Here is a 57,503-nt window from a genome sequence, read left to right on the forward strand (position 1 = left end):
AGCCACAACCACCTCCCGCACTCGACATGCGGGACCAGCCTGCCGGTCCATCCAGACGATCGGTTACCGGGTCGACGTTGCGTGACGCGCCACTAAAGGTTGTCCCGTAACGCTGTCTCGGTGTGATCGATGATCTTGGTGTGGAGCAGGTGATCAGTGCGGACCGGCCGGAGTGGGTGCCGGTGTTCACGGGCTTGTCGGTGCCGGTGTTCCGCAAGCTCGTGCGGGTCGTGGCCCGTCGAGGTGGCGAGCAGACCGGCACCGGCCGGCGCTGGGGCTTGCCGCTGGCGGATCGGGTGTTGCTGGTGGCGGTGTACTACCGGACGAATCTGACGTTCCGGCAGGTCGCGCTGCTGTTCGGGATCTCGAAGTCCGCGGCGGGCCGCGTGGTGGATCACCTGGCGCCGTTGCTGGCGCTCGCGCCGGTGACCCGCAAGCACAGCCCGGACACCGTACTGATCGTGGACGGCACTCTGGTGCCCACCCACGACCGGACCATGTCCGCCTCCAGCAAGAACTACCGGTACTCGGTGAACATGCAGGTCGTCATCGACGCCAACACCCGCCTCGTTGTCGCGGTCGGCGACCCCACCCCGGGTAACCGCAACGACTGCCGCGCCTACACCGATTCTGGCGTGGATGAGCAGTGCCGGGGCGCGAACGTGATGGCCGACGGCGGCTACCAGGGCACCCCGGGGTGATCATGCCCTACCGCAAACCCCGCAAGGACCAACCGCCGCTGCCGCAATGGAAAGAAGACCTCAACACCGTCCACAAGAGCGTCCGCGCACGGGTTGAGCACGCTCTGGCGCACATGAAGTCCTGGAACATCCTGCGCAACTGCCGCCGCAAACGCGACGGCGTCTGGCACGCCACCCGAGGCGTCGCCCAGATGCGCAACCTGGCCATGACCGGCTGAACGACCACCGGCCGCAAGTGACACCGCTGTCACCCCCTTGCCCCGTCAACACTCTTGATCATTACGGGACAACCTTTAGGTCCGGACACCGCCAACTTCGGTCGGACACGACAAGTTGGTGTCCGGGCCGCCCCAACTCTTCGGATTCCGGACCTAGTTTTCGGGCCACGCTTCGAACATTGCGGATGTCTGGCGGGCGGCGGGCCGTCGCAGCGAACGATCCCGTGCACTAGGCGGCTGCGCTTGAGCCATGTCCGTCAGCAGCTCTCGTAGGCGGGTGAACTCCTTCTCCGCCCCGGCCGATCAAGTTAGTCGTCATCAAGCGATAACCGGGATCTCGTCGCCGTCGAAGGCGTCCTCGTGGTCGTCCTGCGCCTCTTCAATGGCCTCCTGGGCGTCCTGGTGAGCCTCCTGGTGAGCCTCCACGGCGTCCCCGAAGTCCGAGTGCAGCGAGGCGCTGATTGGGGTGAGGCCGATGGCGTCGGATGGCGGGGTGTCTTCGGCGGAGGCGGTGCCGGTGGCGGTCAGGGACAGGGTGGTCGCTGCGGCGAGCGTGGCCAGTGATGCGGCAATGCGATAACGCCTGTTCATCGTCTACTCCTATGTTCAGCCCTTGGAGGGGGATGTCGGAATGCGAACGGCGCGTGCCGTTCGCCATGAGGGTTGACGCCGGACGTGGTGAGCCAACCGGGGACACCCCTGAACCCGCCCATCGGGTGACGGCGTACACGCCCACGTGGCCCCAACACCCGAAAGCCTGGCCCGAAAACTAGGTCCGGAATCCGAAGAGTTGGGGCGGTCCGGACAGTTGTGTCCGTTCCGCTGGAACCTTGCGGATGGCCGACCATCGCTCAGCTTGCGCCGTGAGCTGCACCATCACGATGAGAATGGCTCAGCGAATGCGTACGGTGCGCGTAATCGTCGGCTCGTTGACGTCGCAACCGGTCCGGACGAGCGGACCAAGAGGTCGGAGCCGAATCGGCCCCGATGCCGGGCGATCGTGAACGTCCGCGAAATGGAGGACCAGCTCCGGTGCTGGCGTCCGAGCATACCGTCGGGTCGGGCCGGCGCCGAACCCCACACAGACCGCCGGTCGCCGGTGTCGAAGGCTGTTGCGCGGTTCATCCCCGTCGGCGGGTCAGGTCGTGGACGGTGTGGCCATCGAGCAGGGGGTTGTCCGGCCGCCCTTCGACGCAGGGGCCCCCGGTAGATGACCTTGCGGCGCCCAACATGCCTACGCCGGCTACCGGGTCCCGCCGTTCTACGAACTCGCTGTTGGCGAAGGTGATCGCACACGGCCGAACCGCGAGGACTTGCCTGCGGAGGATGGGCCGCGCCCTGGCGGAGTTCGACTGCGCGGGCCGTGTCGACCGACACGACATCCACCGCGGGGTAACTGGCAGACCCGAGCTTCCGATCCGGCGATTACGACCTGGGCCTGAGCCTGGGCACGACGCTCGCAGAAAGGTTCCTGCGCCATGAGACGACGGCGCGCCGAGGACGTGGGTCGAGTGGCTCAGGATGCACGCATCAGCTTGATGACCGCCTGGGTGCGGTCACTCACACCCATTTTGCAGAATATGGAATGCAGGTGGTTCTTCACCGTCCGTTCCGATATTGTCAAGGATCGGGCTATGCGTCGGTTGGACAGGCCTCCGATCAAAAGCCCGGCTACCTGCCGCTCGCGTCCGGTGAACTTCCATCTGGTGCGGACGAGGTGTTCGGCCGAACTGTCGTTGTCCGGTTTGGCGGAACTGATCTCCTCGGCCTTGGCAAGCAGATCCTGAGCGATCTCCTGGTGGATACGCGCTTGTCTGATCAATTCTTTCATCGTTGACTCCCCGGCGGTTCCGGCGGTACCACCGTTCACGGACACCTCCTGCGTCTTGACCAGCAGTCATGGCTCAGTAGCTCAGTGTAACCAATCTAGCGATCGCCCGGTGACCGCAACAGCGCCCAACCGGGCGTGGTTGACTGCACAAAGATCGCGCCTGACCGGGGGGCGAGGGGGCCCACGGACACTCCGGTTCCACCGGGCCAAGCCGCGGACGTACTGGCCGACGCGATCCAGGGCCATGCGAAAGCTGCGGCCGCGGCCCGCCCGTGCTCCCACGGGGAATACGACCCGAGAATCAGAAGGTGGGCCGAACGCAACAACGTCGAGCTCTGCCTCACCCCGACCTACGCCTCCTGGACCAACCCGATCGAAGCCCAGTTCGGACCGCTGCGCACAATCACGATGAGCAACTTCGGCCACTCCAACCGCACCGTGCTCGTCCGCAGAATCCAGGCATGCCTGCGATGGCGCAACGCCAACGCCCGCGACCTCGACGTGCTGGCCGCTCAACGCAAAGAACGAGCTCGCGTCCGCAGTGAACGTCAACAACGCTGGGCCGCCCACGGGCAGCCTGACCAACCAGGCGAACATGAGTAGGGGAGCCCGGAACCAAGTCGAAGTCCTTCGAATGCCTATCCTGGAATGCGGAGAGCCTCGTAGATCAATTTTCCCAGGTGTGGGCGAGGATGTCGGCGAAGGTATCCGCAGGGCGCGTCGGCGCGGCTCGGCGGAACCATATATAGTCGATGACGGAAAGCGCTAAAACGGCCAATCGTGTCCCCCGCTTTCGACTCTTTTCGCGCTGTCCGACCAATCGGTCACCGTCCGTATCGCAGTGGTGTCCCTGTTGGTCTAGTGAAACGGGTCGCACGATGATCTATCGCCCCGCTGCTTCGGCGGACACTTCGAATGCATTCCACCCGAAATCGGATCGATAAATTTCTACTTAGCCGGGATCCCTCCGCTCCGCTGTCCGCTTTTGGATCATGGCGCATGCTCCGAGGCTTGGGTTGCCGGGTTCATGTCCCGGATACCTAGAGTGCTGGAATATGGCTGCGTGCAGTACCGGCATCGCCTCCTGCGGCGATGCTGCGCTGTCGCAGTGGGACGAAGTCGGTTTTCTTTCGCGGGGCAGCCCGAGGAGGCCCGGTTGTGAGCGAATATTCGATATCGTCATGAATCTTGCTTCCTGCGGCCTGGTCGCAGGAGCAGAATCTAGATTCCTCCCTGTGTGGAACGCGGTCGGCGCGCCGACCGGTTCCGCTCATCGCGCGGTGGCTGTCCGCCGGATCGCGCGGTCCGTCCGCGCCAATACCCGGCGGAATGCATCTTGAAATCGCCGCAAATCTGCGGTACTGCCGGTGCGCCGAATGGGTGGCGAAGGTGGGAAGTGTGTCGGGACGTTGCTAGCGTTCGCCGAGGGCTGACATTCCGTCAGTTCGAGAAAGCGGCTCTATTCCCCCCTGATATGGAAAGGGATCGAATGTCCAAGCGTTCGACAAATCTCGGCCGACGAATCCGCATTGGCGCTCTGGCGCTGTTCACCGTCCTGTCCTCCGCGGCCGCTTCGACGGTCGCGCACCTGCCGGCGGCCTCCGCGCAGCCCTTGCCTTTGAACACCTGTGCCAGCAACGTCGACACCTACACCTTCGCGGCTGTGGTCACCCCTTCGAAGGGGATCAGGACATTCCCGCAGGACACGAGGTTCTCCGGTGACGGCGGGAACAAGGGCCGCTGCGTGACCGGGCCGCAGGGGGCGCAGCGGATCAAGCTGGAGTCCGCCTCCGGTCAAGGAGTGCTCGGCTGCGGGGTCAGCGCCGGCGTGACCGGTGACATGAAGTGGGGCTGGTACCTCGACGACGTCACACGGGTGGACACCAGCACCGTGGAGTTAGAGACGTTCGAGTTCGCCATCGTCGACCCCGGTGGCGGCGGCAGCGTGAGCAAGGTCGTCACGATCACCGGGCAGGTCACCGCCGGCGCCTACTCGCCCGGCCGCATGTCGGTGACCTACACCTCCTTCGCCGACTCGACGCTGTGCGAGTCCACCAGCGGCCTCGTGGTCTCCAGCGGCCCGGCCGACGAGGTCACTTTCACCGGCCTGTCGGCGTAACGACATCCCGCTGATCGGTCACCGATCGGGGGTTGTCCAGGCTGTCGGCCTGGACAACCCCCGATCCGGCTGCCCAAGCCACTCGTTCCCTGGCTTTCGCGGAGTCGCGTTACTGGATCTCATGCCACGATGAACGTGTTCTCGTATTCTATCGGGGTCGGCATGCCGAGCCTGCTGTGGCGGCGTTGTCGGGTTGTGGAAGATCTCGATGTAGTCGAAGATCGCATTCGCCAACTCGATGCGGGTGCGCCAGCGCTGGCGGTCAAGCAGCTCGAGCTGCATGCGTGACCAGAACGGGTGAAGTCGCGATTGACCAAATCCTTGGCGATCAGGTCAGGCTTGGCCCGCCGCCACTTCGGCCGGCCCATCACGCCGACGATTCCGGCGCGGCGCATCAGTAGTTCCACCGCGCCGTGGCCGACCACGATGCCCCGCGCCAGCCGGAGCTCCGCATGGACCCGGCGGGACCCGTAGATCCCCTGGGAGGCCTGGTGCACCTCGGTGATCAGATCGGTCAGCCAGGCGTGCCGGATCGACCGTGCCGACGGCGGCCGAGACAACCAGTCGTAGTAGCCGGAGACCGACACGTTCACCAGCCGGCAAGCGACCTTGACCGGGATCTCCTCGGCGGCCATCACCTTGACCGCCTCGAATCTCCTTTCGGGGGCACCACCTCTCGCACCAGCTCGATCGCCCGGCGTGTCGCCCGCAGCCCGGTCTCCAGCTCGATGATCCGGCGTTTCGCCGCGGTCAGCTTGGCCTTCTCGCCGCTGGTCAGCCCCTGCTCGAGTCCGCGGTCGATGCGATCTTGTCGTCGCCAGGTGTAGATCGTCTGGTCTCTGATCTCCAGGTCCCGGCCACGTCGGCGACCTTGCGGCCCGCCTCGATCAGGTCCAGCACCTTCCGCCGGGACTCCGGCGGGTATTCACGTCGTCCCATGCCATCCTCTCAGGCTGTCGTGGTGGAGACGCCGAAGCCGGCGCCGACCTCGGCGAGGGTCTCACCCTTGCGCAGGTACACCTGCACCAGCAGGGCCTGTCTGTCAACGCATCCCGACCAGGATGAAAAGCGTTCACTCGCGCACAGCGGTCTCGGTCAGGTCGAAACCCTTCGCGACCTGCGCGATCGAGCGGTCACCACGCTGGCACTGCTGGATGATCTCTGCCTGAACTCCGGGGTGAACGCACGGACAGGTCGTCGGCGCGCAGGAGACCGCCGGCGCGGGCGCGTTCCCCGTCACCGCGGCCATGGTCACCGAAACCCTGGCCACCGCGGTGTTCACCCGCACCGGCCCTGACCGGGTCGCGTTCGCGCATTCATCGTTCGCGGCGTTTCTCGCCGCCCGACACCTCGCCGCCCGCGCGGCCGGGCCAGCACCCATTCCTCGGCGTCAGCTGGAGAGCTTCTTCCTCGTCGATGCTCCCGACGAGGACACCGCAGCGATCCCTGAGCACCTGCGTGAACTGGCCGCGTGGCTGCTCGCGCACGCACCCGCGCGGACCCAGTGGCTGGCCGACGCCGACCCGGAGTCGCTCACCGCCCATACCTTCGTCGTCACAGACCCGCAGATCAGACGCATTCTCGTCGACGGCTTGCTGGTACGCGCAGAACGCATCGAACTGGCCGATCGTGCCTGGCAACACGCCCGGTGGAACCTTCACCATCCCGGGCTGGCCGATCAGCTCACCGCCGCGCTCACCACCGCTTCACGCGACCTGCACAGCCAGGACCGCCACCTCGACGAGCAGCACCATGAAGGCGGGCACTGGACGCAGCAGGCCCGCCTCACGCTGGCGCTGCGGCTATGCGCCGAGACCCGGCTGCCCGCTCTGGCCGACGCAGTGCTGGATGTGGTCGAGAACAAGGCCGTACCCGTGTCTTTGCGACAGCTGGCCGCAAGCACAGCGCTGACACTGGACACCACCCCGACCACGATCACGCGGCTGCGGGCAGTGCTGCGCGATCTGGCCGACGTCACTGACCGCCTCGGTGCGGCGGCGGTGCCCGGACACGTAGCCAACCACGATCGCGCGGCACCGACTGATGACAGCCCGCTCGAGCTGGTGGCGACGCTGCTGGGGCTGCTGTGGCCGGCCCATCTCGACTTCGCCGAGGCGGTGGTCCACCTCAGACCCGGCATGCCTAACCTCGGGATGCGCTATCGCGTCGAAGTGCATGCCTTCGCCGAAGGTGTGGCCGACGACGATGTGGCCATGCTGGTGGAGTTCACCGAGCAGACGCTGCGCGACTGGGGTGCCGTCGAGACCGACCACGACTTCGACGGGGGCCACGGCGCGGGCAGCGGCGGTGAAGGCGGTGACGGTGAGACCGCACCAGGATCGGCGGACTGGGTCTGGGTGCCGCAGCATCTGATGCACCCGACTGAGGCCGCCGAGCTGCGAACGTTCGCGCTGTCCGTAGCCGACCGCGCACTGCGTTCCCCGTCCGCCCGGTCCCTGGTCGGACGCGTCGCACGGATGCTGCTCTGGTTTCTGCGCAGCTCCGATCGGGTCCGGATCCTCGCGGTGATCGACGTCGTGCGCCAGGACGGCAGCGAGCCCGACGCGGTCCGGGACCTGCGCCGCTCCTTGGTCGAGGAGCTACTGCGCGCCGCATGCGCGGTCAGTCCCGCCTATCGCCCCTACTGGACCTACCGCGTGCTCGTCGGATGGCGCGACGCTATGCCGCAGCCGCGACGCGGCCTCGCCGACGGTCTGGAGTGGGGACACCGCAGGCGGCTGCTCGACCACGCTGACGCAGACTGGGCCTTCTCCCAGGCACGGCACCACCGGCCCACCGACCCGGTGCTGGCGGCGGCGTTTCACGACGCCGCCGAGACGGTGAGCACGCCACCCGAGCCCACGCCCGCCGAGAGCACCACAACTTGGGACGAGGCGGCCACGTTTGCCGCGGCTCAGCGCGCACGCCTCCAGCGGGCTGTCGCCGGCGACACAACAGCGTTCTGGACGCTGGTCAAACACCTGGGCGTGAACCCGGCGACCGGCCGCTGGGAACCGATCGTCGAACGCGACGTGACCGACTTCGTCGGTGCCGCTCTGTGGGACCCGCCCGAGCTCACCGCCCGCCTACGCGAGGCCGCCGCCCTCTACGTGACCCGCGAGCACGACCACCATCACAACTGGCTCGGCCTGGAGAGCCTGGACTGGCGCGCCTACGCCGGAGTGGTCGCGGTGACCGTGCTGCTCACACCGCCAACCGGAGCACACCACCACCGCCGGCACGACGCACCAGACGCACACGAGGAGCCCGACGTCCCGGATCACTGCTGGAGACACTGGGTGGGAGCACTGCTCGAGCATGCCGGCCGAGATCCCGACACCCAGCGGCTAGTAGGGCTTTGTTAGGTGCTGTTGACCTGTGGTTTCTGTGGGTCGGCTGTGGCCTGGACGGGTTGTCGGCAGGTGTGGCAGACGCCGGTCCAGGCCGCGAGTAAGATCTGCAGTTCGCGCAGGACGGCGTAGAGAGTCAGTCCTGCGCAGGGGCTTTTGGGGTGCGGCGCAGCTGTGTGCAGATGGCTTGCGCGACCGAGGCGAGGGTGACGTGGCGGTGCCAGCCCAGCCAGGAACGGCCTTCGAAGTGGTCCATGCCCAAGCCGTCTTTGAGTTCCCGATAGTCGTGCTCGATGCGCCAGCGGATCTTGGCGACCTTGACCAGGCCGCGTAGCCGGATGTCGGCGGGCAGGGTGGACAGCCAGTAGTCGGTGGGCTCCGGTTGGCCGGTCGGCCATTCCGCCAGCAGCCAGCACTCGGGCAGGCTGCCGTCGGCGGCGCGGGGAATGTTGCGGTTGGCCGGGTGGACCCGCAGCGCGACGAATCGCGAGCGCATGGCCGCGGCCGGGTTGCCGGCGCTGGTGCGGGAGCCGTGGCGCCAGAGCACGAATCGCCCGGCTGCGCGCCCGGCCGCTGTCACGAGTGTCTTGGCGGTGACGGGTTTGTCGGGGTAGGTCGTCTTCGTCGGTGGGCGGCCGGTGCCCGACCATGCCGGCGGGACCGGGGCGGTGTCAGCGGGGTGGACGCTGGTGGAGGCCGAGACCGCCAAGGCGTAGGTCAGACCGCGGTCGGTCAGCCCTTGGCGGAAGGCGGTGGCGTCGCCGTAGGCGGCGTCGGCGACCACCAGCCGCCGTGACAGGCCCCAGCCGAGGGTTTCGTCGATCATGTCCAGCGCCAGGCGCCACTTCTCCCGGTGCCGCTGGTCATCCGGGATCGCGCACCGAGCCCGCTTGCGGGCGATCTGCGCCGCCGCGTGCTCCTCGGCGGCTTTGCGTTCGTCCCAGGACTCGGGCAGGAACAACCGCCAGTCTACCGCGGCCGAGGCCCAGTCGGTGACGGCGTGCACGCTGACCCCGATCTGGCAGTTGCCCCGCTTGCCCAACGCTCCGCAGTACATCCGCGCCACACCCGGCGACGACGTGCCGTCCTTCGGGAAACCGGTGTCATCGATGGCCAACGCGTCCGGATCGATGAACTCCGCCGCCCACACCGCCAGCCGACGGCGGACCTCGGTGTGATCCCAGGTCGAGGTCGTGACGAACTGCTGCAACTGCTGATGGTCGACGCCGAGACGCTCTGCCATGGGCTGCATCGACTTGCGCTTGCCCTCCAGCAACAGCCCACGCAGATACAGCTCGCCCTTGCCTCGCTGGTCACGACGAGCGAACCCGCCGAACATCTCCGCAGCGAAGTCCTCTATCACCGGGCGAACCAGCGCCATCTCCTCCGGCCTCACCCACCAAGAAGATCACACCCGCGACACATCCAACACACACCTAACAAAGCCCTACTAGCACTGCCACGGCGCTTGAGTGTGCCGTCGTGGATCATGTTGCGTCGGGTTGCGCTCCATCGCGCAGGAAGCGGCTGGCTTCCCGGGACGACGACGGCAGGCCATCCATCCGTCACATGCTCGCTCGCGATCGACGGGCAGCGTTCCGCCCGCTGATCCGCGAAGTCACTCCCCGCCTCCTCCGCCACCGCCACCGTCACCTCCGCCGCCTCCGCCATCGCCCAAGCCGCCGCCCCAATACCCTCCGTCGCCACCGCCGCCACCGCCGCCGTACCGATTGCGGCCGTACTCGTTGCGGCCGTACCGGTTGTAGCCGTACTGGTGGCTGATCGCCTGGGCTCGGGGCGGCGGCTCGGGAAGGCCGAGAGCTTTCCTGATCATGGAGTGGGTCGTGCCGAGGAAGTTGGCGGTCCAGCGGACGTCGTGGTCGTGCCGTTCGTAGAGCACACGCACCACGACCTCGATCCTCAGCCACGCGGCGTCGCGAAGGTGCTCTCGCTTCGCGGCGAGCTCTTGCGTGGCGCGAACGTCGGCATAGGCATCTTCGAGCAGAGCTGGGAAGTCGGCTCCGTGCTCTTCGCGGTAGGCCGCGTAGAAGCGTTGCGTTTCCGCTCGCACCGACTCTTCGACACAACGCCGCCGGTCGGGATCATTCTCGTATTCCCACCGCCTGCGATTCTGCGCCTCGGCTGCGAGCTGCCGGCGCCGACCGGGCCACCACGGCAGCCGGGGCAGCACCAGGGGGTGGGCGGTCACCCATTCCGCGTCTGCCCGCGTCCGGGCGGCTTCCTCCACCTCCCGGCGCTGCTCGGTCAGCCCGAACACCCGCTCCCGGGACTTCCTCAGCGCGGCTGCTTCACGGGCGGGAACCCTCGCCTGGCGCTGCATCACCACACGCTCGGCCTTGTACAACTCGCGGAGCCGATCGTCGGTTTCCCGGGCCAGTTCCCGGGCGAACTCCTCACCAGAGATCACCGGGATTCCGTCGTCGCTGGACAAGTATTCGCCGGCCATGCCGCCATCTTGCCGGAGATGGTCCAGCGCGCTATCACTCGAGCGCACCACGGCGGCGGTCGTCAGGGAGCTGACGGGCAGAACTCCGCTCCAGCACGGAGTCGACCGTGGTGAGGTCAGGCTTCGTCCGACCGACGTTCATGCCCGTTCCGATCAGCTGCTTTCCGTCACGAGTACCCGACAAGAAGGTCATCGCGCCGCTGATGGCGCTTGAGGACACCCTTGAACCGTTGCTCGAGGAGCAGTGACCGGTGGGTAGACCGGGTTGACGAGGTCGTCGAAGCTGGATTGGTGACCGGCAACAAGAAGAACGCACTTCTCGGAACCGTCTGGCCGAGGTGATCTGCCGGTGATCGCGTAGACCGCGGAGCCGGTCGTGGTGAACGCCGTGTGCGATGGGAGGCCAGGGATCCGCTTCGGCTCGGAGACCGAGATGGTGACGACTCCGACCGTTGCCCGCGCGGCTGACTGAGCTTGATCTCACCGGTGAGCGGTTCGCCGGCTGGGGATGTCGCGTACTCCATGGTGTTCGTCGATCGTCCGTAGGTGCCAAGAGGAAAGGTGCGGTCGATGACCGTGTACCGCGCTGATCGCCTGTTGGGCACTCACTCGGAATGCCTGGAGGAACTGCGGGGTCGGGACGAGGACTGTCCGCGTGCGCATCCGGGGCGGTGACGAGGCGCGATCGACCGCTTCCCCAGGCGGTTCCCCGGCTTGAGGAGGATGTCTTGACCGACGAGCTGTGGGCTTGACTGGAACCGTTGAACCTGGTGTGCCCGAGGTGTTTCCGCTGTCCGGGTTTGCAAGCGTGCGAGGATCGGGCCGCGTTGGAGGGCATTTCTACGTGGTGCGTACAGGATCGGGTGGACCGTCGTACGCGGTTGGACCGGACTGATCGTGCGGTGCTCGTGCGTTGGTGCGCCGCCTGCCTCTCATGCTGGGGGGAGCGCCGGTTGGTGACACCAGGCACGGTGTCGCGTTCGCCTCGGCGCTTGGTCGCACAGGAGTGGACACATCCGAACCGGAGCGGGCGTCCTCCGGTTGACGACACCGTGGTGACGTTGATCCTGCGGAGGGCGCGGGAGGACACCGCATGGGGTTACCGCAGAGTCCACGTGAACTGCTCGTGGCAGGTGTTGGTCGACTCGTTGTTCGTCGCCGGGAACGAAGGGCTGGCGCCGTGCGGCAGAAGATGTGGTCGTGTGTGCCTTCCCGATCGGCCGGGACCGATCTCAAGCCCGCACCAACGCGCCGGGGGAATACCGACGGCTTTCGGACCGACGGACACGCCTTGGAACGCCGTCTGCTGCCGCACTCCGCGCGTCGTGAGGGTTGTTGTTCACGGCCTGGCCGCTCGTGAACGAGCGGCGCGGAAGACACCACGCCGTATGCGGCCGGGCTTTCTGGTGCTGCCGTCGAGCGGCGTGCACCTGTGGCTTCCGACCGCGTCACTGCGGCGGCTGACCACCGAGCGGGTGGTCGGCGGGTGGCAGGCGCAGATGGCTGGCGAGCAGCGCGGCCTGCACGCGGTTGTCCAGCCGGAGCTTGGTCAGGGTGCGGGACACGTAGGTCTTGACCGTGGACACGCTCATGTACAGGCGTTCGGCGATCTCGGCGTTGTTCAGCCCGAGGCCGACGTGGCCCAGCACCTCGCGCTCCCGCTCGCTGAGCAGGCCGAGCCGTTCGGCGGCGTCTGGGAACGCGGTTCGCGCCGCGGTCTCGCGGGCGGAGAGGCGCCGCAGCATCCGGCGGCCGACCTCGGCGGTGAGCACCGACGCGCCGCCGCTCACCGCCCGGATCGCGTTGATCAGGTCCGCCGGCGTGAGCTGCTTGAGGAGGAACCCGTCCGCGCCCGCAGTGAGCGCGTCGATCATCAACTGGTCGTCGTTGAACGTGGTCAGCGCCAGTACGAGCGGCGGGTTCCGGTCCTCCTTCAACTGCGCGGTGGCGGTCACGCCGTCCACCCTCGGCATCCGCAGGTCCATCAGCACCACATCGGGTCGGCGCTCGCGGCAGACCGCGACCGCCTCGGCACCATCGCCCGCCTCGCCGACCACCTCGATGTCCGGCGCGGACTGCAGGATCGCCGTCGTCCCGGCGCGGATCAGGGCCTGGTCGTCGACGACGAGAACCTTGATCATGACGCCGATCGTCGCACGGGGCTGTCGCCACCGCGCGGCGGCAGGTCGGCCCGCAGCACGAACCGGGCCTCGTCCCGCACCGGCTCGGCCGTGAGGCTGCCGCCCGCCAGCGACGCCTCCTCGGCGAGCAGGCGCAACCCGCGGCCCGTCCCGGGCAGGGAAGGCCGATCGTTCGGTGCGAGCGGACTGGTCACGGTGAGCCGTGCGCCGTCGTCCCCGCAGCTGAGCCGGATGTGCACGCGCGGCTCGCCGGCGTGGCGCAGCACGTTGGCCAGCGACTCGCGGACGATGCGGTAGCACAGGTCCCCGGTGACGGGGTCGCACCCGTCGGCGGACTCGTCCAGCTGGCAGGACACCTCCACGCCGAGCGACCGGTAGTCGCGCACCAGGTCCTCGACGTCGACGATGCCGAACCGTGCTGCCCCGCCGTCCGCGTCCGGTGCGGACAGCACGTCGAGCACCTCGCCGAGCTGCCCGATGGCCTCCCGGCCGACCTCGGCGATCAACTCGCAGCGCCGTCTGATCGACTCGGTCGCGGCGGCGTCGACGCTGATCGCGCCCGCCATGGTCACCATGACGGTGACGTGGTGGCCGACGCCGTCGTGCATCATCGACGCCAGCCGCGCCCGTTCGGTCAGACGGCGTTCGCGCAGGGTGCTCTCCCACAGTCGTTGTTGCCGCTCCGCGGACTGCACCGCGTGCCGTTCGCGCTCGGCGAGAGCATCCTCGAGGCTGTTCTTGGCCAGTCCCATGACGAACGGCGCCGCCGCGGCGAGCGCCCAGTAGACCAGGCCGTTGAGCCCGTTCGCGGGCAGGCTGCGCTCGAACTCGAACAGACTCCCGGCGCCGGTCACCGGTTCGAACAGCGCCTGGTGGGCGGGCCAGACCAGCAGCAGCGCCATGCCCGCGAAGGCGGGCGGCCAGCGGCGTCGCCTGGCCAGCGAGTAGGTCATCACGTAGATCGGGTACGGGAGGTCCGTCAGGACGAACGTGACGCACGCGACCACTGTGGCGGCCCAGTCGAACTCCCGACGCCACAGCGCCAGAACGACTGCGCACAAGGCCGAGATCGTGGCAAAGGCGATCGGCGTCGGTGCCGGCGCCACGCGATGCAGGCCGGTCAGCAGCCCGATGGCAGCAGGACCGCCGATCACCAGCGCCACCATCGCGTCACGCGCCCGGCGTGAGCGGAACAGGTGCTGCCAGCGTCGCATCACTCACACCATGCAAGCAGCACGACCGCCGCGGGGCGACTCGCGAGGCACGATCGGGTGGCGCGTCAACCGGAGTCCACAAGGCGGCGCAGATCGTCACCGGCAGACGACGCGGCCGATGCCTCCACAGCGGTTCTCTGGAGAGGACCGATTCTCCCGGAGGTAACGATGACCACAGTCCTGCAGCGCCCCGAGCGCGCTGCCGTCCAGGCCAAGCCCCCACGTCGGCGGACTCCGGTATCAACGCCGCGTCCCGGCGGCATCGCGGTGGTCCTGGGAGGCCGGGCAGAGGTCTTCCGGCTGGCCCCGGTGCTCGCCGGGCTGGGTGATGCGGCCAGGGTGGTGCGCGCCGACCGGCGCCTGCCGTCCGTGCCGCGTGACCGCAGCTGCTCGATCGCCGCGACGATGGAGCGGCTGGGCCGGACGTTCGCCGCCGACCGCCCGGAGGCGGTCGTGGTGCACGGCGCGTCCGACATCGCGCTCGCCGGGGCGCTGGCCGCCGACGCGAACGACATCCCGCTGGTGCGCGTGGGCGCCGGGTTGCGCAGCCACGACCTCGACTCCACCGAGGAGCAGAACCGGGTGCTGATCGACCGTGCCGCCAGGGTGCTGTGCGCGCCCACCCAGGCCTCCGTCGCCAACCTGCGGGCCGAGGGACTCGAAAGCCGGGACGTCAGGCTGACCGGCAGCACCGCGGTCGAGGCCGCGCGCCACCGCCTCATGGCGGAGGTGCACCGCCTCGCTGTCGTGCGCCGGTGGGGTCTCGAGCCGGACCGGTACGCGCTGGCCACGATCGACCACCCGGACAACGTCGACGACGAGGAGGCGCTGTTCGGGATCATGAACCAGCTGGCCGGCCTGGTGGACGCCGGTCACCCGGTCGTGGTGCCCGCGCACCCGCGGACGAGGGCGGCGATCGAGCGCAGCGGCGTGCTGTCGTGCGGAATGCGCGTACGGGTGGTTGACCGGTTGTGGCACTCGGAGTTCCTGGCGCTGGCCGCGCACGCCGGACTGCTGGTCACCGACTCGGGCGCCGTGCAGAAGGAGGCGACGGTCCTCAAGCGGCCGCTGCTGGTCGCGCGGAGGTCGACGGAGTGTCCGGAGGTCCTGGAGGACTTCGGCCGAGCGGTCGGCCGGCACGACGACCTCACCGCACTCGCCCTGGACTGGCTGGCCGACGACGGTCGCCGCGCCCGCTTGGCGGAGCTGCCCTCACCGTTCGGTGACGGGGAAGCCGGCGCACGCATCGCGGACGCGGCTCGCGCCGTGACCCGGCCCGTGGTTCGCGTCGTCGGGTGAGGGCGGACCCTCGCCTCAGCCGGTGCTGCCGGTCTGCTCGGTGCGGCGTCGTCGTGCCACGAGGGAGACGATCACGTACACGACCAGCGCGATGTTCATCAAGGTCAACACCGTGGACAGCTGTGGGGCGTCCGCTGCCACCTGCACGGTGATCAACGCGTCGTGCAGGACGTGAATGGTGATCAAGGGCCACAGCAGCCGTCCCTGCCGGTACGCCCAGGCGCTCAGCAGTGCCCAGGGCACCTTCTCGATCACGGCGATTCCGTAGTAGGCGTGGAAGGACAAGCGCGCGACGACGGCGAGAACGTACATGAGCCATTTCGGTACGTTCCAGAGCTCACACGTCCGGATGACGGCCGCGTTGGCGATGATCTCTTCGCTGACGCCCGCCGCGATCGACCAGGTGATCCAGTGGGCCAGCTGGAGCCCGCGGTCCGCTTGGATCGAGCTCGCCGGAAAGTCGTGGCCTTCCGAGACGGCGTCGACGATGGCGCTGATCGGCGCCGACAACATCTGCGACACCACCCAGATGCCGGCGGCGTAGAAGGCCGGCCGCAAACCGCAGGAGGTGAGCCGACCTGCTGTGAGCGGCGCACCCGCTCCGCGAAACGTCGCGAGGACGGCCAGGGCGACGACGATCGCCAGGCCGTTGAAGAACATGCCGCGCCACAGGTCGGACGCGCCTGCCGAGCCTCCTGCGGCGGGTTCCGCCAGCCGCGAGATCGCCAGGTAGATCGGCCAGCCGAACGCCAGCGCATAGGCGCAGCACGCGACGGCCAGCAACAACACCTTTCGGCGGTGAGGGTTCCCTTCGACCGGGCGGAGGCGGGTGAACGGCCAGAACGCGGTCCCGGTGGACGGTTCGAATTCGCGGGAAGGTTGATTCGATCGCAATTGATTCCTGCCCTCGATTCCTGTTGCGACCGGTCGAACCGGGCAATGGGGGTCCGAACAGAAAGATCTGTGACAGCCGGTATCGGCAGCGTAGCGCTCCACTCAGTGCAGTGTTCGACCGCTGCATCGCACAATGGAGTGGTTTCATCGAGCGTAAGCAGGCGCTAAAGGTTGTCCCGTAATGATCAAGAGTGTTGGCGGGGCAAGGGGTGAGAGCTGCGTCGCCTGCTGCCTGTGGTCGTTCAGGCGGTCATGGCTAGGTTGCGCAACTGGGCGATGCCTCGGGTGGCGAGCCAGACGCCGTCGCGTTTGCGGCGGCAGTTGCGCAGGATGTTTCAGGACTTTATGTGCGCTAGAGCCTGTCCTCAAAGCCAAAGTGTGAGAGTGGCCAGGTCAATCATGGCTTGGTAGGACAGGGCGGTCTTGTCGTAGCGAGTGGCGATCGCGCGGAACTGCTTGAGTCGGTTGAAGCAGCGTTCGACGACGTTGCGGCGTTTATAGATCATCGGATCGAAGGCGGGCGGCCGGCCGCCCGCCTGGCCGCGGCGTGCGCGGCCGTCGCGTTGGTCGCGGCGTTCGGGGATGGTGGCCCGGATGCCGCGACGGCGCAGGTGAGCGCGGATGGCCCGGCTGGAATAGCCCTCTGCGGCCAGCAGCAGGAACCCCTGGGCGGGACGCGGCAACACCGCGCTGCGGCGCGCCCACGCCTCCACGACCTGCGCGTCAACGCGTACGCCTTCCACCGCGCCCCACCCGTCTGCCAGCGCTGCCGGGGTGGCTGCATGTGGCAGCGTCACCAGGGCGTGCAGGTTGCCGCGAGCCTCGGCCACCACCCGGTCGCGCACCCCGGGGTCCACCGGGCCGCGCCACCGGGCTTCCAGCAGAGCGGCGGCGTCCCTCTCGCCGAGGGTGGTCAGTCGCAGGCGCGGCAGGCCGTCCAGTTCGAGGTGCTCTTGAACGTCGCGCACGGCGAAAACCACCGCGCAGCGGAGAGCATCGATCCGGCGCGCGGCGAACGTCAGCACGCGCCGTGACGGTGCGTCCCACCAGCGCCAGTCGTCGGCCACGCACACCAACGGCGTGCGGCTCGAGCTGTGTGCCAGCAGCTCCACCAACGCCACCCCGACCCTCTGCTCGTCCACTGCGACGTCGGCTCCCCGGCAGGTGAGCAGGGTCAGCAGCGCCGAGCGCAACGGCTCGGCCAGCCGGTCCACCTCCGCGCGCAGCGGCGTGCACAGCCGGTGCAGCGCCGCGAAGGGCAGCGTCCGCTCGGACAAGGCGCCGGCGACCCGCAGCACCCGGACGTCCGCCGAGGCCGACAACGCGCTCTCCAGGAGTGCCGTCGTACCCGCACCCGCCTCACCGGCCATCACGAGCGCACCGCCCCGACCGGCGCGCGCCGCCGCCACGAGACGGGTCAGCACCGCAGCCTCCTCGTCCCGGCCAGTCAAGACCGGCCGCACCCCCTGGTCATCCACGGCCTACCGCGCTCCTCCCACACCCAGTCGGCACGTCGCCTTGATCTTGGGCCCTTTTTGCTGACGTGTCAACAAAGTATGTTCGGGTGGCTCTGTCCCCGCGGATGAGCCGGACGCAGCCGTTGTGCCGCGCACCTGCAAGATCCCGATCGCCACGGCGTCCTACGGGCCGGTTGCCCGTGACGTTGTCCACCGCCGGCGAGGAAGTCGTGGAGCTGAACCGTGCGACCCCGGCGCGGGGGGTGTCCCTATGGATCTTGTCAACCAGGAACTCGATCAGTTGTGGTCGGTGAGCCGGTTCGTGAGGTCGTCCAGGCACGTGGCGAGTTCCTGTGCGCTTGTGAGTTCATAGTGAACTGGGTCGACGACGCCGGTCGCGAGGTTCCCGGTGTCGAGTTCAGCCTCGCCGCTGGTCCACACGGTGAGCTGGCCTGCCATATCGCCGGTCTCGCAGGTGACCCAGGCGGCGGACTTGTCACGCTCGGGGCCGAACGTCAGCTGCCACTGGATCCCCGCGCGTTCCCACTGTGGCGCGTACGCGCGTACGGCCGCGGCGAACTGGGCGAGGTCGAGTTCGATCACGTTGGTGATGTTATGCGGCTGCGGTGGTCTCCGGCGCCCGGTAGAAGGTCTTGGTGCGCAGCATGGCGAACAGGACGTCGCAGCGGCGTCGGGCCAGGCAGATCAGTGCGGCATTATGTTTCTTGCCCTCGGCTCGTTTGTGGTCGTAGTAGGTCCTGCTGGTGGGATCGGACAGCGCGGCGAACGCGGCGAGGAAGAACGCGCGTTTGAGTTTGCGGTTGCCGGTGCGGGCGGGGTGTTCGCCCTTGATCGAGGAGCCGGAGCTGCGGGTGACCGGGGCGATGCCGGCGTAGGCGGCGAGGTGACCGGAGGACTTGAACCCGGTGGCGTCGCCGATCTCGAGCAGGATGCGGGCGGCGGTCCTGATCCCGATGCCGGGCATCGAGGTCAGGACCCCGGCAAGAGGGTGGGCGTCGAGTATCTCCTCGACCTCGGCGGCGACCTGTTTGCGTTGCTGGAGAACGGTTTTCAGGCTGTCGGCCAGCCGGGGCAGCACGCTGTCCGCCGCGGTGGCGCCGGGAACGGTGACGGTCTGCTCGGCCAGTGCTGCCATAATCGCCGCGATGAGCTTGTCGCCCATTCTCGGCGCGTGGGCGGACGCGATCGCGGTGAGCTTGCGGCGCCCGGCCTTGGCGATGCCGGTGGGGCCGCCGCAGCGGGACAGGATCTCCAGCACCGCCGGGTGGCTGATCTTCGGGCCGATCGCGCGTTCCAAGGCGGGGTGGATGCCGGTGAGCAGGCCGCGGATGCGGTTGGCGATCCGGGTGGCCTCGCCGGCCAGGTCGTCATCGAAGCCGACCAGCACGTCCAGCTCCGCCAGGGCGTCGTCACCGACATCGACTGGGCGCAGGGTATGCGGCAGCGTGCGGGCTGCGTCGGCGATGATGAACGCGTCCCGCGCGTCGGTCTTCGCGCGGCCGGGGTAGAGGTCGGCGATGCGGCGCATGGCCAGGCCAGGCAGGTAGGCGACCTGGTGGCCGGATCCGCGGGCCACCGCGACCGGCAACGCCCCGATCGTCGCCGGTTGATCGACTACAACCAACAGCGGTCCGTGCACGGCAAGCTTGTCGAACAGCGCCCGCAGCTTGGGTTCGCTGTTGGGCAGTGGCCCGTCGTGCAGTCGTTTGCCGGTCGGGTTCAGGCCGACGGCGTGGTGTTCGCCCTTGCCGACGTCCAGGCCGAGGAACACCCCGAAACCACTGGTCATCTGTTATGCCGTTCGTTCGTCGAGGGTGGTCGCCGGTCGAGCATCGAGCGCCGGCACCCACGTTACGACGAGACCTGCCTCATCGGCGGCCGTGTCCCTATCAGCGGTCCCTCGATGCCACCAGGTCCGGTGACACCACCCCCCGGATCATGCGTTCGACTGGGGGCGTTAGTCATGCCGGACCTGGCGACCACGACTCCTTGATCAGGAGCTACAAAAAAGGTAACGGGGGATCAGCGGTGTGCTCGGCATGTTCGCAAGCCTCGCGCCAGTTCATGAAGAAGTTGTTAGGACGCGGAACCTCGCCCTATCGTCGGAGCGGTGAGCCCACACGTGCTGGTCGCGGAGGACGACGTACTGCAGGCGGAGGTGATCCGCCGGTACTTGGAACGCGACGGTTACCGCACGACGTTCGTCCAGGACGGCCAGGCCGCGCTGAGTGCTGCCCGGCGGTTACGCCCTGACCTGGTCGTGCTCGACGTGCTCATGCCCACAGTGGACGGTTTCGAGGTGTGCCGGGCGCTGCGCCGCGAGTCCGATGTGCTGATCCTCATGCTGACCGCCCGGTCGTCCGAGGACGACATGCTGCGGGGCTTGGGCCTCGGAGCTGATGACTACCTGGGCAAGCCTTACAGTCCGCGCGAGCTGATGGCCAGGACGCGCACCCTGCTGCGTCGTGCCGGGCGCACCCCGGTGAGCGATGTCCAGAGCGTCGGCGACCTGGCCGTGAACCTCACCCTGCGGCGGGTGACAGTGGGTGATCGGGTGGTGGACTGCACGCCGGGCGAGTTCGAAATGCTGGCTGCGATGACCGCTCAGCCCGGTCGCGTGTTCACCCGTCGCCAGTTGCTGGAACGCGTCGGTGGTGGTGACCGCAGCAGCGGCGAGCGCACGGTGGACGTGCACGTGCGCAACCTGCGCACCAAGATCGAGCAGGATCCCAGGCGACCGGCGTACCTGGTGACCGTGTTCGGAGTCGGCTACAAACTGGATCCCGGACGTGACCGTGCGCCGTGAGGTCCCACTGCGGCGCAGCCTGCTGGTCCGTCTGCTGTCCATCTCGCTGCTGATCGTGGTCTGCGCCATCGTCACCGCGGCGTGGCTTGCGACGCGCGGCGCGACCAGGGCGATCGAGCAGGCCCAAGGCCAGGCGTTGTCCGACGACGCGCAGGTCTACGACACGCTCGTGGGCTACGCGGCGGACCACGCGTCGTGGGACGGGGTGGACGGGCTGCTCACCGAACTCGCCGGCAGCACGGGCAGACGCATCGTGCTCACCACGCTGGACCGGCGGTTGATCGCGCAGTCGTCGCCGTCCGACCAGCCCCTGCCCGCTCGGGCCTCGGCCACCGTCGACCCGCTGCGCACCGACCCGGTCCTGCGGCCGAGCACCTCCGAGACGATCGATGCCAGGGCAGTCGGCCCGTTTCGCCTCACCGCCGCCGAGCGCGACCAGTTGCACATCGATGCCCAGGCGATCGTGCGCTGCCTGGAGGGTCGGGGTGTCCGAGCAGTGGTCCACGACACCCCCAGCGGGCGTCCGGTGCTGAACGCCGGAGACGATCCCAAGACGCAGGAACACCTGAGGTCGTCGTGCAGCAGTTGGCTGCTGCTCAACCACACGCCCACGGAGGCGCGATCGTTCGCCGAACTGGACACCGCCGTCAACGATTGCCTGCGTGACCGCGGTCTACCCGGCGCCCAGGCGCTGGACATGTTCGTCTGGCGACCGCACGACGGCGCCATCGCTCCCAGCGCGGAGCACATCGACGAGTGCGTGGCCGAGGCCAGGCGACGGCAGCTTCAGCCGTTCGTCGCGCCCGCTGCCCTGTTGTTCACCCACAGTCCCAGTACGTCGTCGCGCACGGAGTTCGCCCTGTCAGACGACGACGTCGTCCGCATCATCGCCGCCACCGGCTTGGTGCTGGCCGTCGCCGTCGCTGCCACGACGCTGCTGGCGACCAGGCTCACCCGTCCGTTGCGCGCTCTCATCGCGGCCGTCCGCGGGCCGGATGGGCGATGGACGCCTGTGCCCGCAACCAGGCGTGACGAGATCGGTCTGCTCATCGCCGCCTTCAACGACCTCGCCGCACGCCGGGAACAGGCCGAGGAACGTCGGCACCGGATGGTCAACGATGTCGCTCACGAGCTGCGCACGCCGCTGACCACCATCCGCAGCTGGTTGGAGGCCACCCAGGACGGTCTGACCACGCCTGCCTCCGACCCCGCGCTGACCGCACTGCTGTTGAACGAGACCCTGCACCTGCAGTACGTGGTGGACGACCTGCGCGACCTCGCCGCCGCCGACGCGGGCAAGCTGAGGCTGAACCCGGAGCCGGTGCGCCTCGCCGACGTTCTCGAGGAGGTCGTCGCGGCGCATTCGGGCGCCGCGGACGCCGCCGACGTCACCGTCACCTGGTGGACCACCGGCTCGCCGGTGGTCACCGCGGACGCCGTGCGCCTGCGTCAAGCGGTCGGCAACCTGGTGTCCAACGCCGTACGCCACACCCCGCCCGGTGGCGACGTCACCGTTCGCGGGGGTGTGGACGCCGGTGAGGTGGTGATCGAGGTCGCGGACACCGGGACGGGGATTGCTCCGGAAGACCTGCCGCACGTGTTCGAGCGGTTCTGGCGAGCGGACAAGTCGCGCAGCCGCGAAACCGGTGGGAGCGGTCTGGGCCTCGCCATCGTGCGTCAGCTCGTCCGTGCCCACGGCGGTGAGGTCGAGGTGACCAGCACACCGGGGATCGGGTCCACGTTCACGCTCCGGCTGCCCGCCACGGACACGCCCGCCCCGTGACGACTGTCCGTTGTGGACGGCCTGCTCCACGCCTCCAAGGCCACCTCGCCGTCCGGTGTCGGCACGTGAAGTCGAGCCCACATCCGGGATGCGTCTCGCCCCCCGCGGGCGTCTGCGGAGTCGTCCGGACCGTCGCCCCGTACACGTCGTCGTGTACCGGATGATCTGAGCACACGGCGGCTGGGGTTGTCATCCTTGGAGATGATTCCCGACCGCGGTCGTTCATCCTCGCGTCCGATGCCGTCACGCGGACCGCGACCTAGCGTCGAGGTCGTCGTGGCGAGAGCTTCCGCGGTCCTTGCGCGGAGAACGACGGCAAACTGAACCATGTTGGGAGCTGGTATGTCCGACTCGATCGAGTGTCCTCATTGCGGCCGACGGTTCACCCCTGGTGATGGGCCGGAATCGACCCGAAAGGTCCACCCCACAGTGGTGCGATGGCTGACGGAGGAGCTGACGTGGAGCGGTGAGGAGCCGACCGAGCGGATGTACGCCAGCTACCTGTACTCCTTCGGTGAGGAACCCGTCTCCCGCAGCCGCTTCGTCGACGACCTCGCTCACCTCGGCGTGCCCGAGACGATCAACGCGCAGGGCATCGCCGTTCTCACACGCAAGTGAGCGGACGTCGGCACATTGGTCACCGGAACGGAAACTGAGGTGCTGTCCTGACACCTTCTTCATATCCGAAGAGGATGGTGGGACACATGAACGATTTCCCAGTCCCCGGACCAGGAGAGCGGACAGCCGTGCCGAACCGGCGTCGCTTCCTGTCCATGACAGCGCTTGGTGTGGCGGGCGTCGCGTTCGCGGCGCCGGCCGCGATGAGCGCTTCCGGCCAGGCTTCGGGCGTCGAACACTTCGACGAGATCTACCGGGCGCGGCGGATCCAAGGGCTCGTCGTCGTCGGACATGAACGGCACCTGCCGCCGCAGTCGGTGCTCATCGACGGCCGCCCCTTGCACGTGATGCGGGACGGCAACGGCTGCTTCACCAGCGCGGTCGACCACTACCGTCCGGTGAGGTCGTTGAAGGAGGTGGCGCGCAAGGCGGTGGACCTGCTCCAAGGCGCCGAGCTGCGCACTGGTCATCACGGGATGTGGAGTCGATGACCGGGAACATCCGCAAGAACCACACCGCCTTCACCGACCGTGAGCGCGAACGGTTCCTCAACGCGGTGTTCGAATTGCAGACGACCCGGTCATCGCGCCCGCACCCGAACAACGTCGGTGGCACTGTCTACGGCGACTTCGTGGCCATGCACATCGAGGCCACGTGGAGCGGACCTGCGCACGGCACCTCCAACTTCCTGCCGTGGCACCGGCAGTTCCTCGTCGAGTTCGAGATCGCGCTCAACCAGACCTCCGCCGCCCAGCGCGGACCGCGCGTCTGCCTGCCCTACTGGGACTGGACCGTCGATCGCCAGCCGGACCGCACCCCGTGGACCGACGAGTGGCTGGGCGACGACGGAACCGGGCTGCTGGGCCAGGTCCAGCGCGGCCGGTTCGGCGTGCCCGACAACGACCTCGAGCACTTCCTGTCACCGCAGACCATGGCGCGCTTGCGTGCGGCCGATGGCATCAGCGGGTTGCCCCCGGAGGAGATGGCCGCGGTCTGGCAGGAGCTGGACCGTCGGCTGGCCGATCTGCCCGGGGAGCTGAGGAACCGGTGGTTCGTGATCCGTGTCGTGGACAACAGGCCGTTCCTGAGTCGCTTCTTCGACCTGCCGCTGGCGCCGTTCCTGCCCTTTTGGGAACGCGAGACCGAGGAGCAGAAACAGCGGCGGCGGGAGCGGGAAGGCGAGTTCTTCCGTGACCGCGGAATGGGTGTGCTCGATGTGATGGACGAGACCGCCTACGACAAGTTCCGGCCCCGGCTGGAGCTGGACCAGCACGGCACCGTGCACGCCGAACTGGGCGGCCACATGGGCGGCAGCGGTTCGCCCAACGACCCCGTGTTCTGGCTGCACCACTGCTTCGTGGACAAGATCTGGGCAGATTGGCAGGCCAAGCAGGCCGCGCGGCACCCGGTAGCCGCCCCGTACCTGCCGTTGCAGGGCACTGAAACGGAACCCGGTTACCACCAACGGTTCGCTCCTTGGAACACGATGTCCGCAGCCGACCTGATCGACACCGCCCGCATCCGCCACCCGCAACACGGGCGAGTCGGATACGTGTACCGCTGAACGGTCCACCCGCGCTCACTGTCCTCTTGAGACGCTGCTCTTGAGTGCACCCCTCGGTCTGGTGCGGGGCGCCTGAGCACGACGTTCGAACGTCGGAACCGAGTCCACCGGCCAAGTCTCAGGGGGAATCACGCCGCCGTCCGTAGCCACGGCAACCTGGCCGCTGAGCACTTCGAGGAGCTGAACACGTTCCCGACCTTGCGCGCCTGCCCCAGGACGGCGGCAACCCGTGTGCCGCGTTCGACGGAGCGGGGGCACGTTCCCTCGACCACGCTGGTGGGGAGGCGAGTGCCAAAATCGCAATCGTCTTCATCCTCCCCGCCGGGCGATGACCTCGAGCTCGGATCTCCCCGTGGAATTGGCTTGTCCGGTTGATTCGGCCAGCTGACGGCGTCGTCGTTCACGCCGAAGAGCCGGCCAGGCAGCTCACGTTCGTCGCGCGCTTCCAGGTGTTCGAGGTGTGTGGCCGACGTAGTCGAAAAAGATCTGGCTCGGTCCCACGACCAGAACACCGCGGGTGCGCAAGTGCGGTCGGGGGTAGAGCAGGTAGGCGAAGGCTCCGCGTACCAGCCGGTCGAGGCTCGATTGGTGGAGCGAGCCGCTGGTCCACCACGGCCAGAACAGACCCGGAACAGTGTGGTTCGACGATGGGCAGGGCCGGTCGTTGTGGTTGGTGCGCGGTGTGCGTTCCGTAACGCAGCTACCGGGAACCGGTCTTCAGTTCGGGCTCGGCGGCTCCTGTCGGGCCAGTTCCTCCACGGATTCGCGCCAGCGGGTGTGAAGGTTGTCCATGCCGGGCAGGGCGCGGTCGGTGACGAAGCAGGCTGTGGACGTGGTTCGGTAGGTGGTGAGTGCGACGGTCAGCGGGCATCCCTCGGGCAGTGCCATCAGGGGCGCGACCTCCTCGACCAGGTCCTGGCCGAAGCGCAGCTCGTTGCGGAGCACCACGTAGGACACCCCGGGTGTGGCGCGGTCGGGGGTGATCAGGAATCGGGTGAGTCTCGCGTACACCCGTTCCGGGATCTTGTCGGTCAGCCACCGCACCGCCTCTCGCTCACCACCGGACTTGAGGGGGGCCGTGGCACGTGCTGTGCACCGGATGAGCTGGTTGGTGGGCAGTGGCCGTCCGGGCAGGGTGATTCGCACCGGTGCGACGTAGACGCCTGGGGCGCCCACTTCGCGCGGGTGGCGGAGGTTGAGCGGAACGGCGATGTCGATGTCCCGGCCTGCGGCATGCTTCCAGTGCTCGGCGGCCCAGGACGACACGGCGCGGGCGAACGCGGCGAGGTAGACGTCGTTGACCGAGCAATTCCACGCCCGCGCGGCATTGCGCAGGAGATCGGTCGGCACGCCGATCCAGCGGAAGTTGCGCTCGGACGAGAGCGGGTGTTCCGGATCGTCCCACACGGCGGTCTTGGTGGCGTTGCGGGCCAGGGCGCGGACGGCGTACAGGATCGACCGGGCGGGTCGGGGATGTGCCTGGGCGTGGGTGGCCACGACCGCGGATGACCGGAGCGTGGAGGCGTCGGCTCGGCCGAACAGCGTTTCCAGGGTGTGCACCAGACCTGCGCCGTCGTGCAGCGAGTGGTGGGTCCGGAAGAAGACGGCGTAGCGGTCGTCGGTGTAGCCGTGGATCAGGTGGACGTCCCAGCGTGATCCGCTCCGGGGCAGCGGGGTGCGGATGATCCGCTGCACCTGGTCTTCCGGGGATTGCCCGCGTGTCAGGAGGTGGTCGTGGAGGCGGTGGTCCGGATCCTGCTCCTCGATGTTCCACCGGTCCCGGCCGGGCGCGATGGTGGTGCTCAGGATGGGCAGGGCGGGCAGGTGCTGCCTCAGGTGGGTCAGCATCCTCTGCCTCAGCGACATCGGATCGCCCTTCACGCGGAGCAGGAGTCCTATGTGCGGTGCGGAATCCGGATGTCGGGCCGTCATGTCGTGCAGGAGGAGGTCCATCGGTCGAGGCCGCATGTGCGGTGGGCGCATGTTCTGTCCGATCGCTGTCGCCGGGGCGCGACGGGGATCACGTCGGTCGCGGTGGCGCAAAGCCGCCACGGTGCGTGGTTCCGGTTGCCCCGTCAGTGGTGTGCCGTGTCGCTCGATCCGACTCGTATGGTCGTTCCCGGCGTGGGCGAGGCCGCGTACCGTCCGGAACCGCGCGGTGCTCCCTGCCGGCTGTCGACTTCGAGTGGGGGACGATGACCACGGAACTCACGGTCGGGCGAGCAGGTTCCGCATGGTCGGCCCTGGGCGACCTGTCGGCGTTCCTGCTCGACCCAGGGCGGTATCTGACCTCGTTGGCGGCCCGCGGTGACCTCGTCGAGATCGGGTTCGGCAGCTGGACCGGGTATGTGGCCTGCCACCCGGAGCTGACCCAGCGGATCCTGCTGGACGACCGCACCTTCGCCAAGGGGGGTCCCCTGCTGGACAAGGCCCGCGACATCGTCGGCAACAGCCTCATCACCTCCCCGCGGCACGTGCACCGGCGGCAGCGGCGGTTGCTGCAGCCGGCCTTCCACCGAGACCACATCCCCCGCTACGCGGCTGTCATGACCGACCAGGCCGCGGCGGTCAGCGATTCCTGGCGCGACCGCGGCAACGTCGACGTCGTCGCCGAGATGAACGCCATCAGCGCCAACGTCACGCTGCGGACGCTGTTCTCCCGCCGGGTCGACGAGGCCGTCGTGCAGGCACTCGTGGGAGAGATCAAGAAGTTCTCCGAGGGGCTGTTCCTGAGCATGGTCCTGCCCGCCGCGCTGGACCGCCTGCCGGTACCGCGTCTGCGCGGCTTCCGGACGGCGCGCGAGCGCCTGCGGACCTTCACCGCGCGGGTGGTGGCCGACTACCGCGCGGACCCCAGTGCGCCGCAGGACATGCTGTCGCTGTTGCTGGCCGCCCGGGACGAGGGGATCGGCGTGGAGGACTCCGAGGTGATCGACCACGTCATCAGCTTCATCGTGGCCGGTGTCGAGACCACGGCCAATACCCTTGCCTGGGCGTTGCACCTGGTGGCCATCCACCCGGAGGTCGAACGACGACTGCACGCCGAGGTCGACGACGTGCTCACCGGACGACCCGCCCGGTACCCGGACGTGGCGAACCTCCCACTGACCCGGTGCGTGATCACCGAAACCTCAGGCTCTACCCGCCGGCCTGGGTGGTGACCCGGGTTGTCACCGAGGCCGTGGAGGTCGGCGGTGTCACCCTCGCCCCTGGCGCCACTGTGGTCTACAGCCCTTATCTGATGCACCGTCACCCGCGCTTCCACTCCGATCCGGAGTCCTTCGACCCCGATCGCTGGGTGCGGCAGGAAGCCGACGACCTGCCGCGGGGCTCTTTCGTCCCGTTCGGTGGCGGTGCCCGCAAGTGCATCGGGGAGACCTTCGGGATGACCGAAGCCGTGCTGGCGTTGGCGACCATAGCTGCCCGGTGGCGGTTGCTGACCGTCCGCCGTGGGCGTGTGCGGCCGGCGCTGCAGGCCACCCTGACGCCGAAGTCCTTGGTCATGCAGCCGGTTGCGCGCTGCTGACGGCCCTGTTCTCCGGCGAGGTCGGAGCACGACCTGTCTCCGCGGCGTGCTCACCGCTCCGACCGGGACAGAGAGGTGTCGTCGGGGGAGCCGACCATGTCGGTCAGGTCGGCAGACCCCTTCCGCAGTGCACCCCAGATGCCCAGCAGGTCGTCGATCATCTGAAGGCCAGTCCCGAGTGCCGTCCGAACTGCTGCAACCGCGCCACGGTGGCCGGATCGGCGCCGCCGGACATCGCGCCCAGCGCGCACGCGCACCCCAACAGGGCGCTGGTCTTGCCTTCGGCCATGGACAGGTACTCGTCGGCGCCCACCTCGTCGCGTTGCTCGAACTCCATATCGGCCGCCTGGCCCGCGAGCAGATCCGACAGCGCTTGGCCCAGGCAGCGGACGGCCGGCCCGGTGTCGAACGAGTCCGTCGCGGCCAGGACGTCGATGGCCAACACCAGCAGCGCGTCACCCACCAACGTGGCAGAGGGCACCCCGAACGCCGCCCACGCGGTGGGTCGGTGCCTGCGGATGGCATCCCCGTCGATGATGTCGTCGTGCACGAGGGAGAAGTTGTGCACCAACTCGACCACTGCCGCCGCGCGCACGGCCGCCGTCGCATCACCGCCCACGACCTCGGCCGACAGCAGGGTCAACGCTGGGCGCACACCTTTGCCATTGCGGCCCGCCACCGGGACCCCGATGGCGTCGAGCCAGCCGAAGTGGTAGCCGGCCGCCTGCGGTACATAAGTTTACTGTGGGTAATCACGGTTCCATGCGTCGCACCTCACCGTATGGGGTGCCTTTTCCTGCGGACACAGCCGTTCGAGTTGACTTTCCCCACTTCGTCGACGTCGCCTGTAGGGGCTGCCCGCACGGTCGTTGCAACACTGTGTAGTCATTCTGTGGCGTGTTGGACCGAAGCGGTAAGAGGCCGTCGGCACGCGCGTGAATCTCCTGCTGCCGCCGATCGTCGGGTGGATCGGCGATTACGATCACCCGAAGTCGGAGTCCACGGTCCCCCACGGCGATCCACCGGATCGGCCGTGACAACGCACGCCGCATCGCCCTGCGAGCCGCCCCGGCGGCCTGTGCCTGGACCGGGCAACGCGCACCGCCCGCACCGGACACTTGCCGCGGAAGTGGTCACTGACAGCCGACACGGCCTGTCTCGCCGAAGCCGACCGGGGCAGAGCAGGCGGTCCCGTTCACCGCCGCTGAAGACCCTGCCGAGGAGGCGAGATGTTCGACCGCCGCGAAGTCCTCGACCTGCGGCCCCATCTGGAACGGCGCTACCCGTTGAAACGCAGCGCCCACTACGACGACGGCTTCGCCGACGCCGTCACCGACTGGTTTCTCTCCTACGACCTGCTCCCCGGCGAGAGCGAACGCGCCACACTGCGCAGAACCAACTTCTCCTACGTGGCCGGCGTCTGCTGGCCGACCGCCGACCGGCGGAGGCTGTTCGACCTGGCGTGCCTCACAATGGCACTCAACGTGCGCGACCACGAGTTCGACGCCTACCACCGAGGCCGGGTGGAGGCCCTCACCAGCCCGTTCCTGGCCGACCTCGAAAACGGCTTCACCACCCGCACGGACCGCCGGTGGAGTCCCGTGTTCGCGGACATCCGCCACAGGTTCCATGCCTACCTGCCCGAACGATCGCTGCGCAGGCTCGACCACGCGATCGCCGAGTACCTGCACGGCTGCATCACCTACGACCGCAACCTTCTGCAACGGGGACGACCGCGCGACACCGAGCAGTACCTGCGGTGGCGTCACACGACCGTCGGCCAGCACATCGACCACCGCATGATCGAGATCAGCCTGGGCATCGACCTGCCGGACCACGTACTCGACGACCCTCGCGTGCGCGCACTGTGCGACCTCGACGTGCGTCGGACCATCCTTGCCCAGGACATCCTCTCGGTGAAGAAGGAACTGCTCGACCACGAGCAGGAGAACATCGTGGCGGTCATCGCGCTGTCCCGGCACTGCCCACTCCGGGACGCCCTGGACCACGCCACCATCCTGTACAGACAGAACATGGACCTCTTCGACCACATACACCGGGCGCTCGCGGGCTCCAGAACCTGCGGTCACGACCGAACCCGACGCTGGCTGGACGCCCTCGACGACTTCCACGCGGGCCTGCTCGACTGGAGCACCGGCTCCAGCCGCTACACCCTGCTGCCCGAGAGCACGTGGTCCACACCCGACATGATCGTCTGACACCGTCAGTCGTTGCCGGAATCGAGTCCTGCAAAATCGAGTCGATCTCCGCCCCGAACTCGGTGGCCCGAAGGATCGTAGCCGCGCGTCCATGGCTGATTCCGAACTCGACTGCTCTCGGCGGTCGACGATTCCGCCGCCAGTGGAGATCTGGGCGAACCGGGGCGCGGACCTGTCGTCCAGAACGGCTATCAGGGCAACGCTGGGCGTCCGCGCCCACTGCTAGAACCGGTCGCCGCCGTGGGTCGTGCCTGCCAGATCGCCGAACAAGGCACACCCGAGGTCCGGCGGAGTACCCACAATAACGGTGATGAACGCTTTCAATTCCCGACGGCTACGACTGGGACTTGGTACAATTTCGACCGGCGACGTACTGCGGGCTGTCAGCAAACCCCTCACGGCACTCATAATACGGATCACCAGCAATGTCCGACACGATGATGAACGGTTCGGTGAGAAGTCCGTAAAACGGCGGCCTGCACCTCGTACCCTGAACTTCACTCTGTTCGCCCTCGTGCACAGAGCCGCATTGGAACACCACCTTATGCTCATCGATCTGGCGGGCGTGAACAGTCGGGACCTGGACACCCGCCGGGGAAGCCAAAGCTGACGCGGGCATCGCCACCGTCGAAAGCAGAACCAGCGAGGCGCCGAATGTCAAAGCGCCCGCGAGAATCCGGCGAGCACGCAGCTTCATGTGTGCAATCATCTACGACTCCGATCTATGTGAAGACCGCGATGTGCCTGTGGCCTACAAGTTGCCGCTTGATCACATATCCCATGAACTGCAGCACCATGACACATCACCTCCACCGACAGGACAGCACGTCACTACGTCGACGGCCAGCGTCCACGGCAGGTGTCACCGCCATGGGCGAGCCCCATCACCCCGCCGTGCGGCCACCGCGACCCCATTGAGCGATTTCCCTGCGGAAGGTTTCAGCTCCGATTTCGCGTATCAAAAGCTACTTGGACCCGTTGATCATCGCCGTTCGGTCGACGTGCCAGCGGACTCGAGCAACTGGGTATGCACCTTCAGCGAGCCGGCCGGTGCTCGCCGATCTTCGAGGCGATCATGGTCAAGATTACCGGCAGCCCGATCGGAGTGCGGGGCAAAAGCGGCGAGACGCGTGAGGCATCCCGTGTTGTGGGGTAGCGCGCCGTTACTGCTAGCCTCCCGGCCATGACTTCTCGTGTTCAGATGAACACGGGATCAGTCCCGGGTCTGCGTGTTGGAATTGCACTACCGGGACGGAGTGGCGGTGCTGGTCGCAGCTGGTGGCAGTGGCTTCCCGGCGACGATCCAGCTGGTCGACGGCAGCGGAAAGCCCATCGTCAACTACGTCGCGAGTGGCCAGGCCCACAAGCCCGAGGTCAAATCGGGCACTTCCGACCAAGTGGTCTTCGTCCAGCCGCCCCACTCCGGCTGACTCCACGCAGGTGTGTGACCGACGGCCGCCGGTGGAGCAGGCCGATTAGAGTGCGTCTTCTTGATGGTCCCTCAGTTATCGATGGGATTGTCAACAAGTTGGACGGTTGCACCTGGCGACCGATCCATACCTGGGAGCAAGGAAGGCCGCTGGTGACGTCAGGGCTTGCAGGTGGGGTTGAGCCGTACAAGGAAGCCAGCGACGAGGAGTACATGGGCGTGCCGATGCGCGCGCACTTCACGAAGCTCCTCGACGCCTGGAAGGGCGAGGTGAGGCAGAGCCTGAGCCAGGCTGGCGACGAGGACGACCTCGAGGACCGCGATCGGAAGCGGAGGCGCATCTCGGAGATCGGCAAGGCTCTCCAGCGCATCCAGAATGAGGAGTACGGCTGGTGCGACTCCTGCGGGACCGCGATCGGTCTTCGCCGGCTGGAAGCACTCCCCACCGAAGAACTCTGCCTCGACTGCCGGGAGTTGGCGAGGCAGAAGGAGATGAGGATCGGCTAGGTGTAGGCCGGCCAGGTGGTCAGCGGCGAAACTCGGCGGTACGCGCCGTGGTCCACCAGCGTGCACGACGTCCGCACCACCACCCCACGCCCGCCGCCGCCCGTCCTTTCGACGGCGGATCCCGTCCTGGCCTCGCTACGCCGCGCCCTGGAACATCTGGTGACCGCCAGCGCCAGCATGGGTGAGCTGCTGCTGAAGGTAGCGCCGGCCTACCTCTCGGACGGGGCGGCCAAGTCAGCCTCGGCGCGCAGCAGGTCACCGGCCTGCAGATGGGTTAGCAGCTGCCCAAGCGTGTAGTCGCAAATGCCGCGGGCACGCGAGTGCTGTTCGGCTGGATGGCCAGGAAGAGCTACCGCGAGGAGACCCGCACCGTCGGCGGGGTGGCGGTGACGACCATCGAGACGGACTTCGACCGGTTGCCGATCATGCTCAACCTGTACATGCTCACCAGCACGGTCCAGATGGTCGGGCTCGACCAGCGCCCGCGGTGATGCTGGAAAGCCCACAGGGGTTCCTGTGTCCGAACCGCCGGCCACGACCGAGAGCTCCGATCGGGCGCAGATCTACGGCGAGATCTGCCTGGAGTACCGGCCGGACATCGCGCACGGGAAGATCACCGGCCTGACCACCCCCGACCGGCGGGGGTGGTGCGTGAAGTTCGCCAGCACCCGATACAAGCAGCTCGTCATCCACGACCTGGGCGTGACCTCGTGGACGGCAAGGCCGAGGTCACCGACAGGCTGCCATCAACGCCCTGCGCGGGCTTCCCAGCGGGCTGCGCGCGCCCCTCGGCCGTCGTCCTTCCATGCGGGGAAGGACGACCGGATGGAGACAAGCACGGAGTGAAGGAGCACACCGTCGAGCCAGGACCGGGTGCCGTCAGGCAGCCGCAGACCGCTTGACGGCCGATCAGCGCACGAGCTGAGTGATACAGCTCGCGGCGGCTTCCCGATAGGCGGCAATGTTCGTCTGGGGCGCGGACGCCACACACCGCGTCGTGGTGGCGATCTCATCCGCGGTGCGACTGGGAACCCCGGCGCACAGCGCTTGGATCTCCATACTCGACAGCGATCCGCCCACCTGCTGTGCGCATCGGGCGAGCTCGTCGACCACGCTCTGTTCCTCGGCTTGAGCGGCGACCGGTGCGGCGGTACTCAACACAGCGGCCAGCATGACCGCGCCAGTAGCCATTCGACGCATCATCAGATATCTACTCTCTTTGCAGACCGGCAGGACGATCACAGTGTGTCACTGTTCAGTTCCGAAGAGTCTTCACATCGCTTGGCGATCACCTGGGTCTTCTCGCCGATGCACCCTGCGATGGTGCGGCCCGCACGTCCGTACACGACGTTGAGGCTGTCGAAGACAGGACAGGCAATGATTTACATAACTACTCCCGTCCCGCTGGCGATGTGGCTGACGTGCAGATCCGCACCAAGGTGTAGCTGACCGGCGAGCAGCCGTACCGCGCGGCGGGTGTTGGTCGGCGACGCCTCGGCGATCATCCGTGCTCGCGTGCAGGACCTGCTCTACCCGCCGCCACTGCGCCGGGTGTGATCGCCACGGCGGTGTTGGGGCGCTGGCATCCCCACCGCACCGCAACAAGTCCGAGACGTCGGGCGGACACTCCCGCACCGGCGCGCACGAGGGTGGCGGACTCCATGCTTCTCGTTGTGTGGGGTCGGCCGGAGGTGCCTCGGTCAAGCTGTGTCCCGTCTCGAGTCTCGCAGGACAAGAGTCCAGTGATGGTTGGGTGACGTTGATCGCGTCTGGGATGGCGCGACAGGTCCGACTCGTGACGACGGGCCCCTATCGGGTTGCGGTTCGCCTCGGCGGTGAGGTCCGACGTGCCGCGATCGGGTGATGATCTCCGGGGGTGCGCCGTGTGGTCATGATCATGTGCGCATGGTGGACTGCGGAGCCGAGGGGCTCGTGCGCGTGCTGGGCTCGGACATCGTGTTCTCGGGCGGATATCCCTGTGTCAGCGTGCGGTGTTCGAGCCGGGGTCTGGCGGGGGCGTGTGGCGCGTTCGTCGGCGGGGCCGGTCGGGGATCGGCGAGGTGCCGGTGATGGCCGCGGAGTCCGTTGAGCCGATCGCGATCTGTGGCATGGCCTGCCGGTTCGCTGGTGGTGTCGACTCACCTGATGCGTTGTGGCGGCTGCTGGTCGACGGTCGGTACGTGACCGCGGAGCTGCCCCGGGACCGGGGGTGGGATCCGGACCTGTATGACGTCGACCCCGCCGCTGAGGGGCGGACCTATGTGCGGAGTGGTGGTTTCCTCGACGACGCCGCCGGGTTCGACGCGGCTTTCTTCGGCATCGGGCCGCGGGAGGCCGTGGCCATGGATCCGCAGCAGCGGCTGTTGCTGGAGGTGGTGTGGCAGGCAGTGGAGAACGCGCGCGTTGACCCTGCGCGGCTGCGCGGGTCCGCGACCGGTGTGTACGTGGGGGTGTGCGACAGCGACTACGGCAAGCTCGCCGGAACGTCCCGTCCCGGCCTCGACGGCTACCTGATGACCGGTACCGAGCTGAGTGTGGCCTCCGGCCGCATCTCCTACGTGCTCGGGCTGACCGGGCCCGCGCTGTCGGTGGACACCGCGTGCTCGTCGTCGCTGGTGGCGTTGCACCTGGCGGTGCGGGCGCTGCGGGCGGGGGAGTGCACGGCAGCGCTCGTCGCGGGCGCGGCCGTGATGGCGGGGCCGGAGCCACTAGTGCAGTTCGCCCGGCTGGGGGCGTTGACCGCCGACGGGCGGTCCAAGGCCTTCTCAGCCGACGCTGATGGGTTCGCCCCGGCGGAGGGGGTGGCGGCGTTGCTGTTGATGCCGCTGTCGCGGGCGCGGGCCGATGGTCGGCCGGTGCTCGCCGTTGTCGCGGGCAGCGCGGTCAACGAGGACGGTGCCAGCGCGGTGCTGACCGCGCCCAATGGTGCCGCCCAACAGGCGGTGGTGGCCGCGGCCCTGGCCGACGCGGGCCTGAGCGCGGACCAGGTGGACGTCGTGGAGGCGCACGGCACCGGCACGCGGGTGGGAGACCAGGTCGAGGCGCGGTCCCTGCACGACGGCTACGGGCACGGCCGGCCGGCGGACCGGCCGTTGTGGGTCGGTTCGGTCAAGAGCAACATCGGGCACAGCCAGGCCGCCGCGGGACTCGCCGGGGTGGTCAAGTCGGTGCTGGCGCTGCGGCACGAACGACTCCCGGCGACCCTGCACGCCCAGCGCCCCCTGGATGGTTTCGACTGGTCGGCGGGACCGGTGCGGCTGCTGCAGGAGCTGCGGCCGTGGCCGCGTGGCGGTGCGCCGCGACGTGCCGGTGTCCTGGCCTACGGCATCGGCGGCACCAACGCGCACGTCATCCTGGCGGAGGCACCCGCACCGCAGGAGGCCTTCACCGACCGGAGTCCCGGGGTCTTCGCACCTGGGGTGGCGCCGCGGGTGTGGCTGGTGTCGGGGAAGACCGACGCGGCCCTGAGGCGGAGCGCCGGACGGCTGGTCGCGCACGTGCGGCAAATTCAGGCCCCGGCTGTCGATGACCTGGCATGGTCGCTGGCCACCACACGCGGCGCCATGCCGCACCGAGCCGCCGTGCTGGGCACGGACGGGGAGGACCTGGCGGCACGGCTGGAGTCGGTCGCGAACGGGCAGGGCGGGCCTGGTGTCGTGCTGGGGATCGCGACGGCCCAGGAGCGTCCGGTGTTCGTCATACCCGGTCAGGGCGCGCAGTGGCGGAGCATGGGTGTCCGGCTGCTGCGGGAGTCGCCGGTGTTCGCCGCGGCCGTGCGCGAGTGTGCCGAGGCGTTCGCGCCGCACCTGGAGTTCGACCTGGCCCGCGTCGTCGGCGACGAGGATCTCCTGCAGCGGGCGGAGTACGTGCAGCCGGCGCTGTTCGCCGTGTACGTGGGATTGGCGCGGTTGTGGCAGGCGTGCGGTGTCGAGCCGGCGGCGGTGATCGGGCACAGCCAGGGCGAGATCGCCGCGGCCCACATCGCCGGGGCACTGTCCCTTGTGGATGCTGCCCGCGTCGTGGTCTTGCGCAGCCGCGCGTTGCGGGGCATCACCGCCCAGGGCGGCATGGTCGCGGTGGCGATGAGCGCTGCCGACGCCGAGGAGTTCACGCGCCGGTGGCGGGGTGAGGTGGAGGTCGCCGTCGTCAACGGCCCGGCGCTGAGCGTGCTGGCCGGATCGGTCGCGGCATTGCGGGAGGTCCTGGCCCACTGCGAGCGCGAGGGCGTCTGGGCGCAGCGCATCCCGGTCGACTACGCCTCGCACTGCTCGCACGTCGACCAGGTGCGCGACCGGGTCTTGGCGGACCTGGCCGGTCTGCGGCCCGGTCCAGCCCAGGTCCCGTTCTATTCCTGTGTCACCGGGGAACCGGTCGACGGGACGGCGCTGGACGCCGCCTACTGGTTCGCCAACCTGCGCCGCCCGGTCCGGTTCGACGCCGCCGTCTCGCGGGCCACGCGCGACGGCCACCGCACGTTCGTGGAGGTGTCCCCGCATCCGGTGCTCGCCGCGGCCATCGCCGATATCGCCGACGCCGCCGCCGATATCGCCGACACAGCAGCCGGCGGCGCGACCGTGGTCACGACGCTCGACCGCGGGCGCGACGGGGCCGACCGGTTCACCACAGCCCTCGCCGAGGCCCACACGCGCGGGATCGCGGTCGCCTGGGACAGGGTGCTGCCGCAAGGACGCGAGGTCGACCTGCCCACCTACCCGTTCCAGCACGAGCGGTACTGGCTGACGCCCCTGCCGCGGGTCGCGGACCTGGCCGCGCTGGGGATGCGCGCAGCCGACCACCCGCTGCTGGGCGCGGTCACCGACCTGCCCGACGGCGGCGCGGTGTTCACCGGGCGACTGGTCCTCGACCAGCACGCATGGCTTGCCGACCACGCGGTCCACGACGTCGTGGTCGTGCCCGCCACCGCGCTGTTCGACCTGCTCCTGCACGCGGCCGACTACGTCGGGTGCGATGCCGTGGAGGACGCCGTGATGCACGCGCCGCTGCTGCTCAACGGCCCGGCCGCGGTCCTGCGGCTCACGGTGGGCCAGCCCGACGACGGCGCCCGGCGCGCGGTCGCGCTCCACTCCCAGGCCGGCGACGCGCGGTGGACCCACCATCTGGACGCACACCTCACCACGTCGAGCACCCCGGCCGCTCCGCGCCCTGAACCGGGTGCCTGGCCGCCGCCCGGCGCCGAACCGCGCTCGGTGGCCGCCCTGTACGAGCGGCTGGCGGGCGCCGGTTACGGGTACGGCCCCGCGTTCCGCAACCTCACCTCCCTGTGGCGACGCGGAGACCTGCGCTACGCCGAGGTGACTTCACCCGGCGGGGATGGATTCTCGGTGCACCCGGCGCTGCTGGACGCCGCCCTGCACCCCCTGCTGCTGGACCTGCCACCGGGGCGCACGGTCCTGCCCTACGCACTGGGATCGCTGCGCCTGCACGCCACCGGCGCGACGGCCCTGCGGGTCACCGCGCACCGCACCGGCCCGGACCGCCACACCGTCGAGCTCACCGATCCCACGGGACGGCCCATGGCGACCCTGACCGACCTGGTGCTGCGCGAAGCCCCCGCCGGGCACCTCGCACCGCCGACCGCCCTCCACCGCATCGTGTGGCGGGAACTGCCTCCCAGCGAACCGGCACCCGCGCAACGATCCGGAGTGGCCGTGCTCGACCAGCGCCACAGCACCGGGGACCTGCGCGCACGGCTGGCCGGTGTGCTGGCCGAGCTCACCACGCTGCTCACCGGCGACGGCACGGCACGGGTCGTGGTGCTCACCCGGCGCGCCCAGTCCACCGGCCCCGCCGACCCTCCCGCTGACCCGGACGGCGCGGCGGTGTGGGGCCTGGTGCGCTCGGCGCAGGCCGAGTACCCCGGCCAGGTGACGCTGGTCGACCTCGACGACACCACGGACGCCACCCGAATCCTCGCCGCTGTGCTCGCCGCAGACCGGTCGCAGGTCGCCGTCCGCGACGGCGGCCTGTTCGTCCCCCGGCTGGTACCCGCCGCAGCCGAGGCCCTGGCGATCCCCCACGGCACCGCGTGGCGGCTCGAGCCTGACGGGACCCGTGCGGTGGATGGCGTGTGCCCGGTCGCCGCGCCCGACCTCGACGAACCGCCGGGCCCGGGACAGGTCCGCATCGCCGTGCGCGCCGCCGGCCTGAACTTCCGCGACGCCCTGGTCACCCTCGGCGCGGTGGACGGCGAGACGATCGGCTTCGAGGTGGCAGGCGAGGTCGTGGCGGTGGCACCGGACGTGCGCGCCTGCCGTCCCGGCGACCAGGTCATGGCCGCGCTTCTCGGGAACTCGAGGCCGGGCGGTTTCGCACCCGTCGCCGTCGTCGACCACCGGCAGGTCCGGCCGGTGCCGCCGGGCTGGACGCCTGAGCAGGCGGCCGGCACACCCACGGCGTTCCTGACCGCGCTGCACGCGCTGTGCGACCTGGCCGGGCTGCGACCAGGGGAGAAAGTCCTGGTGCACGCCGCAGCGGGCGGTGTCGGGATGGCCGCGATCCAGGTCGCGCGCGCCCTCGGGGCCGAGGCATACGCCACCGCGAGCCGGACCAAGTGGTCCGCGGTCGACCTGCCCGCCGACCGCCTCGCCGACTCACGCACGCTCGAGTTCGAGGAACGCATCCGCGCCGCCTCCGGCGGAGTCGACGTGGTGCTGGGCAGCCTGGCGGGGGAGCACGTCGACGCCTCGCTGCGCCTGCTACGCCCCGGCGGCCGGTACGTGGAGATGGGCAAGACCGACGTGCGCGACCCGGCCGTGGTCCGGCAGCACCACCCCGGCGTCGACTACCACGTGTTCGACCTGCGCGACGTGGACGCCGACACGATCGGCCGCCACGGGGACCGGATCATGGACCTGATCTCCCAGGGCGCGGTCACACCACTGCCGGTCACCAGCTTCCCGGTCCACCACGCCCACCACGCCCTGCGGCACCTGGGCCGCGCCCGCCACACCGGCAAGGTCGTCGTGCGCCATCCCGCGCCGCTGGACCCGGACGGGACCGTGCTGATCACCGGCGGCACCGGCACCCTGGGAGCGCTGCTGGCCCGGCACCTGGTCGTCAAACACCACGCACGTCACCTGCTGTTGCTCAGCCGGCGCGGGGAGAACGCGCCCGGCGCCGCCGAACTGGTGGCCGAGCTGCGCTCGCACGGCGCCGCGGTGCGGGTGGCGGCGTGCGACGCGGCAGACCGCGACGTCCTCGAGGCGGTGCTGTCCACCCTCGACCACCGTCACCCGCTCACCACCGTGGTCCACGCCGCCGGGGTGCTGGCCGACGCCACCCTGGCCACTCTCGGCACCGGGCAGCTGGACGTGGTGCTGCGCGCCAAAGCGGACGCCGCGGTCGCCCTGCACGAGCTGACCCGTCACCTGCCGCTGCGCTCGTTCGTCCTGTTCTCCTCCATGGCCGGGCTGCTCGGCACGGCAGGGCAGGCAAACTACGCCGCCGCCAACGCATTCCTCGACGCCCTGGCCCACCACCGCCGCGCACTCGGGCTCCCCGCCACCTCCATCGCCTGGGGACTGTGGGCCGAAGCCAGCGGCATGACCGGGCACCTGGGTGAGGCGGAGCTCGCCCGGCTGGCTCGCACCGGTCTGACCCCCCTGTCCACGCAGACTGCCCTGGCCGCCTTCGACGAAGCGCTGCGCCTGGACGAGCCGGTCGTTGCCGTCACAGGCACGCGTACTGGCAGCGCGACCCCGGAGATCCTCGAGGAACTGATGACCCCGCGTCGTCGAGGGAACCTCCGCCCCACGGCGTCGTCGTCCTCCACACCGCCCCGAATCGGCGTCGACGATCTGCTCACCCTGGTCCGCGCCCACGCGGCCCAGATCCTCGGCCATGCGAACGCCGACGCCGTACCCGCCGACGGCCCACTCCGCGAGGTCGGCTTCGACTCCCTTGCCTCGCAGGAACTCCGCTCCCGGCTCACCGCCGCCACCGGCGTCCGGCTGGCACCCACCGCGATCTTCGACCTGCCCACCCCACAGGCCCTGGCCCGCCACCTGACCGAACAGACTCGAGCCGAACCAACGGATACCGACAGCACCGTGACGGCTGGACCGACCTCCCGCGGCCCATCCGCGTTGTTCGCGCAGGCGTGTGCCGACGGCAGGCATGAAGCCGGCCTGGACCTCCTCGCCGCCGCCGCACGAATGCGCCCCACCTTCGACACCGACCACGCAGGCACCCCCGCACTGCTCACGTTGGACGAAGGCCCGGCGACACCCACCCTGCTGTTCGTACCCTCCTTCCTCCCGGACCCGAACGGCCACCAGTACCGGCAACTGTGCCGATACTTGCGCGAAGACCGGCACAGCCTGCTGATCCCGCTACCCGGCTACCACGACGACCAACCACTACCCGCCAGCCGCGAAGCGCTGCTGGCAGCGATGGCGCGACAGGTGTCGCAGGAAATCGGCGGCACACCGTACGTCTTGGTCGGTCACTCATCGGGCGGTTGGGTGGCACACCACCTGGCCACCCGGCTCCAGCACACCGACAACGCCCCCGCCGCTCTCATCCTCCTGGACGTCCCGGAGAAGACGGACGAGAACATGCGCCGCGACGCACTCGACCGGGCGGCCACCACCCTCGACCCATCCCAAGGCGACACATCGCTCACCGCGATGGCCGCCTACTCCCACCTCTACCGCGGCTGGGCAGCAGAACCAGCACCCCTGCCAACGTTGTTCCTGCACGCAGAGGACGACGGGTTCGGCGACCCTGGGCACGCGGGACGGACGATCCCGGGAAACCACTTCTCCATCATCGACCGCCACGCCGACACCACCGCCCAGGCCATCGACGACTGGCTCGACTCCATCGCCCGCTCCTCATCAGGTTGGAAGAACGTGACGCCGCTTGGGGCTGTAAAACGCGCGGCTCTGGCCCGGCTGTGAACTCGGCTGGTCCGGTCGTGAGGGCCCGAGTTGCCGGGCCCGACGGGATCGGCGGTGGTCGTAGTGGCCGTGTAGCGCTGCAGCACCGCCCGCAGGTGGTGTTCGTCGAGGATGAGTAGTCGGTCGGTGGCTTCCGCCTGACGGTCCCGACGAACCGCTCGGCGCAGGCGTCGCCCTCGTCGAACTCTTCGGCGGCGGCGATGGCCCAGGGCCTGTCGGCGGTCACGCGATCCGTGACCGCCGACAGCGTCCCGATTTCCGCGCGTCCCACTCGTAGACCGCGGCATGGTCTGTGAGTTGCGGGTCATCACTGACCCGGCCGGCTTGGCGAACGGGCTGTGGGTGAGGCACGGAGCACGGCTGGAACGTGCGGTGTGTCGGCTTGGCGCAGTACTTCGCGCCGCGGGTTTCGCGGCCCTTGCTACTGCTCCAGTTCGAGGGCGAGACCGACCTTGTGGCCTCCGACGCGTGTCTGGGGAGTGACTGCCGAAGGCATTTCCTGTGCCGCCGGCGAGGTCTCCCCGGCTGGCGTTTCCGGCTGCGCGACCTGCGACTGGGGCTGCTGTTCCTCGTTCATCGGACCTCTCCGGTTCAGGTTCGGTGTGGCGGAACCACGGTAGCGGTGGTGGCCTGTGCCGGTCAGTGTGGTGATCTCGCAGCAGCACAACCGCCGACGGTGAGCGGCGGGTTCGTGCTGCCCCCGGCGCGGCACCGCCGGGTCCCTTCCGCGCATGCCCGAGCAGGACAGCCCGTGGAGTCCGGTGGATCCGCCTGCGCGGGGAAGGACCCGCTGCGCGAGACCCCGCCGCACCCGCAGCCTGCAGTCGGCCATGTCGTCCGCCGGCTGTGCGGTTCCGTCTTGAGCGGGATGCGGGCGCCGCCGCGCCGGTGGCGAGGTGGCGGCAGCTCCCGCCCTGCTCGACCCGGCCGCGTCGAGTGGTTCGGGACAGCGGGGCAGAGTCCGCCGGTCGGCGTCGGTGAGCCTGGTGCACCGGTTCTTCTCGCTCGCGATGTGCTGAGGCAGCAGTGTCTCGTGCGTCAACGCTGACCGGAGCAGGTACCGGGACCGGTGTTGTCGGCGATCCCCGACTCCGAGTACACCCCGTTGCCCGACATGGGCCGCGACCTGCCCGAAGCGCTGTGGCCGAAGCTAATCGACGGCATCATCGCCAACACAGAGCGAGCGGCCGACACCGTCGCGGGCAGCACGGTCGAATAGCCCGGCCACCCGCCGCATTGATAACCCGGTCCCCGTCGGAGCTTCTCCCGCCGCCACTCTGCGGCGTCGGCCGGTGCACGTCGCCGTGTTCGCCGCAGTCGACGCGGACAAGCCATTCGGGCTAATTGATGCCGCCGGATGGGTCTCTATGCTTTCTGTGGTTGATCTACTACTGAGAGTGAGTTTCGATGGGAACTGTTCGACGCTGCGCTGCCGCCTTGACCATCAGCGCTGTCATGCTCACCGGCTACACCGGGACCGCGTTCGCGCTCGACGCCGTAGGGGCCAGCGTCTCGCCGGGGGCTATTTCGGGCAACGTCATGCAAATGCCTGTAAATATCCCTGTCAACGCTTGCGGGAACACGGTGGACGTCATCGGCGCGCTCAATCCCGCATTTGGCAACGCCTGCGAGAGGGAGTTGGTTGGCGTTGACGTTGACATCTGATCGTCGGCGGCACTGCCGAACGTGGTGCGACGGTGCGGGCTCGTTTTGAGCTGACGTGCTGCGCGAAGCCTCGCTCAACCAGCCTCAAGCCGGCATCCATCTGCTAGCTGGAGGCCGGTTGGGCGGGAACGCGATGTCACTTGGAGGCGGCGCTCTGGGCTGTCGTCGTTGCCGGGATGGCGGGTAGGACAGCGGGATCGTTGGTGAGCCAGACCGAGAGGGTTGTGCCGGACGCAGGTGACAAGGCCGCGAAGGTCAGGCCCCAGCGGGCTTCCTGCGTGCGGGTCCACTGCGAGTCGGAAGTCTCGGAGACCTCCACGCGCGGGATGTATAGACGGTGGTTGTAGACCTCGGTAGTGCTGATCTACTCGACCAGTCCACGCACAGGGTGCGCTCGTCGACCTTCGGCACGGAGCTGATCTCCGCCCTGTACTTCTTCGAGCCCTGCGCGGTCTCCGTGAAGGTCATGCCGCCGAAGTACGCGCCGAGCACGATGCCGCGTGTCTCCTGGAAAACGCTCGCGACGGTGAGTTCCTGGGAGGTGTAGATGTAGCGCGCGGGGGTGAGCTGCTGCCAGTGTGGTGCCGGGCTTCTCGATGGCGCGGCGGATCGTCACGCGATCCTCAGTGGACAAGCCGAGGCCAGTCCAGGCAGCGGGCAGCGAGGTAGTGGCGTCGGCGGGTTATGGAGTGCCGGGTGGGGCGAGGGACAGTCCCCGGTGCCGGGACACGAACAGGGTGGGATGCAAGCTCAAGTGGGCGATGCCTCCAGGGTGTGGCCGGAGGTCGCTCGCACGGAGTCGTGCTCGAGCGCCTAGTTGGTCAGATGCCGCGGGTACGCGAGCACCTGGGTGAGATCCCTGCAATGCAATGAGGTTCGCGGGCCTGGTCATCTCACGATGATCGTCACCTTGCTCCCGGCGCCGGTCAAGCGCGCCGCGGCCTGGCCGTAGCCGAGTTCCTCGTCGGCCACGGCATCGACGAACCCGTGAGCTGGCAACCAACCCGCGAGCTGGCCGACGGGCTGGACCTGTCCGGCCCCGACCCGGACGTCCTGCCCGGCAGGTGCTGATCGAGTTGCTCGGTGCGGACCTGCCGCCTCGACCGCGGCTGGTCCATCTCCGCACTCGCCGTCCGCTACCAGGTCAACCGCCGCCGCATCCGTGTAACTCGCCGCCGCCTACGACATGTGGGTCGCCATCCGATACCGGGCGCACGGCTGGCGCGGTCAGCCGCCGATGAGGCCACCGCCGCCGGCACCGCCACCGAGAAGACCACCACCGCCGCTGCCACCCACGCCACTGTCACTGAGGAGACTGGTATTGAGGAGACCGGTATCGAGGAGACCGCCTCCGAGAAGGCCCACGCCACCGCCGAGAGGGACGAGGCCGTCGTCGGCGGAGGCGGTACCGCCGGTGACCAAGGCCAACGCGGCAGCGGCGGCCAGCACGGTCAGCGTCGCGGCGGCCCGTTCGCGAATGGACATTAGGTACTCCTGTTGTTCACCCTGCGGGTGATTCCGACTCGAAGACGATGAGCATCCTTACGCAAGGTATCTGCCACATGGCCTAGCAAATCGATGGTCCATACGGGTTAACATGCCCGCCGGACAATCGCAGGCCGGACGCGAGAGACGTGCCCGCCGAAGGCACAAGGCACATGTCACCTTGGTGCAAAGCTCCGACCTGCCAACTGCTGTTCCGGTCAGGCCTGCGCCGCGAACCGGACAGGTCCACCACCTAAACGGGATGAGCGCGACAGGTCCCCCCAAGCCATCCACGAGCCGTAGCAGCCCAGCCGGTGCCGGCGCTCGCGCCCGGCCGCAGGAGGCAGGCACGGCCCGGCGATCGAACCATGGCCTTGTCAAGCAGGTAGGGCGTACCCGAGAACAACACAGTGTCTCGCTGGCCTCGTTTGCCGCCTGGACTCCGTCGAGATGGACTGTTGGCCTGCATGTGGCAGCCGGTGTCGCTCGCGACCCATCCGGCCAGTCGTGATGAGCCTGGTTCGCGCTGGTCAGGATATTCCGCGAGATGTCCAGGAACCACGATCGGTGTTGCCGGTTACGCGGCGGCCGCGTGTTGGTGCAGCCAGTGCAGGAGTTCGGGGGTGTCGGTGGTGAAGAGTCCGAAGTGGGGGCCGAGGGTGCCGGCGTCGGCGGTGGTGGGGTGGATGCGGTAGGTGATGTCGTTGCCCAGGGCGGCGAGTTCGGGGACGAGCCGGTTGGTGTGGGCGATGGCGACGCGGGTGTCGTTCTGGGCGTGGGAGATCCGGATGGGGGCGGGGACGGGCAGGGCGGGGTTGGTCAGGTCGAGCTGGCGCAGGAACTCGCGCTGGTGGGGGTCGGGGTCGCCGGCGAGGTCGCCGCGGAACTGTTCGGTGCCGGGGATACCACCCCACAGCTCGGTGGTGGACAGTTCCACGCGGCAGCGGTCGCCGGAGGTTGCGAACAGTTCGTAGGCCCGGTCGGTGAGCACCTGGCGCGGGTCGATGACGGTGTCGCCGGCGGTGGCCCCGGCGGTCGAGCCGATGATCGCGCCGGTGAGCAGCATCGGGGTGAACGCCAGTCCCGGTGTGGTTCCGGGGTAGCGGCTGCCGGCGAGCACGTCGTCCTTGATGTGCGAGGCCGGTGCCAAAGCTGCGACCGCGCACAGGTCCAGTCCCGGAGTGCGGGCGGGGGCGTGATGGCCGGCGAACAGGGCGGCCTGCCCGCCCTGGGAGTGTCCGACGACCGCCAGCCGGGTGGAGATCTGCGGGTGCAGGTTGCGGGCGGCCACGGCGATGTCGAGCACGCCGTAGGCCTCGGACTCGCCCAGCAGGTAGGGGTGGACACCCCCGGTGCCCAGTCCTTCGTAGTCGGTCATCGCGACCGCCCACCCCGCCCGCAGCAAGGCGTTGAGCAGCACGTGCGGTGCCTGGTTGATCCGGTGATGCTCCGGCAGCCGCTCCGCCAGCTCCAGCGAGTCGCGCGACGGGGCGCACTTCTCGCCCAGCCCCAGGGTGCCGTGCGCCCAGCTCACCAACGGATAACCGTCCTGCGGGGCCGGGGCGGGAGGCAGCGCCACGATGCCCGACACCGCGATCGGGGTGCCGTCCACCGCGGTCGACCGGTACAGCACCAGATCGTTGCGCGACGCCGAGCTCAACGCGGCCGGCCCGGTCAACTGCCGTGACCGGATCACCTCGCCGGGCACACCGCCCAATGATGCAGACGACACGAAGAAGACATCCTCCAGCACCGACAACCCTCCGCACGCACGCCGTGCTCGGCACCCCCGTAGCGGCCGGGCGTGATCATGCCAGCAGCTGGCGCCGTGCGCCATGCCCGTCCCCGGACCGCTCGGTGTCCATCGTCCCATTCACCGCACTCGTCTCCGGTACAACACTGGCCGCTCAAGCGACGATCGGGCGGAGCACCCCCGTACCCATCTGCCGACCTGCGCAGGTGCCGTCGGCTGGTCGTGAGCGCGCTAGGGTTGATCTGGTGGTAGCGAGCCGAGCGCGGAGGGTGTCGTGGAGCAGAACCGGCGTCCTCGGCTCCACCGGCTGCTCATTGCCGATCGGTATCGTGACTCGGGCTCCATCGTGGCGCTCGTCTGCGCGCGGTGTGTGATGGAACTGTCGGTCACCGGCGCCAGCGCCACCGTGCTCAGCCACCTCCACAACGGTTCCGACGGCGCGACTCACCCGAGTCGGGGCTTGGTCCACGCGACGAACCCGACCAGCGCCGCGCTGGGCGACCTCCAACTCACCATCGGTGAAGGACCGTGTCTGGACGCGTTCGGCTCCGGCGGGTCAGTGCTGGTGGCCGATCTGACCGCCGAAGGTGCGCACTGGCCCGCGTTCACCCCTGGCGCGTTGGCGCTAGCACCGCGCCGGGTCACATCATCGAAGCGCTCGACAAGGTCGATACGACGCACACCTCGGCAAAGTGTTGGTCACGCTCGCGGGTCGCCGATGCTGAGCCCAGTGCCGGGTACCGGCAGCATCAATACAGCAAAGCGCAGCATGAATGCGCAACAACGCATGGCAATGCGTCGCCAGGCCCCGTGTATCACGAGGGGACTACTCTCAGCATTCCCCGTCGCTTCGCCATCCACACTGGCGTTGTCAATATTTCGAGGTCGCGGGTCCCGGCAACGCGAATCTACCCGCCGGGTGGCGGATGCCGAGCTCTTCCCCGGCGATGCGCTCAAGGTTTGGTTCCGTGCAACAACGGGTATACGAATCGCGCTAACGGGTTGAGGATGCAGCTCGGATCGGTTCGCTGTGCTCGTCGAAGGAGCCTTTCCGGTGAAGATTGCGATGGTCTCTCTCGACGCCAGTCCTGTGAACGCCGTCATCTGCTCACGCGGAGGTCATGTCGCCGCGTTGGCCGGCGCACTTTCCCGGCATCAGCACGAGGTGACCGTGTACACGGGCAACTCGGATCTCACCGCGGAAGAGCACATGAGCATGAACGGGTTCGCGGTCACGCACCTTCCCCCGACCGCAGCGGCGTTCGCGGACATGCTCGTCGCGCAGTGGCAGCGGGAAAGGCCTGATGTCGTGCATGCGCAATCGTGGGCATCCGGGCTGGTGAGCGCGATGAGTGCACGCCACGCCCAGGTGCCCTTGGTGCAGACAGTGGACGAACCGGACGGAAAGACCGTTCAGTCTCGTTCGGTTGAGCGAGGGCTTTGCCATGCTGCAAGCCGGATCGTCGTCACCAGCGAGCGCCGAGCCGCTGCGTTGATCAGAGCCGGTGCGCGGAGGGCACAGGTGTACGTGGTTCCGCCGGGCGTGGACACCGAACTGTTCCAGCCGGACAGTTCCGGTAGGTCCCGCTCGCTGCCACACCGCGTGGTGTGGCTGGGTGAACCGTTGTCGTTCAACAACATTGACGTCTCCAGCGTGGTTCCGAACACCAAGTTCGCGACCATCGGCGGCACTGCTCAGTTGTTGTCGGATCAGGATCGTGCGGCACTTCTGCGGTCTGCTGATGTCGCGGTGTGCGCGGGCTCATCTGCCGAGCAAGAAGCTCTGACGTTGCAGGCGATGTCGTGCGGTGTCCCGGTCATCGCGCTCATACCTGACGGACCGAGTGACATGGTGGTGCACGGCATCACCGGTCTGCACGTGCCGCAGGGCAGCGTGGCTGAGCTTCTCCGCACGCTGCGCGCACTGGTGGCTGACTCGACGAAACAGGACCTGCTCGGCACGACCGCCCGCGACCGAGCGTGCGTGCGGTACTCGTGGGGTCGCGTCGCCAGCGACCTGGTCCAGGCATACGACCAGGCGATCGGTTCGCGCCGCAACGACGCGGCATTGCACTAACTGGCCCTACCTCGCGCGTGATGTCATCGATGCGCCAACTCCAGCGCAATGCCGGTGACCTTCAGCAGCTGACCGACCCGAACACGGTCTTGCCACCGCCGGTTCGTCGCCTGGTCCCCCACCCCGTTTGCGCGACCTCGCGGTAGGTCCGGCCGCCATAGTAGGCCAGCACGAGCGCCTACGTTGGCAGCGGCTCAGCCCCCGGACGCAGTCGTGGACCCGGCGGCGTTCGGTATTGCCGATCGCCCACTCGGCCGCTTGGTCGAAGGGGCGACTGTAGTCCCGCGAACAGTCACCTAAGGGTCGTCACCATGCCGGGTGGTGTCGTGCCCGGTGCTGTGGAGAGACCGACTCGCTGTCGCGTCACGCTGCGGACGCCACGGCGTGAGATTGTCACGCCGGGGTGTCGGCGGCGACGATGGGGATGAGTTGGTCCAGGCCGCCGATGCGCAGGGCTTTGGCGATGTTGGCCGGCAGCGCGGTGACGGTCAGGGTGCCGCCGCGGGTGTGCAGGCGCCGCCAGATGCCCAGCAGGGCGCTCATGCCGGAGGAGTCGCAGAACCGGACCTGCGAGAAGTCCAGCAGCACGTGCACCCCTGGGGTGCTGTCGGTCCCGGTGTTGTCGATCAGGGCCAGGACGTCGTCGTGCATCCGGGCGGCGGTGACGTGGTCGATCTCGCCGCCCAGGGCGATGACGACGCGGTCGCGGTCGGCGGTGGTCAGGGCGACGGTGACGGGAGGCGGGGTGCTCACCTGTCCTCCTCCTTGCCGGCCGGGCCAGCGTCCGGGATCGTGCCGGGGTGTGCGTCCGTGGCCGGGGTGCGGGCCGGTGGTGGGCCGTCGGGCCGGTCCGGGCGAGGCGGCACGGTCAGGGCGAGCACCGCGACGTCGTCGGCCCGGTCGGGGTCGAAGCGGTCCAGCAGGGCGCTGACCCGGTCGGTCAGTTTCGCAGCGCGGCATCCGTGCTGGGCGGCCAAGAAGGCCTCGAGGTTGTTCTCGCCGAACTGCTCGCCGGTGTGGGTGCGGGCCTCGGTGAGGCCGTCGGTGTAGAGCAGCAGGGCGTCCCCAGGGCCCAGTCGCTGGGTGCCGATGGCGAACGGCGCGTCGGGCAGCATCCCCACCAGCGTTCCCGGCGGCACCTCGAACGGCCGCGCCCCGCCTGCGGCGGGCAGCAGGAACGGCGGCGGATGTCCCTCGGAGGCTACCGTCACCTCGAACCCCGCCCCGGCCCCGTCACCGGCCGGATTGCCTGGAGCGTCCGGGTGGCCTGGGGGCAGCGGGGTGAGCACGGCGAACAACACGGTGCAGAACTTGGGCATCGCGTCCAAGCTCTGCTCGGCGATCATCGCCGCGTTCAGCTCGGCCAGCACCGCCACCGGGTCGTCGTGGTGGACGGCAAGCGCCCGGAGGGTGTAGCGGATGAACGAGGTCAGCGACGCGGCCGGGGCGCCCTTGCCGCACACGTCGCCCAGGCTCACCGCCCACCGGCCGCCGGGCAGCGCAAACACGTCGTAGAAGTCCCCGCCCACCTCGCGCGTCGAGGCGGTGCGGTACAGCGCCGACATCTCCAGGCCGGGCACGCGGGGCAGCGCGGGCGGCACGAGGCTGCGTTGCAAGGTGGTCGCGAAGGACTCGATCTCGGTACGGTCGCGTTCGGCCTGCTCGCGCAGCTGGCGCTCCAGCCGCAGCCGGTGCAACGCCGACAGCCGCAGCTCCAGCTCGTCCAGCACCACCGCGGCCAGGTCCCGCAACGTGTCCATCCCGGCCTGGTCGATCCGGCGCGGCTTGGTGTCGATCACGTTCACCGTGCCCAGACGGTGCCCGTCGGCAGTGACGATCGGCGCGGCGGCGTAGAACCGCGCCCCCAGCTCGCCGGTGACCAGAGGGTTGTCGCACGCCGCTGATCGGTCACCGCGTCGGTGACCACGTAGGTGTCGTCGGACAGGATCGCCGACCCGCATAACCCCGGATCACGCCCGATCTGGGTGACCCCGTCCAGACCGTGCGCGGCCTTGAACCAGATCCGGTCGGAGTCCACGATCGTCACCGACGCGATCGGCACGTCGAACCACCGCGCGGCCAGCCGCGCGACCCGGTCGAACGCCCCGTTGGGCGGAGTGTCGAGAATGTTGTAGCGGCGCACCGCCTCGATCCGGGCGGCCTCCACCGCCGCCGGTGATGCGTCCCGGCCACCCGGCACCACGATCGGGGTCCACTCGCCCTCTGGCTGTGCGATCCCCATCGCGAATCCCCACCCCTCGCGCGAGCGTTTGCTCGCCTTCGTCCGCGAGCGCCGCACACCGCCCGGACAACCACCACCGGGGCCCGTGCCCGCTCGCGGTACGACCGTACCGGTTGGGCCGATCCGGCACACCACTAGCTAGCCCGATGGTGAAACCGTAGCCGTCCACACCCACTCCGCATCCCTGACCGAGTGGCGAAACGCTACTGTGCGCACGCCCCGCATACCGGACGAAGCCCACATCGCATCCATCACCCACACCCGGCGCTCCACCGGTTGTCCGGAAAGCCCAGCGGGGTGCGGACACGCGTGTCCGCACCCCGCCGAACAGCGATATGCGCCAGCTACTTGGCGGCCTGGTCCAAGTCCACCAGCGCCGCGGCAAGCTTGAAGTACTTGCTGGTCCCCAGGTCCCGCACGGTCTTGATCCCGAAGGCCGAGGCCAACTTCTCCGCGTCACCCTCGCTGACCCCGGCCAAGGCCGCGACCGGCGCGTCGAGGACTTCGGCCACGGTCAGCCCCTCGTACGCCTTGTCCAGCTGCTTGGCCAAGTCCACGGAAACAGCCACTGGTGACTTCCCCTCACGTTCGTAGTCGATCATGACCGCGCCACCCTATCGAGCCCGACCTCCGCCTCGGCGCCTATGACCGGATCGATACGCACGACCACCGGGATGGAGCATCGAGCCTCACACCCGGACGGCAAACGCTGCGGACACGCCGAGCAGCGGCAGTGGTCGAAGATCAACATATCGGTCGAATCGGCTCAGAAATCGCGCGACCGCTGGTCGCAGGTCGCACGCTCGCTCGATGTACCGCGCACTGCCCGACGATGAACACCCGAGGCCACCGCGACCGGTGCCCGTCCTCGGCGTTCTCCACGCCGGACATCATGTCGGACATCAGGTGCACTTCCATGATCGGGAGTTTTACAGTCCCGCACCCGGCAACAGAGTTGATCGGTGGCCGGCGCACCTACGTGTGCGTCACGCCGAAGGGAACCGCGGTTCGCAGGTGATCTCCGCCCAGACAGTTTTACCCTCAAGACCTGGGGAGACGCCCCAATCCTTGGCCAGCCGGTTGATGATGACCATGCCTCGGCCGCGATCACCGCCCAGCCGCGACGAGTCAAGGACGGGCATGTCCGCGCTGGCGTCGTCGACCTCGACCCGCACATGACACAGCTCGGCCGACTGGCACAGGCGCAGCACGTAAGGGCTCGTGCCGTGGTCGACGGCGTTGCTCACCAGCTCGGTGACGACCAGGAGAATGTCGTCCAGTTCGTCATCGCTCACATCGCGCAGCGTCTCGCGGGTCCAGCGCCTGGCCGCCGCGGCTTGGCCGGCGTCACGGGTGAACTGCAGGAAGCTCGTTATAGGGCCATCATCCGTATCGCTGGTGCGATGCACGTGCCTCACGTCCTCGTGGAAAGGTGGCAACGCTGCTCCGGCGCCCCAACCCGCCCAACCAGCACTCACCCTCATGATGCCCTGCTTTACCCCAAAACGACCATTTCTGACCATCAGCGCGGCTTCGCGGCGCGCAGTCTTCACCACCCCGGCGACCGCCATCGCCGCCGAAGAACAAGGGGTGGGATCAGCTGGCGGCTGCTTCATACGCCTGACCAGCGACCTTGACTGAGCCGCACTCGCCAGCACGGGTCTCCACCACCAAGACTGGAGACTCACGCTGACCCTGGTCAGGCGCAGTTCCGATGTCAGAACAGGTAGCGGTGCAGCGGACCGCAACCGGCGATCACGGCGTTCATGCTCTTGGCGAACCGCTAGCGAGCACGCTGCCCCCTCACAACGCCGGCAGCAAGGTGACCTGGTCGGTCGTGGTCCACTCCAGCATCAGCAGAGTCGCGTCGTCCTGCAGCGTCAGCGCGGTGAGGTATTCAGCCGCCGAGTCAGTCTTGGCGGCCCTTACGGCAGACGGAACCGGCTCGGTCGGCACGGGCTTGCCCACCGGGGCTTGACCGAATCCGTGTCCGCGCTGCCGTTGCTCCCGCGCCGTACAGGCTCGTAGGACTCGATGTCGGGGGCTTGCGCGGTGACGTGGTGGAGATCGGCCAGGGCAGGTGGCGGTTCCATGGGCGCCGGCTCCATGGGCGGGATGACCGGCGCGGCCGCGGGGGAAGTGCCGCTGCGTGACCCGTTGCGGGGCGCACCGTTCGCCGCGACGTCGTCGGTTGTAGTCGCACGGCTGGTGGCTCGATCCGGCGTCGCGGTGCCTTGCGGGTGGTTCAGCGACCTGTCCACAGCCGACAGGTAGGCGAGGTGGGTGTCGGCCATCGCGCTGGTAGGAGGCGTGCGTGGCGGCTGCCGGCCGGTGAACCTCCCGCACGGTCTCCCACCGGCCGGCCGGCCCCTGGACGGTCGGGATCTGGTCTGGTTCCGGCCGTCGTTCCGTCGGCCTGTGCGCTGGCTGCGGCATAACGGCTGGCACCTCCGGTGAGTGCGTGGCGTCGGCGGGCGGATAGGGCTTGCGGTGGTTGGTGCCTGTGATCAAAACCACGGCGGGGGATTTGGTCGGGTCGGGCAGTGGTTGCGGCGCGTGGTCCTCCCACAGCGGCGCGAAGTCACCGGCACACCCCGGGAAAGCGCCTGGCGATGCCGTCGTGCAGCGCGGTGAGGCCGTTCTTGCCCTGCTGGTCCAGTGCGATCGCTGTGTGCTCGCGGTGTCCGAGGTTCGCGCGCACCAGCCCGGTCAGGACCGAGCCGGGGCCGACCTCGACGAACGTCCGGACACCGTCGTCGTACATCAAGGTCACCTGGTCGGCGAACCGCACCGGGGACACCGGTTGACGGGCGATCCGCTCGGCGATCCCGGCAGAGGCGGCGGGGTACACGGCGGCGTCGGAGTTCGCGTAGACCGGGACCTTCGGCGCCGTGAACTCGAGTTCGCGCAGGTAGCTGTGCAACGGACCGGCCGCGTCCTGGACGAGCGGGCTGCGGAAGGCTGCCGACACCTCAGCGGTCGCGCACGGACGCCGCGTTCCTCCAGCTGCCGGGCGCGGCGAGGGACCGGCTCCCACCGGAGATCACCACCTGCTCGGGAGCGTTGTGGTTGGCAGTCCACAGGTCGCGGGCACCGACAGCGCGGATTGCGTGGTCGACGTACCGGACCGTCGCGTGTACGGCGAGCATGCCGCCGGATTCGCATGCGGCGTCGCGCATCAGCTCGCCTCGCCGCCGCGCCAGGCGCAGGAGGGAGGCGTCGCCGAGGACTCGGCGGCGTGCAGGGCGGTCAGACTGTGGTCGGCGACGCAGTCCGGGCGAATCCCCAGGGCGTCCAGGACGGCCAGCAGCGCCATGCTGTGCGCAGCCACGGCGGGCTGTGCCCATTGGGTGGCCGTCAGCCGCCCGGTTTGCGCTTCCCTTTCCTCGTCGCTGAAGGCGGTGCCGGGGAACACGACCCTGTGCAGTGGACGGTTGTCCATCTCGACGTCCGCGAGCCGGTCCCACAGCAGGCGGGCCTGCGGGACGTGCATGGCGACATCCGCGCCCATGTCCACGTACTGGCTGCCCTGGCCGGGGAAGAGGAACGCGATGCGTCCTGCGCCGGGCGAGCCGGCGCCGTAGTGCGTGCCATCCGGCGTGCTGAACGGCGTCTGCGGGGCGTTGTGAACGCGCGCGACGGCTTGCTCTGTCTTGCGCCTCAGCTCGTCGGTGTCGGTGGCCACGGCCGCGAGCCGCCGGTCGAGCACACGGACAGCAAGCTTCTCCTGGGATTCACGGGCGATCACGGACAGTGGCCGCCGGTCCTCGGTCACAGCGCGGAAGCTGTCGAGCAGGTCCTGCGGAGAGGCCCCGGCCAAGACGACCAGCTCCGAGGCAGCCGTGCGCGTTCGATACGGTTGGCGAGTTTCGTTGCGGGGGATGTGTTCCTCGACGGTGACGGTCCCGATCGGGGCAGTGGTCACCGGCCCTAGCATCGCTGAGCACTTCGAGGAGCTGAACACAGGACGGCGGGCAGCTGGTTCCAGCCGAGCCCACAGCTCGTCAGTCAGGACCTCCTCACGCAAGCCATGATCATGAAACGTCGTGCCTGCAAGCAAAGCTGACACACCAGATCATTTGAACTGATCACTAAAGAATCGAGAACTTGCCTTCGCGATCAGGATCTGCGGATCGATTCCCCTGACGAGGTGTGGGTACTCCAGCGGCTCGTCGGCGAGCAGCGCCTCGTCGTGGGTGAGTGCTGTGGCTGTCGGTGCTGTTGTCGAGCGTCGTCATGGTGATGTCCCCGAATTCAGGTGGGCGTAGGCATGGCTGCCAGCGTGGATGCGTAATTCGTTGATGGGAAGGGAATCAGATTCCCTGCGGCCTTGTGCCGTCGAGCGGAGCCAGTGGAGCGCCTGTGTCCAGCGACGCCGGTATCCGGTGGCGCAGGCTGCGGGGCGCCACCGGCCCGCTCCTGCAGCCCGAGCTCAACCCCGACGAGCTGCTCAACGCCGACCGCAAACGCAACGCCGATGCTCCATGAGCCCACCACGTCGACCGGCTCGCCCACGAACCCGACGCTTCCTACGCCGCCACCGACGCCGACCACACATCATCCGCGGCTACTTCCGAGCCCACACGCCCGCTACGTCATCACATGGGCAACCGGACACGGTCGGCTTGACATGCCGGTTCGTGACCTGCACAGCGTCGAACGACCCGGTCCGCTGATCCATACGGGTATATGTCGACGGATGAACGGATTGGCGTGCGTATTGGGGCCGGTTGGAGCGTCTAGCAGGTAGAGGGCCGACACACCGGCATGCACCGGTAGGTCCTCCGACCGGACACCACCCACGAGAAAGCCCTCCGGGCGTCGCGGCACACAACCCTGACAGGACACCGCGACACCCTGGGGCGGAAACGGACTTCCCATGAACCGTACCCGTCTGACCGCGCTCGCCGCAGCCGCACCCCTGGCCATCGTGCTCGGCCTGGGCGCCGGTACCGCCTCCGCCGCGCCGCCCGACAACTCCAGGAGCATCTACCTGCTCTGTGAGGCCGTTACCGCGACCCCCGTGGGATCGCTGTACAACGTGGCGGGCGTGCGATGCACTCTCAAGAGCGGTGAGCTGCCCCTCGTCGGCACCTACGAGAACGGCTCCATCGAACAGATCAACACCAACCTGGTCTACGTCTGCTCGACCGTCACCGTGGTCGAGACCGACATCCCCGGAACCAGCAACGTCGTCGGCACCGGCTGCAAGTGACACCCCTCGTCGGTCGGCGGCGGCCGAACAGGCGATGGTCGAGCCAGTGCGACCGGGGAAGGCCCAGTGAACGTCATCGCGGGTCGCCGGGCGACTGCGCGGGCGAGAGAGCCAGTGCAGCAGAACGAACACCTGCCCGGCCGCTCATCGGTGAACAGGTCGACCACAGCCGCACTCGACGCTGCGGCAGGGGATGCACGGCCGGGTGCTCTTAGCACGGACCTGGTCGCGGTAGTCGTCGCGGTCCTGGCCCCACTGGCGTCGAGCCGATCGGAGCTGTGTCGGCGGAGTTCTGCGTCGCTCGCCCACTGCGGCGAACCCTGTGGTTCATGCGTCTGGGCACGCTCTGGGCGCATGAACCACAGGTTCGGCCGGTGCGCAACGGAATGAGGCAGCAGCAGGTGGGGAACGATCGTCGTGCCCATGACGGGTTGGACGTCGTGGTGGTTGCGCGGCACGGTTGTGACCGTGCCGCGCGGCTTCTGCGTCCGCGAGGCGGCGACTCCGACCGTGGAGGCTGCGATGATGTCAACGGCCAGGTAGCTCTCGCCTGCCCGTTCAACGACCCGAAGGTCCAGAACTGGCTCCGGCGTATGAGCAGGTGCGCGAGCTCCTGACGCTGGTCCTGGCCCACCGCCCTACGGCGAATCCGCGTGGCTGGTCACCCGCTACGCGGATGCCCGGCTCGTCCTGGGCGACCCGCGCTTAGTACGACAACGACAGGTTGTTATGCGGGTTCGTGTTCTGGTAGTTGATCTCTGTGTCGGTGGAGTTGGTGGCGGGTTGGTCTGCGGGCTTCGATGCGTTCTTGGGTCGGTTCGCGGGTCGGTTCCCGCGTGTTGAGTCGCGGCGGCGTATGCGTTGGTATGTCAGCGGTTTGCTGTCCGAGGTGGAGCGGAAGAACGGCTGGACGTTGGCGGAGGCCGCTGGTGACGCCGGTCCGGAGGGCATGCAGCGGTTGCTGAACTTCTGCGCCTGGGATACCGATGGGATGCGTGATGATGTGCGAGCCGCGGTGGTCGAGGCGATAGGCGATGCCGGGAACGGTGTGCTGATCGTGGACGAGACGGGATTTTTGAAGAAGGGCACCAAGTCCGCCGGGGTGGGCCGTCAGTATTCGGGGACGGCGGGGCGGATCGAGAACTCGCAGATCGGGGTGTTCCTGGCCTATGCCTCGCCGCGCGGGCGGGCGTTGATCGACCGGGAGTTGTACCTGCCGAAGGACTGGGCCGAGGACCGGGAGCGGTGTCGTGCGGCGGGAATCGGTGACGAGGTCGGGTTCGCGACCAAGCAGATGCTCGCCCGGCGCATGATTGAACGTGCGCTGCAGGCGGAGGTGCCGTTTGGGTGGGTGACCGCGGACGAGGTCTACGGCAACGACACGATGTTCCGGCTGTGGCTGGAGAATCTGGACGTGCCGCATGTCGTGGCTGTGCAGAGGAACGCGGTGGCGGTGTCGTTCGAGTTGTTCAAGGTCCGCGTCCATCGCTTGATCGCCGAGCTGCCCGGCACGGCGTGGGAACGGCTCGCGGCCGGTGTGGGTGCGAAGGGTCCGCGGATGGCGGACTGGGCCGCGGTCGACATCCGTCCGCTGCGCAAACCGGGTTGGGGTCATTGGCTGTTGGCCAGGCGGAGCGTCTCCGATTCGTCCGATATCGCCTACTACATCTGTTTCGGTCCGGCCGACACCACTCTGCGGCGCCTGGTGGAGATCGCGGGAGCGCGGTGGGCGGTCGAGGAGTGCTTCCAGACCGCGAATAACGAGACCGGGCTGGACCACTACCAGGTCCGCGGCTACCAGGCCTGGTATCGGCACGTCACACTGTCCATGACCGCACTGGCCTTTTTGGTGATCACCCGTGAGATCGCCAAAAAGGGGGATCCGCATCCGGCGCTGCCCATCCGCTGATCCCGTTGTCGGTCAACGAGGTTCGCCGACTGTGGAACCGGCTCGTCGCCCGCCTTGCCCACACCGTGGATC

The 57,503-nt window shown here is 68.7% G+C and carries 51 protein-coding genes and 3 pseudogenes; 24 read left to right on the plus strand and 30 right to left on the minus strand.

Going from position 1 to position 57,503, the window contains the following annotated elements:
- The first annotated feature begins 140 nt into the window (after positions 1 to 140).
- Positions 141 to 919, plus strand: a pseudogene (locus tag BMW88_RS31210) (transposase).
- Positions 920 to 1,237: 318 nt separating this feature from the next.
- Here the strand turns inward: BMW88_RS31210 and BMW88_RS31215 are convergent.
- Together BMW88_RS31215 and BMW88_RS31225 are read right to left on the minus strand one after the other, a co-directional pair.
- Entirely contained in the window at positions 1,238 to 1,510 is a 273-nt protein-coding gene (locus BMW88_RS31215) for a hypothetical protein (protein WP_089957715.1), read from the minus strand.
- A 925-nt stretch (positions 1,511 to 2,435) separates the two neighbouring features.
- Positions 2,436 to 2,750 carry a response regulator transcription factor gene (locus BMW88_RS31225; RefSeq protein ID WP_089957720.1) on the minus strand — a complete coding sequence of 105 codons (315 nt, stop codon included), beginning with the start codon at positions 2,748 to 2,750 and terminating at the stop codon, positions 2,436 to 2,438.
- Positions 2,751 to 4,239: 1,489 nt separating this feature from the next.
- Between BMW88_RS31225 and BMW88_RS31235 the strand changes: the two genes are divergently transcribed.
- Complete coding sequence (locus BMW88_RS31235; protein WP_089957722.1) at positions 4,240 to 4,869, plus strand: hypothetical protein; 630 nt, start codon at positions 4,240 to 4,242, stop codon at positions 4,867 to 4,869.
- 119 nt (positions 4,870 to 4,988) lie between these two features.
- Here the strand turns inward: BMW88_RS31235 and BMW88_RS31240 are convergent, their stop codons facing one another.
- The 4 genes and pseudogenes from BMW88_RS31240 to BMW88_RS42310 form a co-directional block, all read right to left on the minus strand.
- Positions 4,989 to 5,504, minus strand: coding sequence for an IS3 family transposase (locus BMW88_RS31240; RefSeq protein WP_143116348.1), 516 nt, complete (start codon positions 5,502 to 5,504; stop codon positions 4,989 to 4,991).
- 139 nt (positions 5,505 to 5,643) lie between these two features.
- A complete protein-coding gene (locus BMW88_RS42305; protein WP_177221495.1) occupies positions 5,644 to 5,808 on the minus strand; it encodes a hypothetical protein in 165 nt (54 codons plus the stop codon).
- A 15-nt stretch (positions 5,809 to 5,823) separates the two neighbouring features.
- Positions 5,824 to 5,910, minus strand: a pseudogene (locus BMW88_RS41255) (transposase family protein); the annotation flags it as partial.
- 31 nt (positions 5,911 to 5,941) lie between these two features.
- Positions 5,942 to 6,118: a hypothetical protein gene (locus BMW88_RS42310; protein WP_177221496.1), complete on the minus strand. Its 177-nt coding sequence runs from the start codon at positions 6,116 to 6,118 to the stop codon at positions 5,942 to 5,944.
- Here BMW88_RS42310 and BMW88_RS31250 point away from each other — a divergent pair.
- Positions 6,117 to 8,234, plus strand: coding sequence for a hypothetical protein (locus tag BMW88_RS31250; protein WP_089957728.1), 2,118 nt, complete (start codon positions 6,117 to 6,119; stop codon positions 8,232 to 8,234). The genes BMW88_RS42310 and BMW88_RS31250 overlap by 2 nt on opposite strands.
- A gap of 121 nt (positions 8,235 to 8,355) precedes the next feature.
- Here BMW88_RS31250 and BMW88_RS31255 read toward each other — a convergent pair whose 3' ends face one another.
- The 4 genes from BMW88_RS31255 to BMW88_RS31275 all read right to left on the minus strand — a co-directional run bounded on the left by BMW88_RS31255 (position 8,356) and on the right by BMW88_RS31275 (position 14,041).
- The gene (locus BMW88_RS31255) at positions 8,356 to 9,615 is read right to left on the minus strand and encodes an IS701 family transposase (RefSeq protein WP_425434709.1); all 1,260 of its coding nucleotides are present in this window, start codon (positions 9,613 to 9,615) and stop codon (positions 8,356 to 8,358) included.
- A gap of 222 nt (positions 9,616 to 9,837) precedes the next feature.
- The gene (locus BMW88_RS42920) at positions 9,838 to 10,686 is read right to left on the minus strand and encodes a hypothetical protein (protein ID WP_218148284.1); all 849 of its coding nucleotides are present in this window, start codon (positions 10,684 to 10,686) and stop codon (positions 9,838 to 9,840) included.
- Between the two features lie 1,448 nt (positions 10,687 to 12,134).
- Positions 12,135 to 12,827 (minus strand): response regulator transcription factor, encoded by a 693-nt coding sequence (locus BMW88_RS31270; RefSeq protein ID WP_089957737.1) that lies wholly within the window; start codon positions 12,825 to 12,827, stop codon positions 12,135 to 12,137.
- Positions 12,824 to 14,041 (minus strand): sensor histidine kinase, encoded by a 1,218-nt coding sequence (locus BMW88_RS31275; protein WP_089957740.1) that lies wholly within the window; start codon positions 14,039 to 14,041, stop codon positions 12,824 to 12,826. Before BMW88_RS31275 ends, BMW88_RS31270 begins: the two co-directional genes overlap by 4 nt.
- A gap of 168 nt (positions 14,042 to 14,209) precedes the next feature.
- Between BMW88_RS31275 and BMW88_RS31280 the strand changes: the two genes are divergently transcribed.
- Positions 14,210 to 15,340 (plus strand): UDP-N-acetylglucosamine 2-epimerase, encoded by a 1,131-nt coding sequence (locus BMW88_RS31280; protein WP_089957743.1) that lies wholly within the window; start codon positions 14,210 to 14,212, stop codon positions 15,338 to 15,340.
- A gap of 15 nt (positions 15,341 to 15,355) precedes the next feature.
- Here the strand turns inward: BMW88_RS31280 and BMW88_RS31285 are convergent, their stop codons facing one another.
- From BMW88_RS31285 to BMW88_RS31300, 4 genes are all read right to left on the minus strand, one after another.
- Entirely contained in the window at positions 15,356 to 16,336 is a 981-nt protein-coding gene (locus BMW88_RS31285) for a CPBP family glutamic-type intramembrane protease (protein ID WP_143116350.1), read from the minus strand.
- Positions 16,337 to 16,599: 263 nt separating this feature from the next.
- Positions 16,600 to 17,712: an AAA family ATPase gene (locus BMW88_RS44515; protein ID WP_089957748.1), complete on the minus strand. Its 1,113-nt coding sequence runs from the start codon at positions 17,710 to 17,712 to the stop codon at positions 16,600 to 16,602.
- Between the two features lie 276 nt (positions 17,713 to 17,988).
- On the minus strand, positions 17,989 to 18,294 hold the full coding sequence (locus BMW88_RS31295; RefSeq protein ID WP_218148268.1) for a hypothetical protein: 306 nt from the start codon (positions 18,292 to 18,294) through the stop codon (positions 17,989 to 17,991).
- A gap of 10 nt (positions 18,295 to 18,304) precedes the next feature.
- Entirely contained in the window at positions 18,305 to 19,501 is a 1,197-nt protein-coding gene (locus tag BMW88_RS31300; RefSeq protein WP_089957751.1) for an IS110 family RNA-guided transposase, read from the minus strand.
- Between the two features lie 321 nt (positions 19,502 to 19,822).
- On the opposite strand from BMW88_RS31300, the gene BMW88_RS31305 reads away from it, so the two are divergent.
- The 5 genes from BMW88_RS31305 to BMW88_RS31325 all read left to right on the plus strand — a co-directional run bounded on the left by BMW88_RS31305 (position 19,823) and on the right by BMW88_RS31325 (position 24,483).
- A complete protein-coding gene (locus BMW88_RS31305) occupies positions 19,823 to 20,518 on the plus strand; it encodes a response regulator transcription factor (protein ID WP_089957753.1) in 696 nt (231 codons plus the stop codon).
- Positions 20,502 to 22,301, plus strand: coding sequence for a sensor histidine kinase (locus tag BMW88_RS31310; protein ID WP_245778178.1), 1,800 nt, complete (start codon positions 20,502 to 20,504; stop codon positions 22,299 to 22,301). Before BMW88_RS31305 ends, BMW88_RS31310 begins: the two co-directional genes overlap by 17 nt.
- Positions 22,302 to 22,733: 432 nt before the next feature.
- Entirely contained in the window at positions 22,734 to 22,919 is a 186-nt protein-coding gene (locus tag BMW88_RS31315; protein WP_143116351.1) for a hypothetical protein, read from the plus strand.
- 155 nt (positions 22,920 to 23,074) lie between these two features.
- On the plus strand, positions 23,075 to 23,410 hold the full coding sequence (locus BMW88_RS31320) for a tyrosinase family oxidase copper chaperone (RefSeq protein WP_089958051.1): 336 nt from the start codon (positions 23,075 to 23,077) through the stop codon (positions 23,408 to 23,410).
- The gene (locus BMW88_RS31325) at positions 23,407 to 24,483 is read left to right on the plus strand and encodes a tyrosinase family protein (RefSeq protein WP_089957759.1); all 1,077 of its coding nucleotides are present in this window, start codon (positions 23,407 to 23,409) and stop codon (positions 24,481 to 24,483) included. Before BMW88_RS31320 ends, BMW88_RS31325 begins: the two co-directional genes overlap by 4 nt.
- A 717-nt stretch (positions 24,484 to 25,200) precedes the next feature.
- Here BMW88_RS31325 and BMW88_RS31330 read toward each other — a convergent pair.
- Positions 25,201 to 26,349: a wax ester/triacylglycerol synthase domain-containing protein gene (locus BMW88_RS31330; RefSeq protein ID WP_177221498.1), complete on the minus strand. Its 1,149-nt coding sequence runs from the start codon at positions 26,347 to 26,349 to the stop codon at positions 25,201 to 25,203.
- A gap of 329 nt (positions 26,350 to 26,678) precedes the next feature.
- Here BMW88_RS31330 and BMW88_RS31335 point away from each other — a divergent pair.
- A pseudogene (locus BMW88_RS31335) lies at positions 26,679 to 28,009 on the plus strand (cytochrome P450).
- 157 nt (positions 28,010 to 28,166) lie between these two features.
- Here BMW88_RS31335 and BMW88_RS31345 read toward each other — a convergent pair.
- Positions 28,167 to 28,652, minus strand: a complete 486-nt coding sequence (locus tag BMW88_RS31345; RefSeq protein WP_245778179.1) for a polyprenyl synthetase family protein — start codon at positions 28,650 to 28,652, stop codon at positions 28,167 to 28,169.
- A 586-nt stretch (positions 28,653 to 29,238) separates the two neighbouring features.
- On the opposite strand from BMW88_RS31345, the gene BMW88_RS31350 reads away from it, so the two are divergent.
- The gene (locus BMW88_RS31350; protein ID WP_089957769.1) at positions 29,239 to 30,228 is read left to right on the plus strand and encodes a terpene synthase family protein; all 990 of its coding nucleotides are present in this window, start codon (positions 29,239 to 29,241) and stop codon (positions 30,226 to 30,228) included.
- Positions 30,229 to 30,562: 334 nt separating this feature from the next.
- Here the strand turns inward: BMW88_RS31350 and BMW88_RS31355 are convergent, their stop codons facing one another.
- Positions 30,563 to 30,925, minus strand: coding sequence for a hypothetical protein (locus tag BMW88_RS31355; protein WP_089957773.1), 363 nt, complete (start codon positions 30,923 to 30,925; stop codon positions 30,563 to 30,565).
- A gap of 565 nt (positions 30,926 to 31,490) precedes the next feature.
- Between BMW88_RS31355 and BMW88_RS42320 the strand changes: the two genes are divergently transcribed.
- From BMW88_RS42320 to BMW88_RS44520, 4 genes are all read left to right on the plus strand, one after another.
- Complete coding sequence (locus BMW88_RS42320) at positions 31,491 to 31,658, plus strand: hypothetical protein (RefSeq protein ID WP_177221500.1); 168 nt, start codon at positions 31,491 to 31,493, stop codon at positions 31,656 to 31,658.
- A gap of 152 nt (positions 31,659 to 31,810) precedes the next feature.
- Positions 31,811 to 32,164, plus strand: coding sequence for a TraR/DksA C4-type zinc finger protein (locus tag BMW88_RS31365; protein WP_218148269.1), 354 nt, complete (start codon positions 31,811 to 31,813; stop codon positions 32,162 to 32,164).
- Positions 32,165 to 32,499: 335 nt separating this feature from the next.
- Positions 32,500 to 32,655 carry a hypothetical protein gene (locus BMW88_RS42325; protein WP_177221501.1) on the plus strand — a complete coding sequence of 52 codons (156 nt, stop codon included), beginning with the start codon at positions 32,500 to 32,502 and terminating at the stop codon, positions 32,653 to 32,655.
- Positions 32,656 to 32,680: 25 nt separating this feature from the next.
- A complete protein-coding gene (locus BMW88_RS44520) occupies positions 32,681 to 33,010 on the plus strand; it encodes an SU10 major capsid protein (protein ID WP_089957778.1) in 330 nt (109 codons plus the stop codon).
- Positions 33,011 to 33,073: 63 nt separating this feature from the next.
- On the opposite strand, the gene BMW88_RS31375 is transcribed toward BMW88_RS44520, so the two are convergent.
- Positions 33,074 to 33,406, minus strand: a complete 333-nt coding sequence (locus BMW88_RS31375) for a hypothetical protein (protein WP_143116352.1) — start codon at positions 33,404 to 33,406, stop codon at positions 33,074 to 33,076.
- Between the two features lie 827 nt (positions 33,407 to 34,233).
- Between BMW88_RS31375 and BMW88_RS31380 the strand changes: the two genes are divergently transcribed.
- The 3 genes from BMW88_RS31380 (at position 34,234) to BMW88_RS31385 (ending at position 42,750) form a co-directional block, all read left to right on the plus strand.
- Positions 34,234 to 41,085, plus strand: a complete 6,852-nt coding sequence (locus BMW88_RS31380) for a type I polyketide synthase (RefSeq protein WP_143116353.1) — start codon at positions 34,234 to 34,236, stop codon at positions 41,083 to 41,085.
- Between the two features lie 1,069 nt (positions 41,086 to 42,154).
- Complete coding sequence (locus BMW88_RS42330; protein ID WP_177221502.1) at positions 42,155 to 42,304, plus strand: hypothetical protein; 150 nt, start codon at positions 42,155 to 42,157, stop codon at positions 42,302 to 42,304.
- A gap of 218 nt (positions 42,305 to 42,522) precedes the next feature.
- Complete coding sequence (locus BMW88_RS31385; protein WP_425434710.1) at positions 42,523 to 42,750, plus strand: chaplin; 228 nt, start codon at positions 42,523 to 42,525, stop codon at positions 42,748 to 42,750.
- Between the two features lie 136 nt (positions 42,751 to 42,886).
- On the opposite strand, the gene BMW88_RS44640 is transcribed toward BMW88_RS31385, so the two are convergent.
- Positions 42,887 to 43,069: a hypothetical protein gene (locus BMW88_RS44640; RefSeq protein ID WP_483868436.1), complete on the minus strand. Its 183-nt coding sequence runs from the start codon at positions 43,067 to 43,069 to the stop codon at positions 42,887 to 42,889.
- Between the two features lie 18 nt (positions 43,070 to 43,087).
- On the opposite strand from BMW88_RS44640, the gene BMW88_RS41260 reads away from it, so the two are divergent.
- Positions 43,088 to 43,297, plus strand: a complete 210-nt coding sequence (locus BMW88_RS41260) for a hypothetical protein (protein WP_143116354.1) — start codon at positions 43,088 to 43,090, stop codon at positions 43,295 to 43,297.
- Positions 43,298 to 43,977: 680 nt separating this feature from the next.
- Here the strand turns inward: BMW88_RS41260 and BMW88_RS31395 are convergent.
- On the minus strand, positions 43,978 to 44,235 hold the full coding sequence (locus BMW88_RS31395) for a hypothetical protein (RefSeq protein ID WP_089957792.1): 258 nt from the start codon (positions 44,233 to 44,235) through the stop codon (positions 43,978 to 43,980).
- Positions 44,236 to 44,812: 577 nt separating this feature from the next.
- Positions 44,813 to 45,988 (minus strand): alpha/beta hydrolase, encoded by a 1,176-nt coding sequence (locus BMW88_RS31400; protein ID WP_177221503.1) that lies wholly within the window; start codon positions 45,986 to 45,988, stop codon positions 44,813 to 44,815.
- Between the two features lie 1,054 nt (positions 45,989 to 47,042).
- Between BMW88_RS31400 and BMW88_RS31405 the strand changes: the two genes are divergently transcribed.
- Positions 47,043 to 48,065 carry a glycosyltransferase gene (locus tag BMW88_RS31405; protein ID WP_143116355.1) on the plus strand — a complete coding sequence of 341 codons (1,023 nt, stop codon included), beginning with the start codon at positions 47,043 to 47,045 and terminating at the stop codon, positions 48,063 to 48,065.
- A 393-nt stretch (positions 48,066 to 48,458) separates the two neighbouring features.
- Here BMW88_RS31405 and BMW88_RS42335 read toward each other — a convergent pair whose 3' ends face one another.
- The 6 genes from BMW88_RS42335 to BMW88_RS42340 form a co-directional block, all read right to left on the minus strand.
- On the minus strand, positions 48,459 to 48,818 hold the full coding sequence (locus tag BMW88_RS42335; protein WP_177221504.1) for an STAS domain-containing protein: 360 nt from the start codon (positions 48,816 to 48,818) through the stop codon (positions 48,459 to 48,461).
- Positions 48,815 to 49,870: a PP2C family protein-serine/threonine phosphatase gene (locus BMW88_RS31415; RefSeq protein ID WP_245778180.1), complete on the minus strand. Its 1,056-nt coding sequence runs from the start codon at positions 49,868 to 49,870 to the stop codon at positions 48,815 to 48,817. Before BMW88_RS31415 ends, BMW88_RS42335 begins: the two co-directional genes overlap by 4 nt.
- Entirely contained in the window at positions 49,867 to 50,307 is a 441-nt protein-coding gene (locus BMW88_RS43630) for a hypothetical protein (protein WP_245778181.1), read from the minus strand. Before BMW88_RS43630 ends, BMW88_RS31415 begins: the two co-directional genes overlap by 4 nt.
- A gap of 344 nt (positions 50,308 to 50,651) precedes the next feature.
- Positions 50,652 to 50,876 (minus strand): hypothetical protein, encoded by a 225-nt coding sequence (locus tag BMW88_RS31420; protein ID WP_089958056.1) that lies wholly within the window; start codon positions 50,874 to 50,876, stop codon positions 50,652 to 50,654.
- Positions 50,877 to 51,293: 417 nt separating this feature from the next.
- Entirely contained in the window at positions 51,294 to 51,923 is a 630-nt protein-coding gene (locus tag BMW88_RS31425) for an ATP-binding protein (RefSeq protein WP_143116356.1), read from the minus strand.
- Between the two features lie 187 nt (positions 51,924 to 52,110).
- Complete coding sequence (locus BMW88_RS42340) at positions 52,111 to 52,275, minus strand: hypothetical protein (RefSeq protein ID WP_177221505.1); 165 nt, start codon at positions 52,273 to 52,275, stop codon at positions 52,111 to 52,113.
- Positions 52,276 to 52,398: 123 nt separating this feature from the next.
- Here BMW88_RS42340 and BMW88_RS41265 point away from each other — a divergent pair, with 123 nt between their 5' ends.
- Positions 52,399 to 52,581 carry a hypothetical protein gene (locus BMW88_RS41265; protein ID WP_143116357.1) on the plus strand — a complete coding sequence of 61 codons (183 nt, stop codon included), beginning with the start codon at positions 52,399 to 52,401 and terminating at the stop codon, positions 52,579 to 52,581.
- Positions 52,582 to 52,888: 307 nt separating this feature from the next.
- Here BMW88_RS41265 and BMW88_RS31430 read toward each other — a convergent pair whose 3' ends face one another.
- Genes BMW88_RS31430 through BMW88_RS31440 form a run of 3 tightly spaced genes read right to left on the minus strand, consistent with a single transcriptional unit; the run spans position 52,889 to position 54,334 of the window.
- On the minus strand, positions 52,889 to 53,278 hold the full coding sequence (locus tag BMW88_RS31430) for an ACP S-malonyltransferase (protein ID WP_089957808.1): 390 nt from the start codon (positions 53,276 to 53,278) through the stop codon (positions 52,889 to 52,891).
- 1 nt (position 53,279) lies between these two features.
- Entirely contained in the window at positions 53,280 to 53,486 is a 207-nt protein-coding gene (locus BMW88_RS31435) for a hypothetical protein (protein WP_089957811.1), read from the minus strand.
- Positions 53,486 to 54,334 (minus strand): acyltransferase domain-containing protein, encoded by an 849-nt coding sequence (locus BMW88_RS31440; protein WP_143116358.1) that lies wholly within the window; start codon positions 54,332 to 54,334, stop codon positions 53,486 to 53,488. The genes BMW88_RS31435 and BMW88_RS31440 overlap by 1 nt, the downstream gene beginning before the upstream one ends.
- A gap of 335 nt (positions 54,335 to 54,669) precedes the next feature.
- On the opposite strand from BMW88_RS31440, the gene BMW88_RS44125 reads away from it, so the two are divergent.
- From BMW88_RS44125 to BMW88_RS31450, 3 genes are all read left to right on the plus strand, one after another.
- A complete protein-coding gene (locus BMW88_RS44125) occupies positions 54,670 to 54,795 on the plus strand; it encodes a hypothetical protein (protein ID WP_281249472.1) in 126 nt (41 codons plus the stop codon).
- Between the two features lie 391 nt (positions 54,796 to 55,186).
- Positions 55,187 to 55,522, plus strand: a complete 336-nt coding sequence (locus BMW88_RS31445; protein ID WP_089957817.1) for a hypothetical protein — start codon at positions 55,187 to 55,189, stop codon at positions 55,520 to 55,522.
- A 760-nt stretch (positions 55,523 to 56,282) separates the two neighbouring features.
- Positions 56,283 to 57,431 (plus strand): IS701 family transposase, encoded by a 1,149-nt coding sequence (locus BMW88_RS31450; RefSeq protein ID WP_089957820.1) that lies wholly within the window; start codon positions 56,283 to 56,285, stop codon positions 57,429 to 57,431.
- Positions 57,432 to 57,503 lie beyond the last annotated feature (72 nt).

Source organism: Lentzea xinjiangensis (assembly GCF_900110955.1).
In the GTDB taxonomy this organism is placed as follows: Bacteria; Actinomycetota; Actinomycetes; order Mycobacteriales; family Pseudonocardiaceae; genus Lentzea; species Lentzea xinjiangensis.

Coding starts and splice junctions, on each gene's coding strand:
- BMW88_RS42310 (WP_177221496.1), bottom strand. CDS start 6,118: ATGGCCGCGGTGACGGGGAACGCGCCCGCGCCGGCGGTCTCCTGCGCG.
- BMW88_RS41265 (WP_143116357.1), top strand. CDS start 52,399: ATGGGCGCCGGCTCCATGGGCGGGATGACCGGCGCGGCCGCGGGGGAA.
- BMW88_RS31355 (WP_089957773.1), bottom strand. CDS start 30,925: ATGAAGCTGCGTGCTCGCCGGATTCTCGCGGGCGCTTTGACATTCGGC.
- BMW88_RS43630 (WP_245778181.1), bottom strand. CDS start 50,307: ATGGGGATCGCACAGCCAGAGGGCGAGTGGACCCCGATCGTGGTGCCG.
- BMW88_RS31395 (WP_089957792.1), bottom strand. CDS start 44,235: ATGTCCATTCGCGAACGGGCCGCCGCGACGCTGACCGTGCTGGCCGCC.
- BMW88_RS42305 (WP_177221495.1), bottom strand. CDS start 5,808: ATGGGACGACGTGAATACCCGCCGGAGTCCCGGCGGAAGGTGCTGGAC.
- BMW88_RS31270 (WP_089957737.1), bottom strand. CDS start 12,827: ATGATCAAGGTTCTCGTCGTCGACGACCAGGCCCTGATCCGCGCCGGG.
- BMW88_RS31425 (WP_143116356.1), bottom strand. CDS start 51,923: ATGAAGCAGCCGCCAGCTGATCCCACCCCTTGTTCTTCGGCGGCGATG.
- BMW88_RS31275 (WP_089957740.1), bottom strand. CDS start 14,041: ATGCGACGCTGGCAGCACCTGTTCCGCTCACGCCGGGCGCGTGACGCG.
- BMW88_RS31325 (WP_089957759.1), top strand. CDS start 23,407: ATGACCGGGAACATCCGCAAGAACCACACCGCCTTCACCGACCGTGAG.
- BMW88_RS31320 (WP_089958051.1), top strand. CDS start 23,075: ATGACAGCGCTTGGTGTGGCGGGCGTCGCGTTCGCGGCGCCGGCCGCG.
- BMW88_RS31235 (WP_089957722.1), top strand. CDS start 4,240: ATGTCCAAGCGTTCGACAAATCTCGGCCGACGAATCCGCATTGGCGCT.
- BMW88_RS31250 (WP_089957728.1), top strand. CDS start 6,117: ATGGTCACCGAAACCCTGGCCACCGCGGTGTTCACCCGCACCGGCCCT.
- BMW88_RS31330 (WP_177221498.1), bottom strand. CDS start 26,349: ATGTCGCTGAGGCAGAGGATGCTGACCCACCTGAGGCAGCACCTGCCC.
- BMW88_RS42920 (WP_218148284.1), bottom strand. CDS start 10,686: ATGGCCGGCGAATACTTGTCCAGCGACGACGGAATCCCGGTGATCTCT.
- BMW88_RS31215 (WP_089957715.1), bottom strand. CDS start 1,510: ATGAACAGGCGTTATCGCATTGCCGCATCACTGGCCACGCTCGCCGCA.
- BMW88_RS31240 (WP_143116348.1), bottom strand. CDS start 5,504: ATGGCCGCCGAGGAGATCCCGGTCAAGGTCGCTTGCCGGCTGGTGAAC.
- BMW88_RS42325 (WP_177221501.1), top strand. CDS start 32,500: ATGGCCAGGAAGAGCTACCGCGAGGAGACCCGCACCGTCGGCGGGGTG.
- BMW88_RS31380 (WP_143116353.1), top strand. CDS start 34,234: ATGGCCGCGGAGTCCGTTGAGCCGATCGCGATCTGTGGCATGGCCTGC.
- BMW88_RS31350 (WP_089957769.1), top strand. CDS start 29,239: ATGTTCGACCGCCGCGAAGTCCTCGACCTGCGGCCCCATCTGGAACGG.
- BMW88_RS31225 (WP_089957720.1), bottom strand. CDS start 2,750: ATGAAAGAATTGATCAGACAAGCGCGTATCCACCAGGAGATCGCTCAG.
- BMW88_RS31280 (WP_089957743.1), top strand. CDS start 14,210: ATGACCACAGTCCTGCAGCGCCCCGAGCGCGCTGCCGTCCAGGCCAAG.
- BMW88_RS31300 (WP_089957751.1), bottom strand. CDS start 19,501: ATGACCAGTGGTTTCGGGGTGTTCCTCGGCCTGGACGTCGGCAAGGGC.
- BMW88_RS31445 (WP_089957817.1), top strand. CDS start 55,187: ATGAACCGTACCCGTCTGACCGCGCTCGCCGCAGCCGCACCCCTGGCC.
- BMW88_RS31435 (WP_089957811.1), bottom strand. CDS start 53,486: ATGCGCGACGCCGCATGCGAATCCGGCGGCATGCTCGCCGTACACGCG.